Source organism: [Mycobacterium] fortunisiensis, from assembly GCF_019050325.1.
Lineage (GTDB): Bacteria > Actinomycetota > Actinomycetes > Mycobacteriales > Mycobacteriaceae > Mycobacterium > Mycobacterium fortunisiensis.
Genome location: NZ_VOMB01000003.1, coordinates 1 through 47,352, shown reverse-complemented (window position 1 = coordinate 47,352; position 47,352 = coordinate 1). Strand labels below are relative to the sequence as shown.

The window sequence follows — 47,352 nt, the reverse complement described above, 5'->3', positions numbered from 1 at the left end:
CCTTCTCGGCGGAGCCACACGGATGGGGAATTTCGATGAGCGTCAGTGGGGAATTTCAGTGAGCGCGGTCACCCATACTGATGTGCATTTGGAAGTGCGTCCCTTCCTAGGGGTTCTGGACGGGGTTATTTGAACAGAATGTCGCGTTAACGCCTGTCAGTTGGACCGCTCAGTGGGAGGAGATGATTCACGACCGACATGCCGTAGTAGACCGGTCGCATGGGTGTCCCGGATTCAGCAGCCAAGCCACGGGTGCGACCCGGAGGGCGGAGCGAGCGCGTCCGGGAATCGGTGATGCGCGCGTGCCTGGAGCTGTTGACCGAAGGCAAAGTCGAACTCCCGATCGCCGAGGTTGCGGACCGGTCCGGCGTCAACCGCGGCACCATCTATCGCTGGTGGCCGACCTCGACCGACCTGCTCAACGACGCCCTTGCGTTCCACGTCCGTCATCGCGCCGATGCTCCGGACACCGGAGCATGGGAGAGCGATGTCCGCTTCCTGATCACCGAACTCGCCTCGCTTGCAGCCGATCCCGTCGAGCGCGCGATCATCGCCACAATGATCTCGGATCGTTACCCGTCACTGAACCACGCGATGATGGGTTGGTACCGAAACGACCGCCCCCATTGGTTCGCGATGATCGAACGAGCCATCGGCCGTGGCGAGGCGAGCCCTGACGTGGATCCCGCCATCGTGCTTCAGATGATGCTGGCGCCTGCCGTGTCCGTCTCCGTATTCGAAGGCCGAGCGCTGACACACGAGGAGATCGACTCGCTGGTGGCATTGGTTTGCCGCGCAACGGCCCCTTTACATAACTGAGCAAAAGCCCGCTATCTACCCGGTGGCAACTCGGATTGATATCCCGATCAGCGGTCACCGCCAGGTTCGACGATTCGCAATGCCGCCAGACTCGAGCGAGCGAGACCGCTGAAAGCCCTTAGGAGACAATAATGCTGACCGACGATCGGCGAATGGAACTGTCCGACATCCTGCGGCCCGCGGCCCCTCCGCGCGAGCTCAGCGACGTCTACACCGAAGACCAGAAGCGCAGACTGCTCGACGTCGTGCACACCCAGGGCCCATGGAAGCTGATCATCGCCCAGCACTTCGCCTCGGCCGACGAGCTGATGGCCACCATGAGCGGCGCCTTCCCAGAGGGATTCACCCCGTCACTCGACCTGTTCCTCACCCCGACCTTCCGCGGCTATCTGGCCAACTACGGCACCGTCCTCTACCCCGAGTTGCACGATTGCTTCTACAACCAAGGTTTCATCGAGCAGGCCAAGAGCTACTGGAACGCCGAATACGCCAAGCCCGAGATGATGCTGTTCAACATCAACGGTCCGTGCGCCAACCGCGACCCCGGCCACCTGGACTCCCCCAGCTTCCGCGGCGTGCGCCACGAGAACGCCCCCACCTGGCTGTGCAGCGTGATGGGCAAGTCCGGCCTGTTCACCGACTACCTGATCAAGATGGCCCAGGTGATCACCTGGTTCTCCCTCGATGAGGGCTCCGGCTTCACCTACTGGCCCGACGGCCCGCTGAAGCCGCCCGCCCGGGTACTGCCGCCGATCAACAACCGCGGCGTGGTGGTGCAGAACGAGATGATGGTGCACCGCGGAGAGGCCAACGGCCCACTGGAGCAACAGGTTCCGGCCGGACTGGCGTTCGACACCGTGTTCACCGGAGACCCGGCGGACCGTGACCGGTGGCTGCTGAAGAACGGGCAGGACGTCATCGCCCGCCACCACACCGACGAGCTGCGCTTCCTCGTGCACTGGTCCGCCGAGGTGTTCTCCGACTACGACGAACTCAAGAAGAACATGGATGGATCCGACGACATCACGATCGAACGGGCCATCGGCATGATGGTCGACGATCTCAAGGGCAAGGGCATCAAGCTCGACGTGCCCGGCGAGCCGCTGCACGATCCGCAGTTCATCGGTGCGCTCAACGCCGCCTACGACCTCGGTGGCCCCAGCAGCTACCCGGACGAAGCCCCGCTGTCGGCTTTCCAGTTCGCCTGAGCCCGAGGAGAACCTGTGATGGATCGCTTCTCAGACCGCCGTGTCATCGTCACCGGCGCCGGGTCGGGTATCGGCGCGGCCACGGTGGCTCGCCTGCTCGATGAGGGTGCCACGGTGGTGGCCTACGACATCTCGGCTGACGGGTTGGCCGCGACTACCGCGGCCGCCGAAGCTGCCGGCACCGTCGAACGGCTCACCACGGCCCTCCTCGACATATCGCGAGAGGAGGACGTGGTCGCCGCGGTAGACGCGGCCGTAGCCGAGTTGGGCGGGCTTGAGGTTCTGGTCAATGTCGCTGCCATGCAGACGTGTTCGCACACGCACGAGACCAGCCTCGAAGACTGGAACCGCACTCTGGCCGTCAACCTCACCGGCACCTTTCTGATGACCCGCCAGGCGCTGCCGGCCCTGCTGGAATCACGGCGCGGTGTCGTGGTCAACTTCACCTCCACCGCTGCGACGTTCGCACACCCATATATGGCGGCCTATGCAGCCAGTAAGGGCGGCGTCCTTAGCTTCACCCATTCCCTGGCACTGGAGTACTCCAAGCAGGGCCTGCGCGCGGTCAACATCCAGCCCGGCGGGGTGTCAACGGCCCTGGCCAACAGCACTCTTGACAAGATGCCCGAGGGATACGACCTCGGCCTCTGGGCCAAGCAGACCCCGCTGCTGCACGGCACCGACAGTGAAATCCTCGGAGACCCCGGCGCTGTCGCATCGGTGATCGCCATGGTCGCCTCCGATGACGGGGCGTTCATCACCGGCACCGAGATCCGTGTCGACGGCGGCGCACACGCCTGATCGGTGGAACGGATGTCGGTATGCGGGTCCGCTGGAATTCTTTGGTAGCTGGTTGCCCGGTCAGCGAGAGCACCGGTGCTCAATCGTCTGAGCCGAACCTAGTGTGGTCACCGTGACGGCATCTGAGTTGAAAACGGCGAAGACTATTCGCCTGCTGACTCCCGAACGATGTTCAGGAACAACAGAACTCACGGCTGCCCGAATAGCTCGCCGTGAGCGGATCGTCAATGCCGCGACGTCACTGGCCTTCCAGGGCTACGACGCATGCCAGATCCGTGCAGTCGCCGCGACCGCAGGCATGTCGGCCAGCACTGTGTACCAGTATTTCCCATCAAAGGACGACCTGCTGCTCGCATGTTTCTACGAATGGCTGTGGGATTTCGAAACTGAGTATCGTTGCGCTACAAGCGGCACGGATCTGTTTCAGCGTCTGCGGCAGGTTGCCCTCGCCCTCACCGGCAGGCTCTGCTCCTCACCACACTTTGCCGAGGCCATGGTTCGTCCGTATCTGTACGCCGACGGCACCGCCGCGACCCAGGCCGACCGGGTTCGGCGGCAGATCGTTGGCATCTTCATCGGGTCAGTCGGGCAGGGTATTTCGGCATCAAACGGAACCGGCGCCGCCGAAATACTGTCAGACGTCTGGATGTCCAACGTCGCCGCATTCGCTCAGCAGCGCATCACCCTGGGGGAAGTATCAGAACGGCTCACCCGCACCGTCAGGCTTCTTGAGCGGTAGTCGTCTCGTCGACCACCTGCAGCGCTCCCGAACGCACCGCATCGGCGATGGACCCACTCAAGGCAGAGCACGCAAGGAAGAGTCCACACCCACCATTTCCGACCAATTGCGCAGCGGTGCGGCGCTCTTCACAGTGGGCCAGGGCTGCGCCGGTCCACTGAACGCTGGTCTGATTCCAGCTGCTCTTGCGCACCTCGACGCCGGCGCCGCACCGGGCGCACGTCACCGGCACCATCGGCGCGTCATCGAGGCGATTGTCCGAGCGGACGGCCATCGTCACCCCACGGGCCCGGATGTCGCGCTGCGGGCAGCCAGATTGGCCTCCACTTCCCGCATCCAGGCCTCGTACGGCCGGGTGGTGTCCAGCTCGAATTCGAAGCGGTCCACCATGTCCGGTGAGATCTCGGCCGCATCGACGTAGAACTGCTCATACCAGCGCCTCAGCTGGTACACCGGTCCGTCCTCTTCGACTAGTAGCGGATTGTCGATCCGGGTCTTGTTCCGCCAGATCTCGACGTCCTGCTCGAATCCCAACTTGACGAAATCCCCGAGCGCGATGGCCGTCTGCATCGCGAGGTCCTCCGGCATGGCCGCGTTCTTTTCCACCACGATGCCGTATTGCAGCACAAAGGAATCCGCGTCGATCGGGTAATGACAGTTGATCAAGACAGTGCGCTGATCGAACTCCTGATAGTGATAGGTGAGATCGTCGATCATGAACGACGGACCGTGATAGGAGGCCAGCGAGGTCGTGCCGAGCAGCTTGGACCCCTCGGGATCGCCGAGGTCGGGCCGGCCGGCACTCTTCATGTACTGGGTCGCGACGTGACCTTCGAAGATGTTCTTGAAGTGCGTCGGCAGCGAACCGTGGATGTAGAAGAAGTGTGCCATGTCGACAACGTTGTCGATGATCTCGCGGCAGTTGGTGTTGACCACCGTGGTGTACCAGTGCCAGTCGGTCCACCCGTCGCTGGTGGCTCCCTCGATGCGCGGAATCGTCACGTCGGCCGGCGGCGCCTTGCGTTCGGGGTCGTTCCAGACGAACAGCATGCCGTCCTGCTGCAGCGTGGGCCAGGCCGCGGTTCTCGCCAATCGTGGCGTGCGCTTGCTGTAGGGCACCATCTTGCAGCGGCCGTCGCCACCCCAGCGCCAATCGTGGAACAGGCAGGCGATCTCGTTGCCTTTCACTGTCCCCTGCGACAGATCGCCGCCCATGTGCCTGCAATATCCGTCGAGCACGTTGATGGCGCCGTCCTCACCACGGAACACCACCAGCTTCTGCCCGAAGGCGTTGATCTGGTGCGGTTGGCCGTCACCGAAATCGCGGACCAGTCCCAGGCAGTGCCAGCCGCGGGCGAACCTGGTAGGTACCGAACCGGCCTCGATCAACCGAATTTCGTCGGTATCTGAGTGCGTCGTCATGTTGCGGCCGTCCTTCGATCAATGGATTCCTTGGGCTGTTGGCGCCCATTGAACTGCGATTACAGGCGGGCCGGAAGGTCAGTGTTCCGCTCAACAGGAGACCAGAATCAACGTTGCCGGTTCGCGCCATATCGTCTTCGGTCGTGACCGCCACCAGCCACAAGACCATTCCCGCCGGACTGACCGTTGCCGCCACCGACGTCGACCTTCTCGTCGTCGGATCCGGCACCGGACTGGCCGCCGCCCTCGCAGCCCACGAGCAGGGGTTGTCCGTCCTCGTCGTCGAGAAGTCGTCCTACGTCGGCGGTTCCACCGCCCGATCCGGCGGCGCCCTGTGGCTGCCCGCCAGCCCGGTGATCTCCGACTGCGGCGGCAATGACCCGGTGGCTCGGGCGCACACCTACCTGGAGTCGGTCGTCGGTGATTCCGCGCCGCGGGAGCGCTCCGCGGCATACCTGGACAACCTGCCGGCGATGGTCGACATGTTGCGCCGCACCACCCCGATGAAGTTGTTCTGGGCCAAGGAATACTCCGACTACCACCCCGAGGCGCCCGGCGGTTCGGCGGCCGGGCGCACCTGCGAATGCCGCCCGCTGGACACGTCGATCCTCGGCGAGTACCTGGCCGACCTGCGTCCCGGGGTCATGGAGGTCAGCATCCCGATGCCGACCACCGGTGCCGACTACCGCTGGCTCAACCTGATGAGCCGGGTGCCCCGCAAGGGACTGCCCACCGTGCTCAAGCGGCTCGCGCAAGGCATCGGCGGTCTGGCTCTCGGAAGGCGTTACGCCGCAGGCGGTCAGGCGCTGGCGGCCGGCTTGTTCGCCGGGGCGATCCGGGCCCGCATCCCGATCTGGCTCGACACCGCACTGACCGAACTGGTCACCGAGGGCGACCGGGTCACCGGCGCGGTCGTCGAGCACGCCGGACAGCGATTCGCCGTCACGGCCCGGCGCGGAGTCGTGCTCGCGGCCGGCGGTTTCGATCACGACATGGACATGCGCCGCAAGTTCCAATCCGAGTCTCTCGGAAGCAATCTCAGCCTCGGCGCGGAGTCCAACACCGGCGACGCCATCCGGCTTGGACAGGACGTCGGCGCCGATATCGCCTTGATGGATCAATCCTGGTGGTTCCCCGCCGTCGCCCCACTGCCGGGTGCGGCTCCGGCGGTGATGCTCGCCGAACGCTCACTTCCCGGGTCGTTCATCGTCGACCACAACGGTCACCGCTTCGCCAACGAGTCGGCCGATTACATGAGCTTCGGGCAGCGCGTTCTCCAGCTCGAGGCGTCAGGCACTCCGGTGGAGAGCATGTGGATCGTCTTCGATCAGCAGTACCGCAACAGCTATGTCTTCGCCGCCGAACTGTTTCCCCGGATGCCGATTCCGCAGACCTGGTATGACGCCGGAATCGCGGTCAAGGCAGACGATTTCACCGAGCTGGCCGCCAGGATGCAGGTTCCGGTCGGCGAGTTCTCGGCGACCGTGACGCGATTCAACGAAAATGCCCACGCCGGAGAGGACCCCGACTTCGAGCGGGGCCGCAGTGCCTACGACCGTTACTACGGCGACCCCACGATCACACCGAACCCGAACCTGCGCCCGTTGGTCAAAGGCCCGTTCTACGCGGTCAAGATGGTGCTCAGCGACCTCGGTACTTGCGGCGGCCTGCGAGCCGACGACCACGCTCGTGTCCTTCGCGAAGACGGCACCGTCATCGCGGGGTTGTACGCGATAGGCAACACCGCCGCCAACGCCTTCGGCCACACCTATCCCGGCGCTGGGGCGACCATCGCACAAGGGCTGGTCTACGGCTACATTGCCGCCTGCGACGCTGCCGGGAGTTAGGCGTCCTCGGCGTCGGCCTTCCGTTCGATTTCATACCAGTAGGAGGGATCGGGCCAAGGAATCTTGGCTCCTTCCCCGACTTTCGGAAAGTTGGCCTCGGCCTCGTCGAGATCCTTGATCAATTGCAGGGTGAGTTCCCGCTCGGACGCGTAGTAACGATCGGCCCAGTCCAAGGCGATCTTGGCGTAGGCCCACGCCGGATCGGCTCCGGACCAACGGGCTTCCTTCGCGGCGTCACGTTGCATCCCATCGACATAGGCCAGATGGTCCTGGAGCATCTGCTTCAGCGTGGCCGGGTCACTGAGGTGGCCCATCGTCACCCGCATGAGCACCGGATGCTTCAACGACGGCGGATCCGGCGGCGTCTCCCGCGCCCACCGCTTGACCGCATCCAAGCCCGCTTCGGTGATCTTGTAGAGGCGGCGGTTACGCGTGCCGGTCCCATCCACCCGCGACGTCAAGTAGCCCATCTTCTCCAGCTTCTTCAGATCGGAGTAGATCTGACTGAAGGCCGGGCTGCCGTAGTAGAACCGCATGCTCCAGCCGAGCCATTTGCGGATGTCGTAGCCGGACAGTTCCTGCTCGTAGGACAGCAAACCGAGCAGCGCCCAGCTGTTGGCGGCCAGCGCCGGCGTGGCTTTCTGCTCGGGGTCGTCCATGACCCAAGCGTAACAATCCAGGTCACAAGGCCGTTATCGATGAACCGCTGGCCGGGAACCTCCGTTGCCCCTCCCCACTCACCTGGACAAACCTGGCTCCAGACACGACAGCAGGGAGACGCAGCGATGGGCTCGGAGAACACCGCGACACTGGATACCCCACCCCGACGGCCAGGACCGCAGGACATGCGTTCGGTGCTCGGGCACTTCTGCACCGGCATCGGCGTCATCACCGGTCAGGACGGGCAGCGGCCGGTGGGCTTCACCTGCCAGTCGATCACCTCGGTATCGCTGGATCCGCCCTACGTGTCGTTCTGCCCGTCGCGGGGATCCTCAACGTGGCCGCTGATCCGCTCCAGTGGTCGAATGTGCATCAACATCCTGACCGACGACCAGCAGGCGGTGTGCGCCCAGTTCGCCCGGAGCAGCGACGACAAGTTCGCCGGCATCGAATGGAGCCCGGCGGCCAACGGAGCGCCGCGCCTGCACGACACGTTGGCCACCATCGAGGCCGACCTGGAGTACGAGCACGGCGCGGGTGACCACACCATCGTCGTCGTCCACGTCACCGCTCTGCGCGCCCACAGTGGTCGGCCATTGTTGTTCTATCGCGGCGACTACGGCGGGTTCGCGGACCGACCGACACCTCCGACACCGGAGTGACGAGGTGACCGCAGAAGGCAGAACAGAAGTTCCCGAAGTGCTTTACACCTCGCTCACCGCCGCTGTCCGTCGGCTCGTCGACGTGACCATCCGCAGTGAGGTCGACGGCGAGACCGTCGCCTCCGCGACGGCGAAGATCGATGCGGCTACTGAGGAACTCAGCCGTTCACTGATGCCCGGTTCGTTCGGTATCCCGCAGACACCCGACGGTCGGCTGCTCACGTGGGGGAATGCGGTCATCGGCTTGCGCAACGCCCTGGCTCCCCCGTTGGTGGTGCACCATGAACCGGATGGACGAGCCTGGGCCGATGTGACGCTCGGCGCGGCCTACGAAGGGCCCGAAGGCCACGTACACGGCGGAATCTGCGCTCTGCTGCTCGACCACGTTCTCGGTGCCACCGCACACAAACCTGGCCTGCCTGCCGTAACGGGGACACTGACACTTCGCTACGAAGCCGGCACCCGGCTCGGGCCCCTTCGCGTAGAGGCCCGGATCGACCGCGTCGAGGGAGTGAAGACCTTCGCTGTCGGGCACATTGCCACCCCCGACTGCATCAGCGTCCGCGCCGACGGGGTGTTCTTCCACCCGCGCGCAGCCGTGCTGTAGACGCAGCGATCGAGCGGTATCTGGGTACCGCCCTACGATCGCCGAGTGACCACCCCCGACGGGCTGCAACGCGGGCTCGGGACGGCTGACGCCGTCGTGATCGGCCTCGGATCCATGGTGGGCGCAGGCATTTTCGCCGCCCTCGCACCGGCCGCGGCCGCCGCCGGGAGCGGTCTGCTCATCGGCCTCGCGGTGGCCGCCGTCGTCGCCTACTGCAATGCGACGTCCTCGGCGCGGCTGGCCGCGTGCTACCCAGAGTCCGGCGGCACCTACATCTACGGGCGCGAACGCCTCGGCGAGTTCTGGGGTTACGCGGCGGGCTGGAGTTTCGTCGTCGGCAAGACCGCGTCGTGCGCGGCGATGGCGCTGACCGTGGGTCTCTATGTCTGGCCGCAGTGGGCACACGCCGTGGCGGTCGCCGCGGTGGTGGCGCTGACCGCAGTGAACTACGCCGGAATCCAGAAGTCGGCACTGCTCACCCGCATCATCGTCGCGTCCGTGCTGGCGGTCCTGGCCGCGGTAGTGGTGATCATCGCCGGTTCCGGTACTGCCGACGCGAGCCGACTGTCGCTCGGTGGTGACGTCAGCGCGGGTGGTGTGCTGCAGGCCGCCGGGTTGCTGTTCTTCGCGTTCGCCGGTTACGCCCGCATCGCCACGCTCGGCGAGGAGATCCGCGATCCGGTGCGCACCATTCCCAGGGCGATCCCGATCGCCCTGGGCATCGCTCTGGTGGTCTACGCAGTGGTGGCCGTCACCGTGCTCGCGGTGCTCGGCGGACCGGGCCTGGCCACCGCGCCGGCCCCGCTCGCCGATGCCGTCGCTGCCGCGGGGGCACCGCACTGGCAGCCGGTGGTACGGGCCGGAGCCGCGGTGGCGGCGCTGGGCTCGCTGCTGACGCTGATCCTCGGGGTGTCGCGGACCACGCTGGCCATGGCGCGCGACCACCACCTGCCGCACGGGCTGGCCGCGGTGCATCCCCGGTTCAACGTCCCGCATCGGGCCGAGGTAGTCGTGGGCATCGTGGTGGCCACGCTCGCCGCAGTCGTGGATCTGCGTGGGGCGATCGGGTTTTCGTCGTTCGCGGTGCTGCTGTACTACGCGATCGCCAATGCTGCCGCATGGACCCTCGGCCATCGTGTGATTCCGATGGCAGGCCTGACCGGCTGTGTCGTCCTGGCCTTCGCACTCCCGCCGGCTTCGGTGATCACGGGGCTCGCCGCGACAGCGGTGGGCGCGGCTATCTACGCGGCGAGGTCGAGAACATAACCTTTGCCCGCCTGGTGAGCGACAGTGCAGATCTCTTCGAAAACCGTTGCTGGACTGGGCAGTCACGAGTAACATCGAACATGTGTTCGAATTGCTTGATCGGCAGGTGCTCGGTGACCTCACCGACACCGCACTGATCGACGCCCTCGAACACCACACCCGCGCCGAAGCCAGCCAAGCCGCCGCCCGCCTGGCGGTGATCGCCGAGATCGTGGCCCGACACTGCGACGACGAAGACGAGGTGTCAGCGCACCGCGCGATCGACGGCTGGGAAACCGCCGCCGCCGCCATCAGCGCCGCCTGCAACCTGGGCCGCAAAGCCGCCTCCACCCAAATGCGCATCGCCCAGGCGTTGCACCAACACCTACCCAAAGTCGCCGCCGTGTTCGCCCGCGGCGACATCCCGGCAAAAGTCATCGCCACCATCACCTGGCGCACCCACAACATCACCGACCAGGACGCCTGGGCCCTGATCGACACCGCCCTGGCCGGCGCCGCCACCACCTACGGCGCCCTCTCACCCACCAAAACCGAACAGGCCATCGACGTCTGGATCGAAAAATTCGACCCCGCCGCCGTCCGCACAACCCGCAAAGCCGCCCGCGACCGCGACATCTGCTTCGGCGACCCCGACGACCCCCACGGCACCACCACCATCTGGGGACGCCTCCTGGCCACCGACGCCGCCCTGATCAAAAAACTGCTCACCACCATGGCCCACAGCGTCTGCGACAACGACCCACGCACCCTCGGACAACGCCGCGCCGACGCCCTCGGCGCCCTCGGCGCCGGCACCGACCACCTCACCTGCCACTGCGACAACCCCGACTGCCAAGCCACCGGCCCAGACCCACGCTCCCGCGCCGCAGTCATCCACCTACTCGCCCAAACCCTGCCCCAACCCGCCACCCACGGTCACGACGACACGGACGAACAAGACGCGGGTGAAGAAGCCACCACCCGGGTCGCCGCCCGCGACCAAGGCCCGCTCCGCACAGACACAGGCGATGCCGGTCAGGGCCACCCACCCGACAAGGAGCGCCCTCCTACGGCCCCCGACACGATTGAGACGCCCGCCGACACCACCACTGCAGGCCCCGCACACTCACCCCGCGACCCACACATCCACGGCGAGCCCCACGACTACACCGCCGACGGCACACCTTCGGTAACCGGGCCTCCCGCAATCATTCTCGGCGGCGGGATCGTGCCCGCACCCCTGCTCGCCGAACTGATCGCCACCGGCGCCACCATCACACACCTCACCCACCCCGAAGACCTCACCACCCAAACCCACTACCGGCCCTCAACCAAACTGGCCGCCTACGTCCGGACGCGGGACCTCACCTGCATGTTCCCCGGCTGCGCAGTCGCCGCCGACCACTGCGACCTCGACCACTGCACACCCTGGCCGGCCGGCGCCACCCACCCCGGCAACCTCGGACCAAAATGCCGAACCCACCACCTTTTGAAGACCTTCCCGGCCGGCGACGGTGGCTGGACCGATGTGCAACACCCCGACGGCAGCCACACCTGGACCGCCCCCACCGGCCACATCTACCACACCACCCCCTTCAGCCAGATCCTGTTCCCCGACCAGGCCACCCACACCTCCACCCCAGCCCCAACACCCGGCCCTAGCCCCACAGCCACCACCGACCGACACATCAAAATGCCGCTGCGCCAACGCACCCGCCAACAAACCCGCACCCAACGCATCAACACCGAACGCCGACTCAACACCGAACAAGACAAACCACCGCCGTTCTAGGCGGAACGATTTCGGAACGCCTCCACCGCGATCGGCATGGTGGGGAAGATCCGGTCGGCACCGACCCGATCGATGAAGCCCGCCGCAGCTGCTCCAGCGCGTCGACGGCGGTCAGTTCGGGATCCACCTGCGCTTCGGCGTTCAGCACGAACCATTCGACCGGGCCCGGTGCCTCCTCGAACGCGGCCATCGGAATGTGGTCCAGCAGGCCGCATCCGGCGCTACTCGCCCAGCGCGTTGACCACCCGGGTGAACAAGGCCGGCAAAGCCGCCGACACCGGGGTGATACCGGCCCGCACGGGACCGAAGCCGCTGCCGTGCAGCAGCGCTGCGGTCAGCAGGCGGTAGCGACGGGTCAGCGCGCGCCATTGCCGGTCGTAATCACCGGGCGCGTCGGCCCGCACGCAGCCCACCAGCAGTTCGGCCGCACCGAAGGCCAGCCCCATCCCCTCTCCGGTCAGCGCGTCGACGTAGCCGGCCGCATCGCCGACCAGCAGCACCCGGCCGGCGCTGCGGCTGCGCACCTTCTGCCGCAGCGGCCCGGCCGCCCGATCCTGACCGTGCGTCAACCCGTGAATCCGCTCGGCCAGCATCGGAAACGCAGACAGATGCTCGTCGAAGCCCCCGCGCGTCGACGTCAGGATCGCCACCCCCACGCAACTGTCACTCACCGGCGTCACGTACGCCTCGGCATCAGGGCCCCAGTACACCTCGACGCAGTCCGACCAGGGCGCGATCTCGATGTGGCGCCGGATGCCCCAGCGTCGTCGCCGGCCTTCCCCGGCGCTGAGCCCGCTCGCGCGGCGGATCGGTGAATGCAATCCGTCGGCGGCCGCAAGATATCGGGCCCGAAAACCGGCCGCGCTCACCGAGGTCGAGTCCTGGGTCACCGGGCCCACCTCGCCGTGCACCACCGTGACCCCGGCCCCCGCCGCGGCCTCCGCCAGCGCGGCGTGCAGCACCGTGCGACGCACTCCGCGGCCTGGCCCGTCGCGGAAGCGGGCCTCGGCGGTGCGCCGGCCGTCCAGGTAGCGAATACCGTAGAACTCCCGGCAGTTTCGTCCGTCCGGCTCCACGCCGAGCCGCTGCAGCTGTCGTACCGAGTGCGGCATCAGGCCCTCGCCGCAGGCCTTGTCGATCGGCCCGCGGCGACGTTCCACCACCACGACCTCCAACCCGGCCCGCGCCGCGTGGACCGCGGTGGCCAGCCCGGCCGGCCCGCCACCCGCGACGAGCAGATCGATCACGTCAAGCCTTGCAGCGCTTCGTTTTCCACCCGGATCCGGGTGCGCAACAATGCGGCGTTGGCGAGCGTGAACACCACAGCGGTGATCCACGCGCCCCCGACCAGTGGCAGGGCCGCCCCTTCGGCGACCACGGCCACGTAGTTCGGGTGCGGCAGCCGCCGGTACGGACCATCGACGACGCGCGCCGCGCCGGGCACCACCACCACCCGGGTGTTCCACTGGCGGCCCAATGTCCTGATGCACCACCAGCGCAGCCCTTGGGCGGCGAGCACCACCGCGGCCATCGCCCAGCCGAACACCGGCCGGGGGCGGCGCCGTCGCGCTTCGAGCAACGAACCCGCCAGCAGCGCACTGTGCAGCGCCACCATCACCGGATAGTGCCCGGCGCCGAATTCCTTGCCGCCGTGGGCTTCACTCCAGCGCAGGTTGCGGTTGGACACCATCAGCTCGAGCACCCGCTCGGCGGCGACGACGGCGATCAGGGCGGTGAACCTTCTGGTGTTCATCAGCGCCAGCGCAGCAGGACGAGCTCCGAGCAGAAGCCCGGACCCATGGCCATCAGCACCCCGGGAGCACCCGGTTCGGGCCGCTTGCGAATGGTGTCGCGCAGCACGTGCAGCACCGACGAGGACGACAGGTTGCCGACGTCGGCAAGGGACTGCCAGGTGAGATCCAGTGCGTCCGCGGGTAATCCGAGGGTGTCGATGATCGCCTCGATCACCTTCGGGCCACCGGGATGGCTGACCCAGGCGGCCACGTCCTCGACGGACAGGCCGTGGGCGCCGAGGAATCCGGTGACGTCGTCACCCAGGTAGCGGCCCACGAAGCCGGGCACCTCGGCACTCAGCACGATCTCGAAGCCGTCGCGCCCGATCTCCCAGCCCATGGCCTGCAACGAATCCGGGTAGAGATGGCTGACCGAATCGAGCACGTCGGGTCCACTCGGCGCCACCTGCCTGGCCCGCTCCTGGCCGACCGATACCACGGCGGCGGCCCCATCCCCGAACAGCGCCCCGGCCACCAGGGTCGGCATGGCCGGATGGTGTTTGCGGGTCAGCGAACACAACTCGACCGACACCAGTACCGCCACCTTGTCGGGCGCTCCGCGCAGATAGTCGTTGAGCCGGGCGATGCCGGCGGCGCCGGCCACACAGCCCAGCCCGAAGATCGGAATGCGCCGCACGTCCGGCCGCAGACCGAGCCGGCCGGCGATGCGGGCGTCCAACGACGGCACCGCCGCCCCGGTCACCGTGGTGGTGACGATCAGGTCGACGTCCTGCGGCCGCAGACCGGCCTCGTCCAGCGCCCCGGACAGCGCCGCACACCCCAGTTCGGTGGCGTGTTCGATGAAAAGACTGTTGGATTCCCCGAAATCGTCGAGTTCGGCGTACTGCTCCAGGGGCAGCACCAGATACCGGCTGTTCACTTTCGCGCTCTTGTGCAGCGCCCGCACCATGTCCTCGAAGTCGGCGTAGCCGGGCAGGTCCAGCAGCGCGCGGGTGACCTCGTCCTGGGTGTACCGATGCGGCGGCAGTACGGCGTGGACGCCGGCAATCGTGCTGTGGCTGGGCATTCTGGCGACGTTAATTCCCATACCCGTACTACGGGGGGCTACCTCCGGCGGTTCACCGCTGCCCGAAAATGCCTGCCGAAAATCCGGCGTCGGTGAAATCAGCCGCGGTGTCGCTTGCTGCGCGCCGGCACCCCGTTGGGGCCCTCGATCGACCGGGCGTAGGTGCCGACGGCGAACGCGATCGCCGGGCCCATGATCCCGAGGGCGCGGGCGTCGACGTTGTCGATCGTGTCGCGCGCGGTGTGGTTGTTCGGATCGAACGCCACCCCGGGACGTCCGCCCCACAGCCGGGCCTGTACCTCGGTCTTGCGCTGCGACGAGCCCGTGGTGGCCCCGCCGACCGGCACCCCGGCCTGCAGGAACGGGTGGTAATCGGTGGTGGCGCCGATCGGCATGTCCGCGGGCCGCGCCCCAGCCAGGTTGAGGTAGCCGGCCAGGGTCCGTTCGATACCGGCCGAGCCCTCCGGCATCGCCTTGGGGTGGGTGGCCTGGCCGGACTGATCGCCGTCGTAGGTGAAGAACCCGGTGTTGGGCGAGCCGACCATGTCGAAGTTCAGGTACAACGCCAGATCGTCGAGTTCGTCCATCGCCAGATCGCGCACATACTGCGTGGACCCGTCCAGACCCATCTCCTCGGCGCCCCAGAACGCGAACCGCACCCCGTTGGCGACCCGCGGCGAGCTGCCGAGTTGCAGCGCGGTTTCCAGGACGGCAGCCACCCCGGAACCGTCGTCGTTGATCCCCGGCCCGCCCCCGACGCTGTCCAGATGAGCGCCGACGAGCACCACATCGGCGGCCGAGCCGGTCTTGGTCTGCGCGGTCACACTGCGCGACTTCATCATTTCGGCTTTGCCGTCGAGGGTCAGCCGCACCGGGGCGCTGGTTCGGCGCAGCGCCGCATCGGCTTCTCCGTCGATGATGCCGACCGGGACGGTGAGTTGCCGGTAGTAGCCGGTGGTGAACAAACCGCCGGGCGCCGGGCGACCGGTGTCGACCACCAGCAGCCCTACCGCACCCTTGGCCAGGGCGGTGTTCTGTTTCTGCACAACCGAACACCCGGTTTCGTCGACCACGGCAATGGCACCGGACACGTCGACCGACCCGTAGTCGGTGACCGCGCAGCCGGACGGTTTGCCCGGCCGCAGGGTGGGTGCGTTGAGCCCGCCCGGCGCCGTCGTCACCAGCATCGAGGCCTGGTCCGCCCGGAAGTCGCGGCCGGACACCCGCAATGCCGGGTGCCCGCCGCGCATCGCCCCCATCCGCTCGAACTCCGGTGTCGACACGTCGAAGCCCTTGTCACGCAACAGCTGTGCCACATAGTCCACGCTGGCGTCGTAACCGGTGCTGCCGACGGCCCGGTTGCCGTCGTGCTGATCGGCGATCTCCTGCAGCTTGCGCAGATGGGTGAATATCGCGTCGACGGTGACCCGGCCCGCCAGGTCGTCCGGATCGAGCGCGGTCTGCGCGGCCTGGGCCGAGCATCCCGCCAGGGCGGTAACGAGCAGTACGGCAGCGAGTCGACGCCCTGTCACTGGGCGGTGATCTGGTGACGCGTGCGGTCGGAGCGGACCGGTAAACCATTGCGGCCCCGCCGATCTTGGGCGTAGAGCCCGACAGCGTACGCCACCCCCTCGCCATGAATCTGCAGTGCATCCCGGTTCACGTGCTCAAGGGTATCGGTGTTCTTGTGGTAGTTGGGGTCGAATGGCTGGTCCACCTGCCCGCCCCACAACTTGGCTTCCTCGGCGTTCATCTTGTCCTCGGCGCCGGAGAACAATCCGCCGGCGGGGATTCCGGCCAGGGTGAACCCGTCGTAGTCGGAGCGGCCGTCAAAGCTGGTGTCGCGCGGGGTTTTACCGGCGTCCTCCAGATAGGTCGCCAGCGTGCGCTCGATACCGGCCGAGCCTTCCGGAACGCGCGGGCGGCCGCGCTCGTCCGGCGGCACGGACTGGTCGCCGTCGTAGGTGAAGTACCCGGGGTTCGGCGAGCCGAGCATGTCGAAGTTCAGGTACATGGCGATGTCCTTGAGCTCCTCCACGTCGAGGGATTCGACGTAGTTGGTCGAGCCCAGCAGCCCTTCTTCCTCAGCCCCCCAGAACCCGAACCGCACCGCGTTGGTCACCTGCGGTGAATCACCCAGCTGCAACGCCGTTTCCAGCACAGCGGCCACCCCGGAGCCGTTGTCGTTGATGCCGGGCCCCTCCGGAACGCTGTCCAGGTGCGCACCGACCATCACCACGTCCGAGGTGGAGCCGGTCTTCGTCTGCGCGATGATGTTGCGGGTGCGTTCGATGCGGGCGCCCGCGGTCAGCATGATCGTGGCGGGCCCGGGCGCGTTGCGCAGCCGGGTGCCCTCGTCCTTGGTCACGCTCACCACCGGGATCTTGACGTCGGTGTCACGGCCCAGCGTGCCGCCCATCTTCTCGTCGTTGTTCGTGTTGACGACGATCATCGCGACCGCGCCACGCTCGGCGGCCACCTTCTGTTTGTCGGCAAAGGCGCAGGCACCCCGGTCGACCAGCACCACCGCACCGGCGACCGGCAGCCCGTCGTAATCGGCAGGCTCGCATCCGGGGGTGTCCTCCACCTTCGCCGCGACCAGCGGCCCGGACACCCCGGCCTGGTCGGTACCGATGGTGAACTCCAGCGGCTTGGCGGTGACGGGCTGGCCACCCACCGTCACCTGGGGGTCCTGGGCGAAGGGTATCCGCACCTCGAACTCCGGAGTCTCCACGTCAAAGCCCTTGTCCCGCAGCGCGTTGACCACGTAGTCCACGCTCGCGTCGTACCCCGAGGTGCCCAGTGCCCGGTTGCCGTCGTGCGCGTTGGCGATCTCCTGCAGCTTGTCCAGGTGCGCCATCATCGCGTCGGCGGACACCCGCTCGCGCAACTGATCGGCGAACTGCATCGCCGCCGATGACAGCTCTCGGGTCTGTTCCCCGTCGGTCTGCAGTTCGGTCTTTGCATCACAGCCGGCCAGTGCCACGGTCAGCGCCAGCGCGCCGAGGACCGCCCCCGTCGAAGTACGTCGCATTGCACCCACGGTAGCCGGTACACACGACCAACCTGCGAATAAATCGGTTGCCTGGTGGTTTGCTGTGATGGCAGGGTGTTTCCCGGCGCCGACAGGGAGGCAGGCCGAGCGGGGTACCGCAACGTTTCTGTGTGTTGCCGGCGGCGCCATGGCACAGGTAAAAGGGCCTGAGGTTCGAATCCTCTCCTACACCCCGATACCGTCGCCGGAATCGCGCAGTCGACGGCCTTGTGGCCCGCATCCGCCGGTACGGGGATGTGACGCCCCGCTGCCGATTGCGCCCGGCGACGGTATCTCCTTGCCGCACACACACATCCACCGGAAGGAGGACACGACATGGGTATCTTCACGTTCAACCGGATCACGGTTTCCGCAGGCCAGTGCGCACTGGAATACGTCGACGGCACGCTGCGTCGGGTCCTTCCCCCGGGCCGGCACCGCATTGATGTGGCGGCCTCGGTGATGCGTGTCGAGATGCGTGAGCAGATGCTTACGCTGGCCCCGCAGGAGGTGCTGACCTCCGACGCGGTGACGCTGCGGATCACGGTGGCGCTGCAGTTCAAGGTCACCGACGCCGTGGTCCACACCGAGGCCGCGGCCGACCCGATGGCCGCGGTGTACCTGGCCGCCCAGATCGCGCTGCGCGACATTGTCGCCGGCGCGACCGCCGACGAGGTGATGCAGCGTGGCAACCGCATCGACGCCGAGGCGATCGCAGCTGCGGCACAGGCGGCCGGCGCCCGCGCCGGCGTCGAGGTGGTCGCGGCCTACGTCAAGGACGTCATTGTGCCGGCCGAGATTCGTGCCGCGGCAATGCAACTGGTAACAGCCAAGGCCGTCGGTGCGGCGAAGCTGGAGACGGCTCGCGCCGAGACCGCTGCGCTGCGTGCACTGGCCAACGCCGGCAAGCTGCTGGACGCCCACCCGGCGCTGGCTCAGCTGCAGCTGGTCCAGCGCATGCCGTACGGGTCAAAGGTGGTGCTGGCCCTCGGCGGGGACGCGGGGGCCACCGACGTGGCGTCTGACCCGGACTGAGTCCGGGTCAGGCGTCCCGCCTGGTCAGCAGGACCGCCGCGGCGACGAACGCCACCACCACCCAGGCCAGGAAGTACAACAGCGAGGTCACCTCGCTCCACGGCATGTCGTAGTTCAGGAACAGCCAGTCCACCTGCAGGAACCGGAACATGTTGGCGAACGGCAGCCACGGGCCGAGCTGGGCTCCGGTGCCGGGCAGGTTGCCCAGCAGAGGCTCGGCCACCAGCGGCCACAGCAGCAGGACCGCCACGGCCCCGGCGGCAAACCGCAGCAGCCCGCCGACCGCCACCCCGAGCACTGCGGCCAGCGCGGCGTACAACGCGAACCCGCCGGCCACCCGCCAGGTCACCGAGTTGGCCATCGACAACTGGGTGCCGACCACCGGGTCGGCGACCATGCGGGCCACCAGCACCGAGGCCAACACCATCAGTACCGCGCACACCGAGGAGAACGCCGCACACACCACGGCCTTGGCGGTCAGCACCTGGATGCGGTTCGGTGTGGCCAACAGGGTGGTGCGGATCAGCCCGCTGCGGTACTCGCCGGTCATGGTCATCGAGGACAGCACCATCAGCACCGGCACCCCGAAGATCGCCACGCCCAGCGCGGCCTTGCCCGGAGGCAGGCCGGCGTAATGGTGGGCGCCCGTGCCCTGCATGGCGGCCACGCCGAGGCTGAGCACCGCCACCCCGACCACCGACCACAGCGGTGAACGGGTGGTGGACAGTTTGATGCGCTCGGCGTCGAGCGCGGCCAGCGCACTCATTTCTGCACCGCCGCCCGGTAGTCGACGGCGTCGTCGGTGAGCTTCAGATACGCCTCCTCCAGCGTGCCCTGCCGCTGACTCAACTCGTGCAGCGCGATGGCATTGCGGGCGGCCAGGTCTCCGATCACCTCGATGGCCACCCCGCGCACCGCCAGCGCATCGCCGTCGGTCGCGGCATCCACGTCGAAGCCGGCGTCGGTGAGCACCTCGCGCAGCGTCTCCAATTGCGGGCTGCGCACCCGCACGGTGCCGGTCGAGGTGCCGTTGACGAACTCGCTCACCGTGGTCGAGGTGATCAGCCTGCCCTGCCCGATCACCACCAACTGGTCGGCGGTGTTGGACATCTCGGCCAGCAGGTGGCTGGACACGAACACGGTGCGGCCTTCGGCGGCCAGCGAACGCATCAGGGTGCGCACCCAGTGAATGCCCTCGGGGTCCAGACCGTTGACCGGCTCGTCGAACAACAGCACCGGCGGGTCACCCAGCAGCGCGCCGGCGATCCCGAGCCGCTGGCTCATCCCCAGCGACAGCGTTCCGGCGTTGCGTTCTGCCACCGCCGTCAACCCGACCATCTCGAGCACCTCGTCCACCCGTGACGACGGAATCCGGTTGGCCGCCGCGATCCAGCGCAGGTGGTTGCGGGCGGTGCGGCTGGGATGGGCCTGACGCGCGTCGAGCAGGGCGCCCACGGTGCGCAGTGAATCGCGCAGGTCCCGGTAGCGTTTGCCGCCGATAGTCGCGGTGCCGGCAGTGGGGTGGTCCAACCCGAGGATCAACCGCATGGTGGTGGTCTTGCCCGCGCCGTTGGGCCCGAGGAATCCGGTGACCAGGCCTGGCTCGACGGTGAAGGTCAGATCGTCGACGGCGCGGTGGGTGCCGTAGAGCTTTGTCAGCCCGGCCAGTTCGATCACGGCTCCCACGCCACCACCATATCGGCGACCGCCCGCATGCCGGCAGCGTTCGGGTGCAGCGGCGTGGCCCGGCCCGGCCAGGGCAAACCGGGCCGGGTGGTCCAGGGTTCGGCCGACCAGGCGTGGTGTCCGGCGCTGTTTTGCGCCGCGCGAACCCAGCCGCACTGCGTGTGGGCCGCGGCTTCGCCGGTGAGTCGCTCCAGGGTGGCCGCGACGTGCCGCCCCAGGGTGGCGTCTTCTTCCGACAGCGGCCGGGCCGGGTGGTCTTCAGGCGGCAGCAGGGTCAGATAGTCGACGAACAGCACCCGGGCCCGCGGTGCGCGCCGCCGAATCTCCTGTCCCACCGCCACCAGCGCCTCGGCCACCTGGGCCAGCGCGGCCTCCCGCGCATCGGCATCGAGCAGGTCACGCAGTCGCGGCCCCAACAGTGGCAGCGAGCGGGTGAACCGGGGCAGGGCGGCGGCCATCAGCAACGGCACATAACCGACGTCGTTGCCGCCGATAGTGACGGTGACGAGGGCTTCCGACCCGTCGAGCGCGTCGATCTGGGGCGGCGCGCCGTTCTGCCGTTCGCGCAGCACATGCGCGGTGGTGGCACCGGAATAGGTGACGTCGGTCAGGTCCAGTCCGAGCGCGGCCGCCACCAGGTGCGGGTAGTTGCGCGCCGAGCGGCCGGCGGCAAACGGCGCTCCGGGCGCCCGGGGACCGATGCCCGGCCCGGCGGCCATCGAACTGCCCAGGGCCACATAGCGCGTCACAGCGCCGGGCTCGACGCCTGCGCCCAGAATCGCTTCGGAATCCGCCCGGCCTGCCGGGCCAGGTACCCGGCGGTGACCGCGGCAGACATCGCGGCGGCCATGGTGGGCGGGTCCGACGCCCGGGTGACGGCGGTGGCCAACAGCACCGCGTCGCAACCCAATTCCATTGCCAGCGCGGCATCGGAGGCCGTGCCGATACCGGCGTCGAGCACCACCGGCACGCCGGCCTGCTCGACGATCATCTCGATGTTGTGCGGGTTGGAGATACCCAGCCCGGTGCCGATCGGCGAGCCCAGCGGCATCACCGCCGCGCAACCGGTGTCCTCCAGCCGGCGGGCCAGCACCGGGTCGTCGTTGGTGTAGGGCAGCACGATGAAGCCATCATCGACCAATTGCTCTGCGGCCTTGACCAATTCGATGGCGTCGGGCAACAGGGTGCGCTCGTCGGCGATGACTTCGAGTTTGACCAGGTCGGTGCCCAGCGCCTCGCGGGCCAGTTGCGCGGTGAGCACGGCCTCGGCCGCGCCGCGGCAACCCGCGGTGTTGGGCAACGCCGCGATGCCGAGCCGGTTGAGCAGATCCAGCACCCCGGTTCCGCCCGACGCGTCCACCCGTCGCATCGCCACGGTGGTCAGCTCGGTTCCCGAGGCCACCAGGGCCTCTTCCAGCACAGCCAGATTCGGCGCCCCGCCGGTGCCCATGATGAGCCGCGAGCCGAACTCGCGGCCGCCGATCTTGAGTGCCGAGTCAGCCACCCTGCACCGCCGTCACAACCTCCACCCGGGAGCCGTCGGACAGCGTGCGGTGCCACTCCGAGCGGGGCAGCACCATCCAGTCCAGTGCGACGGCGATGCCCTTGTCCGGGAATCCCCGGTTCTCCAGCAGCCTCTCGATCGTGGTCTGTTCCTCCACCTCGAGGGTCTCGTTGTTGACCGTGATGGTGATCATTTCGCTCCCACGCTCATCGCGAGCTCAGCCGCGACCCGCTCAGCGGTCCACGGCGCCAACAGAAATCCGTTGCGGCCATGCCCGGCCGCCACCAGCGTGCGTTCGTCGACCCGTTCGACGATCGGCAACCCGTCCGGCGTCATCGGCCGCAACCCGGCCGCCGTCTCGGCCAACTCGTACTCGCCGAGGGCCGGTACCACCGCGCAGGCGTCCTCGAGCAGATCGCGCACGCCGTGCACCACCGGCGCGGTGTCGCGGCCGTGCTCGTACTGGGTGGCGCCGACGACGACGCCGTCGGCCCTCGGCACCAGGTACGCCGGCCGGCCGTGCACCCGGGCCCGGATCACCCGCTGCGGCACCGGCATACAGCCCTTGCGCCAGCGCAGCCGCAGCACCTCGCCCTTGACCGGCCGTACCGGCAGGCCGGGCAGCAGCGTCGGGGCGTCGATCCCGTTGGCGACGACAACCGCGTCAACCCCTCGAACCTCGTCCAGGTCGGTGACCGGCCCGGCCCACTGCACGCCGAGGCGCTCGCAGTGCGCGGCCAGGCCGTCGACCACGGCGCGGTTGTCCACGGCCAGTTCAGTGGTGGCCCGGAAGCCGTGCCGAATACCTTGGGCCAGCAGCGGTTCCACGTCGCGGGCGGCGGTGGTCAGCTCGACCGGCTGGCCCTGGGCCGACAACCATTCGGCGACGGTGCGCAGATCGGCCACGTCGGCCCGGTCCACGGCGACCACCAGAGACTCGTGTGCGGTCACGACCTCCGGCGCCAGCCCGTCGAGGAATCCCGAGTGCCACAGCTTCAGCGATTCCAGGCCGATCTGCAGCATCTGCTCTTCGCCCGGCCAGCCTTCGCTGTGCGGCGCCAGCATGCCGCCGGCCACCCAGGAGGCGCCGTGTTCGCCGGTGTGGTGCACCCGCACGGTCCAGCCGTCCAGCGCCGCCCGGCGCGCCACCGACAGCCCGATCACCCCGCCGCCGATCACGGCCAGTGTTGCGGCTCCTCCTGTTGCCATACTCCGCTCCCTACGCCGGCATGACCCGGATCAGGTGTGACGGTCAGGGCCGGTCCGTATGCCCACTCTCAGCCCCGCGACCCCGGGGCACCCGTATTGCCAGTCCAGGCTACTCGGGCGGCACCGGCTACCGTCGCGGTGTGGAATCTCCCGCCGACCGTTTGCAGCGCGCCAACCTCTACCTGTGCACCGACGCCCGCCGAGAACGTGGTGATCTGGCCGAATTCGCCGACGCGGCGCTGGCCGGCGGGGTCGATCTGATCCAGCTGCGGGACAAGGGCTCGCCCGGGGAGAAGCAGTTCGGCCCGTTGGAGGCCCGTCAGGAGCTGCAGGCCCTGGAAATCCTGGCCGGCGCGGCCCGTCGCCACGGGGCGTTGCTGGCGGTCAACGACCGTGCCGACATCGCGCGGGCGGCCGGGGCCGATGTGCTGCACCTGGGCCAGGACGATCTGCCGCTGGACGTGGCCCGCGGCATCATCGGCACCCGTCCGGTGATCGGGCGGTCCACCCACGACTCCGAACAGATGGCCGCCGCCGTGGCCGAGCCCGTCGACTACTTCTGCGTCGGACCGTGCTGGCCCACCCCGACCAAGCCGGGCCGCACCGCGCCGGGCCTGGATCTGGTGCGCTCGACGGCGGCACTGAACCCGGCCAAACCGTGGTTCGCGATCGGCGGGATCGATCAGCAGCGGCTGCCCGAGGTGCTGGCCGCCGGGGCGCGGCGCATCGTGGTGGTCCGGGCCATCACCGCCGCCGACGATCCGCGGGCGGCGGCCGCGGAATTGAAGGATGCGCTCAGCGCGGCCGGTTGAGTTCCAGCGGCAGCGCGGCCGTCACCGTCCGCAGGTGCTGCCAGCTGGCCGCGAACCCGGGATGCAACGGCAGATCGGCGACCTCGTCCTCGGCCACCCAGCGCAGCTCCGAGCTCTCCCGGTTGGGGACGGTCTCCAGCGGCTCGGCCACGTCGGCGATCACGGTGGTGTAGGACCAGTGTGTGCCGCCGATCCCGGCCACCTCCGCGGTCACCACGGTGGTCCGCACGGTGAGCTGCTCGGCCGTCACCCCGGCTTCCTCGTGGGCTTCCCGCACCGCGGCCTGCTCGGCGGTCTCGTGACTGTCGCGGGCGCCGCCGGGCAGCGCCCAGGTGCCGCCCTGATGGCTCCACGGAGCCCGGTGCTGCAGCAGCACCGCGGCCGATCCGCCCGGCCACGGGGCGCGCAGCAACAGGCCCGCCGCACCGTGGCGCCCCCAGTAGCGGGCGCCGTTGTCGGAGAACACCCAGCCGTCACCGTCGCCGCGCACCCGTACAGGATAAGGAACACCGCCACATTCGGTGGTCCCCACTTTCTCCGCGAGCCTAAGCGGGGGCTCTTAGAATTTTTTTATAGTGTGGGGGCAGCCGTAAGCACCGAAATAAATGAGGTCCGTGCGCAGGTGACTGTGGAGTTGGCACATCCCTCGACCGAACCGCTCGCGTCCCGGTCGCCGACTACTCCTGCCCATCCGCGGTGGTGGTTTCTGTGGACCACGCCCGGGCGGATTCTCACCATCGGGGTGGTCCTCGCCGGGTTGGTCATCGCCAGTGCGTTCGCGACGTCCACCACGATCAACGACCGCCAGCAGGCGTTGACCACGGTCCTCGACCACACCGAGCCGCTGGCCTTCGCGGCCGGCCAGCTCTACACCACGCTGTCGGTGGCCGACGCCGCCGCGGCCACGGCGTTCATCGCCGGCGCCGAACCGCGCGATGTGCGGCAGCGGTACGAGCAGGCCATCACCGACGCCTCGGTGGCGGTGACGCGGGCCTCCAGCGGGCTGACCGACGAGGCCCTGGTGCAGGTGCTCGGCCGGATCAATGCTCGGCTGGCGGTCTACACGGGTCTGGTGGAGACGGCCCGCACCAACAACCGGGCCGGCAACCCGGTGGGTTCGTCGTACCTGTCGGAAGCCTCCGCGATGATGCAGGCGCAGATCCTGCCCGACGCCCAGCGGCTGTACGAGGAGACCTCGGCGCGGGTGGACGCCGAGACGACGGCCTCCACCCGGATCCCGGCCCCGGTGATGCTGGTGGTGCTGGCCACCTTGATGTTCGGGGCGTTCGCCAACCGCTGGCTGGCGCGGCGTACCCGGCGCCGGGTGAACATCGGGTTCGTCGCCGGCGGGCTGGCCGTGCTGATCATGCTGATCTGGGTGACCACGGCGTTGGTGATCTCGACGTCGGACAGCCGCAGCGCCAAGGACACCGCCGCCGAGTCCCTCAAGACGGTGACCAACCTGGCCATCACGGCACAGCAGGCCCGCGCCGACGAGACGCTGGCCCTGATCCGCCGCGGCGACGAGAACCTGCGCAAGCAGTCCTACTACCAGCGCATCGAGGCCATGCAGCAGCAGCTCGCGCAGTACCTGGCCCGCGACACCGGCATCGACAAGAGCGATCTGTCGGGCGCCGAGGAACTGCTCACCAAGTGGCGCGCGGCCGATGACCGGATCAACGCCTACATCGCGGTGGGCAACTATCAGGCTGCCACCCGGGTGGCGCTGGGCACCGGCGAGGACGATTCCACGCCGGCATTCGACAAGCTCGACGCCGCGTTGGCCAAGGGCATCGAACATTGCCGCAGCGAGTTGCGCAACGACATCGCCAACGCCCGCCGGGTGTTGTCCGGCGCCACGGTGGGCGCCGCGCTGCTCAGTGTGGCCGCGGCGCTGGCAGTGGCGCTCGGGCTGTGGCCCCGACTCAGTGAGTACAGATGATGGGTACCCGAAAGATGTTGGCCGTGCTCGCGGCAACCCTGGTGCTGGCCGGTTGCAGTCAGAGTGCACCGCCGTTGACGCTGCCGACGATGACGCTGGCGCCGCCCAGCCCGGCCGGCATGCAGGAGCTGGCACCCCAGCCGGTGCGGGTGCCGACGCCGGAGACCGACGAGTGCAACCGCACCGCGAGCCTGCGGCCGTTCAGCAACAAGGCCGATGCCGAGGCGGCGGTGGCCAAGATCCGTGACCGTGGGCGCCTGGTGGTCGGACTGGACATCGGCAGCAACCTGTTCTCGTTCCGGGATCCAATCACCGGGCAGATCAACGGGTTTGACGTCGACATCGCCGGGGAGGTGGCCCGCGACATCTTCGGCACCCCGTCGCAGGTCGAGTACCGCATCCTGTCCTCGGCCGACCGCATCGCCGCGCTGCAGAACAATCAGGTCGACATCGTGGTCAAGACCATGACGATCACCTGTGAGCGTCGCAAGCAGGTGAACTTCTCCACGGTGTATCTGATGGCCCACCAACGGATCCTGGCCGCGCGGGATTCCAACATCAGCCAGGCCTCCGACCTGTCCGGCAAGCGGGTGTGTGTGGTGGACGGCACGACCTCGCTCAAGCGCATTCAGCAGATCAGCCCGGCCCCGATCATCGTGTCGGTGGTGACCTGGGCCGACTGCCTGGTGGCGCTGCAGCAGCGGCAGGCCGACGCGGTCAGCACCGACGATTCGATCCTGGCCGGGCTGGTGGCCCAGGACCCGTATCTGCACATCGTCGGGCCCAGCCTCAACGAGGAGCCCTACGGCATCGGGCTGAACCTGGACAACACCGGGCTGGTCCGGGTGGTCAACGCGACGCTGGAGCGGATCCGTCGAGACGGCACCTGGAACACGTTGTACCGCAAGTGGTTGACGGTCCTCGGCCCGGCGCCGTCGCCCCCGGTTGCGAGGTATGTCGACTGATGAAACGACCCGACGACCCCAACGACGCCGACGCCGACGCCGATACGGACGCCGGACCGGGAACGCAGCCGGCGAGCCTGGAAGACCTAGACATGGACTCGCAGTCCACCATGCGGCCGATGGCGACGCAGGCGGTGTTCCGCCCGGAGTTCGACGATTCCGACGACGGCCCGTACGGCACCGACGACACCGAACCACACGGCGTCACGATCGCCACCCGCATGCTGTCACCGATCCGGCGCCTCGGCGGCGGGCTGGTCGAGATCCCGCGGGTGCCCGAGCGGGATCCGTTGACGGCGTTGATGACCAACCCCGTGGTGGCCGAGCAGAAGCGGTTCTGCTGGAACTGCGGCAAGCCGGTCGGCCGGTCGTCGTCGGACGGGCACGCCCTGTCGGAGGGCTGGTGCCCGCACTGCGGCAGCGCGTATTCGTTTCTGCCGCAGCTGTCCCCCGGTGAGATCGTCGCCGACCAGTACGAGATCAAGGGCTGCATCGCTCACGGTGGCCTGGGCTGGGTGTACCTCGCCTTCGACCACAACGTGAACGAACGCCCGGTGGTGCTCAAAGGCCTGGTGCATTCCGGGGACGCCGAGGCCCAGGCGATCGCCATGGCCGAACGTCAGTTCCTCGCCGAGGTGACGCACCCGGGGATCGTCAAGATCTACAACTTCGTCGAACACGATGACAAGCACGGCAATCCGGTCGGCTACATCGTGATGGAGTACGTCGGCGGCACTTCGCTCAAACAGGCCAGGGGCACCAGGCTGCCGGTGGCCGAGGCCATCGGGTACATGCTGGAGATCCTGCCCGCGCTGGGTTACCTGCATTCCATCGGGCTGGCCTACAACGACCTCAAACCCGAGAACATCATGATCACCGAGGAGCAGCTCAAGCTGATCGACCTCGGTGCGGTCTCGCGGATCAACTCCTACGGATACCTGTACGGCACACCGGGCTTCCAGGCGCCGGAGATCGTCAGGACCGGTCCGACGGTGGCCACCGACATCTACTCGGTGGGCCGTACCCTGGCCGCGCTGACGCTGAATCTGCGGACCCGCCGCGGCCGCTACGTGGACGGGCTGCCCTCGGAGGACCCGGTACTCGACACCTACGACTCGTTCGGGCGGCTGCTGCGCCGGGCCATCGATCCCGATCCGCGCCGCCGTTTCGGCAGCGCCGAGGAGATGTCTTCGCAGCTGCTCGGGGTGCTGCGCGAGGTGGTGGCCGCCGACAGCGGCATCCCCCGGCCCGGTCTGTCGACGGTGTTCAGCCCGTCCCGGTCGACTTTCGGGGTCGATCTGCTGGTCGCCCACACCGACGTTTACGTTGACGGACAGGTGCATTCGGAGAAGCTGACGGCTCAGGAGATCGTGCGGGCGCTGCCGGTGCCGCTGGTGGACCGCACCGATGTCGGCGCCCCGATGCTGGTGGCCAGTGTGCTCAGCCAGCCGGTGCACACCCTGGACCAGTTGCGGGCGGCGCGGCACGGCGCGATCGACGCCGAGGGGGTGGACCTGTCGGAGTCGGTGGAGCTGCCGTTGATGGAGGCTCGCGCCCTGCTGGATCTCGGCGACGTCGCCAAGGCCACCCGCAAACTCGACGACCTGGCCATCCGGGTCGGCTGGCGTTGGCAGCTGGTCTGGTTCCGCGCGGTGGCCGAGATGCTGTCTGCTGACTATGACTCGGCCACAAAGCATTTCACCGAGGTGCTGGACACCCTGCCCGGCGAGCTGGCGCCCAAACTGGCCCTGGCCGCCACCGCCGAGCTGGCCGGCACCGCCGACGAGCTGAAGTTCTACAACACCGTGTGGAGCACCGACAACGGCGTGATCTCGGCTGGTTTCGGGCTGGCCCGCGCTCAGTCCGTCGCCGGTCAGCGGGATCAGGCGGTGCAAACCCTCGACCAGGTTCCGGCCACCTCACGCCATTTCACCACGGCCCGGCTGACCAGCGCGGTCACCTTGCTGTCGGGCCGGTCCACCGGGGAGATCACCGAGCAGAACATCCGCGATGCGGCCCGGCGGGTGGAAGCGCTGCCCGATTCCGAGCCGCGGGTGCTGCAGATCCGGGCACTGGTACTGGGTACCGCGATGGACTGGCTGGCCGACAACTCGGCCAGCAGCAACCACATTCTCGGGTTCCCGTTCACCGAGCACGGTCTCAAGCTCGGCGTCGAGGCGTCACTGCGGGCGCTGGCCCGCGTCGCCCCGACCCAGTCACACCGTTACGCCCTGATCGACCTGGCCAACAGCGTGCGGCCGATGAGCACGTTCTGATTCCCGGTAAGGATCAAACCATCTCGGCGCAGGCCTGGGCGATCGCCAACTCCTCGTTGGTGGGCACCACCAGGACCGTGATCGGCGACTCGGGCGTGGAGATGCACCGGACCTCACGCGACGGGCCGGCGTTGCGGGCTTCGTCGATCTCGATGCCCAGCGGCGCCAGGCCGGCCAGGGCATCGCGGCGTACCCCGATGTCGTTCTCCCCGACGCCGGCGGTGAAGCTGATGACGTCGGTGCGGCCGAGAACCGCCATATAGGCGCCGACGTACTTGCGCAGCCGGTGCACATACACGTCGTAGGCCAATTGTGCTGCGCTGTCCCCGGATTCGATGAGCCGGCGCAGGTCCCGGAAGTCGTTGGCGCCGCCGAGACCCAGCACACCGGAGTTGCGGTTGAGCATGGTCTCGATGTCCTCGACGCTCATGCCGGCGGTGCGCCACAGGTACATGATGATGCCCGGATCGATGTCACCGCTGCGGGTGCCCATCACCAGGCCTTCCATCGGGGTCAGCCCCATCGAGGTGTCGACCGGACTGCCGTTGGCGATCGCCGACGCCGAGGCCCCGTTGCCCAGGTGCAGCACGATCTGGTTCAGCGACCCGTAGCGACGCCCCAGGAACTCGGCGGCCTGCCGGCTGACGTACTCGTGTGAGGTGCCGTGGAAGCCGTAGCGGCGAATCCGCCACCGGTCGGCCAGTTTCCGGTCGATCGCGTACATCTCGGCGGCCAACGGCAGATTGTGGAAGAACGCGGTGTCGAACACCGCGATGTGTGGTAGATCCGGCAGCATCCGCCGGGCCACCTCGATACCCAGCACGGCCGGCGGATTGTGCAGCGGCGCCAGCGGAGACAGCTCTTCGATCTCTTCCACCAGGGCGTCATCGATGAGGGTGGGGCGGTAGAACTTCTTGCCCCCGTGCACCACCCGGTGCCCGACGGCGACCAGGCCGAGGTCGTCGAGGTGCAACCCCTCGGCGGCGAGCTTGTCGAAGGTGGCGGTCAGGGCGGCGTCGTGGTCGGCGATCGGGCCCTCACCGACCTGCTCGATGATCCCGTCGGCCAGGAATTCTCCGGTGGCCGGCTTCACCACCGCGTACTTCAAAGACGATGAGCCCGAGTTGATCACCAGTACGGTCATGTTATCCCTGTGCCTGAATCGCCGTGATCGCCACGGTGTTGACGATGTCCTCCACCAACGCGCCCCGGGACAGGTCGTTGACCGGTTTCTTCAGCCCCTGCAGCACCGGGCCGATCGCGATGGCGCCGGCGCTGCGCTGCACGGCCTTGTAGGTGTTGTTGCCGGTGTTGAGGTCAGGGAAGATCAGCACGGTGGCCCGCCCGGCCACCGGCGAATCCGGCATCTTGGTCTTCGCCACCGACGGTTCCACCGCGGCGTCGTACTGGATGGGACCTTCCACCAGCAGCGACGGTTCCCGTTCACGGACCAGTTCGGTTGCCGCCCTGACCTTGTCGACATCGGCCCCGGTGCCCGAGGTTCCGGTCGAGTACGACAGCATCGCCACCCGCGGATCGATACCGAACTGGGCCGCGGTGCGTGCCGAGGAGACCGCGATGTCGGCCAACTGCTCGGACGTCGGGTCGGGAACGATCGCGCAGTCGCCGTACGCCAGCACCTTGTCGGCGAGGCACATCAAAAAGATGCTCGACACCGTGGACACCCCGGAGGCCGTCCTGATGATCTCGAAAGCCGGCCTGATCGTATGCGCCGTGGTGTGTGCGGCACCCGACACCATGCCGTCCACCATCTCGTTGTACACCAGCATGGTGCCGAAATACGAGACGTCGTGGATGATCTCGCGGGCCTGCTCGACCGTGACGCCCTTCTTGCGGCGCAACTCGGCGTACTGCTCGGCGAACTGGTCACACAGCTCGCTGGTACGCGGATCGAGTACCACGGCGGCCTCGATGTCCACCCCGAGTTCGGCTGCCCGGGAACGGATCTGGCTTTCCTCACCGAGGATCGTCAGCTCGGCCACCTCATGCTGCAGCAGCCGACCGGCGGCCCGCAGAATGCGGTCGTCGGTGCCTTCGGGCAGCACGATGCGCTTGCGGTCGGAGCGGGCCCGGTCCAGCAGCTGGTAGGTGAACATCTGCGGGGTGGTGACCGCGGGGATCGGAATGCTCAACTGCGCCAGCAGATCGTTGACGTCGACGTGCTTGTCCATCAGCGCCAGCGCCGTGTCGATCTTGCGTTGCGATGTCGCAGTGACCCGGCCCCGGGTGCCGGCCACCCGGCTCGCGGTCTCGAAGGTGCCGTATCCGGTGGCCACGATCGGCAGCCGCTGCCCCAGCCCCTCGACCAGGGCCGCGATCGCCGGGTGCAGCTCGAGCCCACCGTTGAGGATGATGCACGACAATGACGGAAAGCCTTCCGCGGCATGGGCACTGACGAGGGCCAGAACCACGTCAGAGCGGTCGCCCGGGGTGATCACCGCGATGCCCTCGGTCAGCCGCTCCAGGCAGTGCTCGGCCGTCATACCGGCCACCATCACGCCCATCGCCTCCCTGGAGAGCAACTCCGGGTCGCCGGCGATCACGGTGCCGTCGACCGCCACCTGCAGCTCGGCCACCGACGGTGCCACCAGCACCGGCTCCTCGGGCAACACGTAGGCGGGCGGGCCGAGCGGGGTGAGGGCCTCGGCCACCGCCGTCAGCTGTGCGGGGTCACACCGGTTGGCCACCACCGCCGCGGCGTGGGCGTGCTGGTGCCCCAGCTCGGCCAGGCAGACCTCGACCACGTGCGCGACATCGGCGGGTGTCCGGTCGGCAGCCTTGACCGCGAGCACCACCGGCGCCCCGAGGTTGACCGCGATGCGCGCATTCATGCTCAGTTCGCTGGGCGTGGCGATATCGGTGTAATCGCTGCCGACGATCACCACCGCATCACACTGCTCGGCCACCTGGTGGTAGCGGTCCACGATCTCGGCGATCGCGACGTCCGGGTCCTCGTGCACCTGCTGGTAGCTGACTCCCACGCAGTCGTCGTAACTCAGCTCGGCCGTGGCCCCGGCCAGCAACAGGTCCAGGATGTAGTCGCGGTCCTCGCCCAGCCGGGTGATGGGACGGAACACCCCGACCCTCGGGACGGTCGCGGCAAGCCGCTGCAAAATGCCCAGCGCAATGGTCGATTTGCCGGTGTCGCCCTCAGGGGACGCTATGTAGATCGCGGTCGCTTTGGCTCCCTCCGGCACCGCTACAGCATAAATCAGCCCAGTTTGCGCAGCCGCGGCTCCAGGTCCTTCTTGAACAGATCGAGGAAGCGGCGCTGATCATGCCCCGGCGCGTGGAACACCAAATGGTTGAGGCCCCAGTCGACATAATCCTTGACCTTGGCCACCGCCTCGTCGGGATCGGACGCGACGATCCAGCGCTTGGCGACCTGCTCGATGGGCAGGGCATCGGCGGCCTTCTCCATCTCGATCGGATCGTCGATCGAGTGCTTCTGCTCAGGCGTCAGCGACAGTGGCGCCCAGAACCGGGTGTTCTCCAACGCCAGCTCGGGGTCCGGATCGTAGGAGATCTTGATCTCGATCATCCGGTCGATGTCCTCGGCGTCGCGCCCGGCGGCCTCGGCGCCGGCCTTCACGGCGGGGATGAGCTTGTCCTTGTACAGCTCCGCACCCTTACCGGAGGTGCAGATGAACCCGTCACCGGCGCGGCCGGCGTATTTGGCCACCACCGGCCCGCCCGCGGCGATGTAGACCGGCACGCCGCCCTCGGGCACGTCGTAGATCGAGGCGCCCTTGAGCCGGTAGTACTCGCCGTCGAAGTCGACGCGGTCGCCCAGCCACAGCTCACGCATGAGCTTGACCGATTCCCGCAGCCGAGCGAAGCGCTCCTTGAACTCGGGCCACTCGCCGGCGTAGCCGGTGGCGATCTCGTTGAGCGCCTCGCCCGTGCCCACGCCGAGGAAGATGCGGTCCGGGTACAGGCACGCCATCGTCGCGAAGGCCTGCGCGATCACCGCCGGGTTGTACCGGAACGTCGGCGTCAGCACCGAGGTGCCCAGCACCAGCCGCTCGGTGCGCTCCCCCACCGCGGTCATCCAGGCCAGCGAGAACGGCGCATGCCCACCCTCGTGACGCCAGGGCTGGAAATGGTCGCTCACCGTCGCGCTGTCCATGCCCGCCGATTCGGCCAGCACGGCCAACTCGACCAATTCACGCGGGGCAAACTGCTCCGCCGATGCCTTATAACCAAGTTTGAGTTCAGCCACGGTTCTGTTCTACTCCAGTCCCTACACTCGCGATATGGCAGCAGCCCTGAGCGCGATCACCGAACATGTGCACTTCGCGCAAACCGACTTGGTCAACTGGACGCTGGTGACCGACGGGGAGCGGGTGCTGCTGATCGACGCCGGCTTCCCCGGACAACGCGACGACGTCATCGGGTCGGTGCGTGCGCTCGGATTCGGCATCGCCGACATCGCCGCGGTGCTGCTGACCCACGCCCACATCGACCACTTCGGCACCGCCATCTGGCTGGCGAAAACCCATGGCACACCGGTGTTTTGCCACACCGGTGAACTCGGGCACACCAAGCGCGAATACCTCGAGCAGGCGGCCCCGGCCGACGTGGTGCGCAACATCTGGCAGCCCCGCTGGCTCAAGTGGGCCGCCACCATCACCGCCAAGGGCGGTCTGAACCACGCCGGCATCCCGACCGCGCAGGCGCTCACCCCGGACGTCGCCGCCGGGCTGCCGGGATCTCCGGTGCCCGTGCCCACGCCCGGGCACACCGGCGGGCACTGCTCGTACCTCGTCGGCGGGGTGCTGGTCAGCGGTGACGCCCTGGTGACCGGACATCCGCTGCTGCGGCACACCGGCCCGACGCTGCTGCCGGCGTTGTTCAACCACGACGAGGACCGCTGCCTGGCCAGTTTGACGACGCTGGGCGCGCTGGGCACCGACGTGATGCTGCCCGGGCACGGGCCCGTCTGGCGCGGCGCGATCGCCGACGCGGCCGCGGCGGCCGCGGCCCGGCACGTCTAGTTCTGCAGGATGCGGTAACCGAGCAGGAAGAACCCGGTCAGGCAGAGTCCGCAGGCCAGCACGATCGTCGGCATCAGCACCATCTGGTCGAGTTCATCGGGGTCGAACACCTCGTCGTCGCCGATCGCGCCGAACAGCACCCGGGCGAATCTGGTGCGGCGGAAGGCATGCATGCGCCGCCGGGTCTGCGCCGAGTCCGCCCGGCGGCCGATGAACATGCGCAGCGCCACGCCGAGCCCGAACACCACCGCGGCCGCTGCCAAGAGCAGCGATCCCACGATTACCTGTGGACTCGGCAAACACACCCCCAAGGTGACGACAGCTTCGGGGCAAGCCTAACCGCTACTGATGCCACCTTTCGGCCAGCAGCCGGTGGGAGCGCAACCGGTCGGAATGCCGGTGTGTCACCGAGGTGACGACGAGTTCGTCGGCCCCGCTGACGCGCTGCAACGCTGCCAGCCGGCCCGCCACCTGGTCGGCATCTCCGACGAATTGTGTTGCCGTGCGGTCGCGCACCACGTCGAGCTGCTCGGCGGTCAACGGTGCGCAGTCGTCGGGATCCGGATACGGCGCGGCGCCGCCGCCGGCCCGGATCGAATACACCCAGTGGCCGTAGCTGGACGCCAGGTGCCGTGCCGTGCCTTCGTCGTCGGCCACCACCACGTCGGCCGACACCGCCACGTACGGCTGCGACAGGTGCTCCGAGGGCGTAAAGCCGTTGCGGTACACCTCAATTGCCTCCAGCGCGGTGGCCGGGGTGATGTGGTAGCTGGCCACGAACGGCAATCCGCGCGCGGCGGCGACCCGGGCACTCTGCCCCTTGCTGCTGCCGAACACCCACGGTGTCAGACACGCGCCCGCACCGGGAACCACCGTGCCGACCTCGTACCGGCCGGCCAGCATCGCCAGGATGTCATCGACCTGTTCGGCGAAATCCGGTGTGAGCGCTTCGGGTTGCTGCAACACCGCCATCCGGGACCGCAGCCGCGGATCACGCATCAGGGCGCTGACGTCATACGGCGCCGGGATGACCACCCCGTCGATCTCGTGCCACTCCCGGGGCGGCCTGGGCTCACGCGGTTTCGCCCGCACCGCCTCGGCGCGCTTCTGCCCCGAGCGGCCCACCCCGAGATCGATCCGGTCCGGATAAAACGCGGCCAGCGTGCCGAAACTCTCTGCCACGGCAATGGCAGTGGTGTGGCCCAGCTGTACCGCCGCGGTGCCCACCCTGATCCGCTGGGTAGCCGCGGCGAGCTGCCCCACCAGAACCGCGGGTGACGAGCTGGCCACCGCCACGAAGTGATGCTCGGCCACCCAAAACCGTTGGTAGCCCCACTGTTCGGCGTGCCGGGCCAGATCGACCGTGTTGCGCAACGCGGTCGTGACGTCGCTGCCGGCGCTGATCGGGGACAGGTCGAGGACCGACAGCGGAATGTTGCTGGTACTCATCCCAGGCCCTTCTCGAACGCGATCGGGAACACCGCGCCCTCCCCTTCGGCCGGCATCGGCGTAGGCAGCCGGGTATAGCCCGTCGACGCGTACAGCGCCTCGGCCTCGGGCTGCAGATGCCCCGTCATCAGGTAGACCCGCCGGTATCCCCGCACGCGGATCTCGCCTTCGAGATGGGTGAGCAACGCCGAGGCCAAGCCACGCTTCCGATGATTGCGGTCGGTCCAGATGCGCTTGAGTTCGGCGGTCTCGTCATCGAAGCGGGTGAAGGCCCCGCCGGTGACCGGGACCCCGTCCAGCAGCCCAATGTAGAGCCCGCCGCCGGGCGGGGCGAACTGTCCGGGATCGGTGACCAGCCAGGCCATGGTGCGCTCCGCCGTCCCGCCATAACGGCCCGAATACTCCACGGCCAACTCGGCCAGCAACGGGGCGGCCAGGGCATCATCCAGGCCGACCGCCACGAAGTTCAGACGATTCACGGAGGTGGACATCACCACCGTTTCTATACCCACGCCCGCCTCAACGCGCAGCGATGGGTGGTTCATGCCCTCCGGATCAGCGTGATTTGAACGCGATGTAGTAGTAGTTCGACGGGTCCGACTCGACCTCGGCGACCTCGACGTCGGTGAATCCGGCGTCGTTGAGCATCGAGACCGCCACCTGCCTGCCCCACATCGTGCCCAGCCCGGCGCCGTCGAGCGCCAGTGACACCGGCATGCAGTGGGTCAGCGACACCGTGTAGCGGTAGGTGGCCAGCGCCTCACCGATGTTGTCCTCGAGCCGGCTGGACGCCTTGATGTCGGCCATCAGCAGCGCCCCGCCGGGCCGCAGCGCACGATGGATGTTCTCCAGCACCCGCGCCGGTTGCGCCTGGTCATGGATGACATCGAAGGCCGTGATGAGGTCGTAGCTCGCGGGCTCGTCGAGGGTGGCCAAGTCGGCTTTCCGGAAGGTGACGTTGGTCAGGCCACGCTGCGCGGCCTGGTCCGCTGCCGTGGCGATCGCCTCGTCCGAGAAATCGATGCCGGTGAACCTGCCGGCCGGGTAGGCCTGGGCCATCAGGCCGATGGCGTACCCACTGCCGCAACCGAAATCGGCGACGTCCGCTCCGGCCGCCAAACGCTGCGGCAGGCCCGCGACCAGAGGCAGCACCGAGTCGATCAGCCCGGCGTCGAACACCTCGCGGCTACGTTCGGCCATGACGGTGTGAAAGCGCGGATAGTTGCCGTAATCCAGTCCGCCGCCGTCCCGGAAGCAGCCGACGATCTTCTGTTCGACTTCCGACATCAGCGGAAGGTACTGGGCCAGGCGGGCCAGGTTGTTGAGACCAGCCGATCGGGTCAGCGCCGCGGCACGGTGGTCGGGCAGCCGGTATGTCGCGGCGTCCGGCTCGTAGTCGACGACGCGCGCGGCCGTCATGCCGGCCAGCCACTCCCGCACATAGCGCTCGGTGAGGCCGGCCGCCGCGGCGATCTCCGCGCTGGTTGCCCCCGGCAGCTTCGCCATGGTGTCGAACAGCCCGGTCTGGTGGCCGATGCTCAGCAGCAGAACCAGGCTCGCGTCGTCGATCGCGGAGTTGACCCGCTCGCAGAACTGGTCGACGGTCTCGCTGGTCTGCTGCTCACTGCCATTCGCCATCACGCCCGCCGAGGCTACCCCGAGGTCCGCCACCCCCTTCCGCACCAAACTTGACACGTGTAAAGTTCGCCGCCATGGACAACATCAGGGGCAAGACCATCGCGATCACCGGCGCTGCTCGCGGTATCGGCTATGCCACCGCGAAGGCCCTGCTGGCCCACGGCGCCCGCGTCGTCATCGGTGACCGTGACGTCGCCCTCCAGGACTCGGCCGTCGTCGAGCTGAGCAAGCTCGGCCAGGTATCGGGTTATCCGCTCGACGTCACCGACCGCGAATCGTTCGCGACGTTCCTCGACAAGGCCCGCACCGACGGTGGCGGGCACATCGACGTCCTGATCAACAACGCCGGCGTGATGCCGGTGGGCCCGTTCCTCGACGAGACCGAGCAGTCGATCCGGTCCTCGCTTGAGGTCAACGTCTACGGCGTGCTCACCGGCTGCCAGCTGGCCCTGCCGGAGATGGTCAAGCGGCGCAGCGGCCACGTCATCAACATCGCCTCGCTGTCGGGGCTGATTCCGCTGCCCGGCCAGGTCGTCTACGTCGGCGCCAAGTACGCCGTGGTGGGCCTGACGACCGCGCTGGCCGACGAGATGGCCCCGCACGGGGTCAACGTCTCGGTGATCATGCCGCCGTTCACCAACACCGACCTGATCGCGGGCACCAAGGCCACCGGCGCGATGAAGCCGGTCGAGCCCGAAGACATCGCCGCCGCAATCATCAAGACGCTCAACAAGCCCAAGACCCACGTATCCGTCCCGCCGCCGCTGCGGTTCACCGCGCAGGCCGCGCAGATGCTGCCACCCAAGGGCCGCCGCAGGTTGAACAAGCTGCTCGGCCTGGACCGGGTGTTTTTGGAGTTCGACGCCGCCAAGCGCAAGAGCTACGAAGACCGGGCCCGGTCCGCCCAGGGCGTCATCGAGAGCTAGAACCGGGGCAGCGGTTGGCCGACGCGGTAGCCCTCGATCACGTCGAGGGCGCCGTCGTCGGCCAATTCCTCATGGGTGAACTCGTAGCGCTCGACGCTGCCGACGAACACCACCCGTACGATCGCGCCGTCCTCGGCCGCATCCAGCCACAGCGAGGTCACCGGCAGGCCGTCCTCGACCTCGGCGCCGGAGGGCTCGTAGAACCACACCGCGTAATCGTCGTTGGACTCTTCCTCGTCAAAAGTCCAGCCGCGCGCGGTGATTCGCTGATCGAACTCGGCCAGGTCGGCCACGACGGCGTCGGGGATATCGGCCAGCCCATCCACCATCTCCTGGGGCACCAACCGCGTCTGACGAGCGGCCCGCCGTTTGCGCCGGCGGGCTTTCTTCGCGTCGGAACCCTTGGACACGCCAATCCGCCTAACTCAGCGCCTGATCCAGATCGGCGATCAGATCCTCGGTGCCTTCCAGCCCGATCGAGATGCGCACCACGCCGTCGCCCAGCCCGATCGCGGCGCGCCCCTCCGGCCCCATGGCCCGGTGGGTGGTGGTGGCCGGATGGGTGATCAGCGTCTTGGCATCACCCAGGTTGTTGGAGATGTCGATGACGCGCAGCTTGTCGAGCACCTCGAAGGCACGCGCCTTGCCGGCGCTGCCGTTCAGCTCGAAGGTGATGACGGTGCCGCCGCCCCGCATCTGCTTCTGCGCCAGGTCGTACTGCGGATGCGATTTGAGGAACGGGTATTTCACCCAGCTCACCGCCGAGTGCCCTTCCAGGAACTCGGCGATCCGCTGCGCCGAGCGGTTGGCATAGTCAACCCGGACATGAAGCGTCTCAAGGCCTTTCAGCAAGGTCCAGGCGTTGAAGGCGCTGATCGCCGGGCCGGTGTGGCGCATCAGCTTCTGCACCGGGCCGTCGATGTATTCCTTGTCGCCCAGGATCGCGCCGCCGAGCACCCGGCCCTGACCGTCGATGTGCTTGGTGCCCGAATACACCACCACGTCGGCGCCCAGCGGCATGCCCTGTTGCAGCAGCGGAGTGGCGAAGACGTTGTCCAACACCACCTTTGCCCCGGCGGCGTGGGCCAGCTCGGACACCGCGGCGATGTCGACCAGGGACTGCATCGGGTTGGACGGCGTCTCGAAGAACACTGCCGTCGTCGGCACCGAGAGCGCCTCTTCCCACTGGGACAGGTCGTCGCCGTCGACGAACACCGTCTCCACGCCCCAGCGCGGCAGGATCTCGCTGCACACCACGAAACACGACCCGAACAGGCTGCGGGCGGCCACCAGTCGGTCACCGGCGCCCAGCAGCGCGCCCAGCGCGGTGAACACCGCCGCCATGCCGCTGGCGGTGGCGAAGCACGCGGGTGCGTCCTCGATCAGCCGCAACCGCTCCTCGAACATCGAGATGGTCGGGTTGCCGTAGCGGGAGTAGACGAAGCGGTCGATCTCCCCGGTGAACGACTTCTCCGCGGCAGCCGCCGACTCGTAGACATAGCCCGAGGTCAGATACATGGCCTCGGAGGTCTCTTCGAACTCCGAGCGCAACAGGCCGCCGCGCACCCCGATGGTGGCCTGGCTGACGCCCTCGGGCAGCGCCGCCGGGATCCGGACAGATGGGATGTCAGTCATGTTGTTTTCGACTCTGCTACTCAACTTTGTGTCCAAGGCAGCCCGACGGCCTTCCAGCCGGTTCCGCCACGGTGACGGTTCTCGTCGAGGTTGCCCTCGAAGCCGTCGAGGATGTTGTATGACGGCCCGATGCCGACTGCGGTGGCGGCCTCGGCGGCACCGATCGAACGGTTGCCGGAGCGACACAGGAACACCACCGGCCGCTCGCCCGGCGTCACGCCCGACGCCTGCAGATCATCGACGAAGGCGTCGTTGTGACTGCCGTCGGTCCGGTTCCATTCGACGTAGACCACGTCACGCTCAAGGGTGGACAGATCCGGCACCCCGACGAACCGCCATTCGGCGTCGGTGCGACAGTCCACCAGCACGGCCTCGGAGTTCTCACTCAGAAGTTTCCAGGCCTCCTCAGGCGTGATGTCTCCTGCATAGCTCACGGGCGTGAGTCTCCCATACTCGAACAGACGCGCCATTCGCCGTCCTCGCGCACGAAGGCCGTCTCGGTGTTCACCTTGGCATCGGGGGCGTGCTCGAAGTGGTAGACCACCGTCGCGGTGGCCCGGTCGCCCTCGATGTGCACCGCGGTCACGTCGTCGACATACCGGGCCCCCTGCTTTGCCACCGAATCGCGCTGGCGGGCAAGGAAATCTGCCTCAGTCCCGCGCTGGGCGGTGCAGGTGTAGTCGGCGTACTCACCGAAGTTCTCCCGCTGCAGCGCATCGTTCTGACCCACCGCCGCCCGGCCCACCCGCTGGTCTTCGCTGAGCCCGTCGCCGCCGAACGAGTTGAGCAGCACCACAACGATCACCGCGAGCACAATGACGGCCAGAGCGCCGAGGAACGGCGCCATCGTGGGGCGATCTGCGGCTTCGCCCGGTTCCTCAGCCACCCCGGCCTACCACAGCTTGCGCAGTGCGCTGCCGACCCGGCGGGCGCGGTCACGGGCGATGATCACGTCGGGAGCGGTGGCCAGCGCCACACCGAGCCGCCGCGGCGCCTCGGATTCACCGGGGTGACCGAACAGCCGCACGTCGCTCTCAGACGTGGCGAGCGCCTCGGCCAGCACCGCGCTGACGTCCCCGGACGGCTCGTGGACCTCGGCACCGCCGTAGGCCACCTCGGCGGCGGCCGGCGAAATCATGATGGTGTCCACCGGCAGACCCAGGATCGCCCTGGCATGTAGCTCGAACTCGGACAACCGCTGCGAGCGCAATGTCACGAGCCCACTGTCGTGCGGCCGGATCCGCACATCGGAGAAGTACACGTCGTCGCCCTGGACCAGCAGTTCGACGCCGAACACCCCACGCCCGCCCAGCGCGTTGACGATCCGCGCCGCGATGGACTTCGCGGCATCCAGCGCGGCCGGCGGCAAGACCTGCGGCTGCCAGGATTCCAGCACGTCAGTGCCGACGTGACGGTGCCCGATCGGCTCACAGAACTGCACCCCGGCACCCGAGGGCCCCGCGGTCCGCACCGTCAGCATGGTGACCTCGTACTCGACCTCGACCACCGACTCGGCCAGCACCCGGCTGTGCACGATCTGCCCGGCCGTGGTCGCCCGCTGCCAGGCCGGACCCACGTCGTCGGGACGCAGCAGCACCGACTCGCCGTCGCGCGTCGCCCCCACCACCGGCTTGACCACCAACGGGTAGCCGGCGTGCTCGGCCACCGCGGTCAGCTCCTCGACCGACCCGGCGAACCAGAACGGCACCGTGGGCAGGCCGAGCTCATCGGAGGCCAGCCGGCGCAAACCCTCACGGTCCTGCGACAGTCGAATGCTGCGCGGGCTCGGCAACACCTCGATGTCGCCGCGCTCGGCCACCGCGATCAACGCGTCGGCGGCGATGACGCCGGACTCGGCCACCACATACCGCGGCTTCTCCCGCTCGATCAGCGCGGTGAGCTCCTCGGCGTCGTTCATCTTGATCACCGCCGAGCGGTCCGCGACACCGTGCGCCGGCGCGTAATACCGATCCGCGGCCACCACCACACCGCCCAGCCGCTGGAAGGCCAGCGCGAGTTCACGGCTCAGTTCACCGGAACCCAACAGCAGCACCGTCGCCGCCGGTTCTTTGGTCTCGGCCAGGTCATCGGTCTGCGCGTCCTCAATCGATTCACTCATCGCACGCTCCACCCTGCCAGATCACCCAACCCGATGGTCGAGATAGCACCAACGCCAGTTCTCGCCGGGTTCCGCCGAGCGCATCACCGGATGACCGCTGTCGTGAAAATGCTTGGTGGCATGCTGATGCGGGCTGGAATCACAGCAACCGACGTGACCACACGCCATGCACATCCGCAGATGCGCCCAGTTGTTCTCGCCGAGCTCCGCGCACTCCTGGCACCGGCCAGGTGTCACGGGCTGCGGCTCGGCGACCTCGGCGTCCAGATGTTCACACGTGCGAGGCGCCGGATTGTGCTCCCGCCGACGTGATCTCCTCAACATGTTGACCAAGGATAAGCAAGCACAGCAAGGAGGGCTGACGACGTGGGTGCCTCGCTCCTGGCGGCACTGGTGGCCGCAATCCTGCTGGCCGCCGTGGCCCGCCGCTTCGACGTCTCGGCGCCCCTGGCGCTGGTGGTGGCCGGGCTGGCCGGCAGCGCCCTGCCGGGGTTCCACGACGTCCAGCTCAATCCCGATCTGGTGCTGTTCGTGATCCTGCCTCCGCTGCTGTGGTCGGCGGGCTTGGAGAGCAGCTACGTGGCGCTGCGCCGCAACATCCGGCCCATCGGTTTCCTGGCCATCGGCCTGCCCCTGGCCACCACGTTCGTCGTCGGCATCGTCGCGTTCCACACCGTGCCCGAACTCACCATCGCCGCGGCACTGACGCTGGGTGCCATCGTCGCCCCGCCCGACGCGGTGTCGGCCACCGCCGTCGGCCGCCGCCTCGGCCTGCCCCGGCGCACCATGACCCTGCTGGGCGGGGAAAGCCTGCTCAACGACGCCACCGCGCTGACCGCCTACAAGGTCGCCCTCGGCGCAGCTATCGGCACCGCAGCCACCTGGCGCAGCGGTATGGGCACCTTCGCGCTGGCCGCCGTCGGTGGCGTGGTGGTCGGCTGGGTCCTGGGCATGGTGGTGCACTACATCCGCACTCGGCTGGACGATCCGCTGGTCGAAAGCGCAATCGGGCTGCTGGCACCGTTCTTCATCTATCTGGTGGCCGAGGAGATCCACGGCTCCGGGGTGCTCGCCGTGGTGGTGGCGGCGCTGCTGCTGGGCCAGCGCGAAACCCAGGCCGGCTATGCCACGCGTTTGCAGGACAAGGCGGTGTGGAAGGCCCTGCAACTGATCCTGGAATCGTTCGCCTTCCTGTTGATCGGGCTGCAGCTGCCCAAGGTGATCAACGAGCTGGCCGGTGTCTCGGCCGCCACGCTGGCGATCTCCTCGGCGGCGGTGCTCACCACCGTCATCGCCGTGCGGATGGTGTGGGTGTACGTCTCGGCCTACCTGCCGCGGCTGCTGTCCAAGAAGCTGCGCAGCCACGAAACGGCGCCGGTGCGCGGTCAGGTGTTCGTGGTGGCCTGGGCGGGTATGCGTGGCGTCGTGTCGTTGGCCGCCGCGTTCGCCGTCCCGGCCACCACCCTGGCCGGAGACCCGTTCCCCGGGCGGCCGCAGTTGGTGTTCCTGACGTTCGTGGTCGTCGTCGGGACCCTGCTGCTGCACGGCCTGACGCTGCCGTGGTTCATCCGCAAGCTCGGGGCGCAGAGCGACGAAGCCCAGAGCGACGCGATCGCCACCGCCGCGGCACAGGACAAGGCGGCCCGGGCCGCGGCCGACCGGCTCGACACCCTGCTGGCCGAAGAGTCGGCCGGCACGGACGTACCCGAACGCGCCGCCGACGTGTTGCGGGCATGGAACACCCGGCGCCGCAACGCTGCCTGGGAACGGTTGGGCCGCGACGACGCCGACATCGGCGAGAGCCCGACCTCGGCCTTCCGCCGGTTGCGGCTGGAAATGCTTGCCGCCGAACGGGATGCGTTCGTGGCCGAACGCGACGCCGGTCACATCGACGACGAGATCCTGCGTACTGTGCTGCATGGGCTCGATTTGGAAGAGGCGACGCTGAACCGTGATTAGGCGCTTGACGTGGCTGGCTCTGTTGGTCGTGGTGGTCTCCGGCGGGCTACTCGGCCTGCTCAGCGGCGGTGACGCCGCCTCGCAGTCACCGGTCGCGGTCCCGGCCGACGCCGAATCCGCTCGGGCCGACGCTTTGCGCGCCGATTTCCCCGGCGGAAATCAGGTTCCGGCAATCCTGGTGGTGACCCGCACCGACGGCGGTGAGCTCACCATGGCCGACATCGATGCGGCCGCCGCGGCCCGCGGTCGGATGACCGATGTGCCTGAGGTGGGCGGCCCGCCGCTGGCGGTCTCGGATGACCGCAAGGCGGCGGTGGTCACCGTGCCGCTGAGCGCCGATCTTTCCGGCTTCGGTCTCAACGACGCCGTGAAGCATCTGCGTGCCACCGCCGGCGACGGGTTGCCCGCCGAGCTGAAGGCCCAGATCACCGGCGGGCCGGCGTTCGGCGCCGACATCGCGAATTCGTTTGCCGGAGCGAACATCACGCTGCTCGCGGTGACCGCCGCGGTGGTGGCCGTGCTGCTCATCATCACCTACCGCTCCCCGGTGCTGTGGCTGGTCCCACTGCTGGTGATCGCCTTCGCCGACCGGGTGGGCGCCGTCGTCGGCACCTCGGTGGCCTCGGCGTTCGGGCTGGCACCCGACGGCTCCACCTCCGGCATCACCAGCGTGCTGGTCTTCGGTGCCGGCACCAACTATGCGCTGCTGTTGATTTCGCGCTACCGGGAAGAACTCGGCCGGCGTGAGCAGCACCGCGAGGCGCTGGTGGTTGCGGTGCGGGCCGCCGCCCCGGCCATCGTGGCCAGCAACGCCACCGTGGTGCTGGCGCTGTTGACGTTGCTGTTCGCCTCGGCGCCCAGCAATCGCAGCCTGGGCCTGCAGGCGGCGTCGGGTCTGGTGGTCGCCGCGATCTTCGTCCTGGTGGTGCTCCCGCCGCTGCTGGCGCTGTGCGGCAAGCGGCTGTTCTGGCCATTCATTCCCCAGGTCGGTGCCCAGCCGCTCACCGAAAGCGGTGTCTGGCACCGGATCGCAGACTCGGTGGCCCGCAGGCCGGCTCGCGTCGTCGTCACCTCGCTGGCCGGGTTGGCCCTGCTCGGCACCGCCGTGCTGACAACACCGATCGGGCTGACGCAGACTCAGCAGTTCCGGGTGCAGGCCGAATCCGTGACCGGCTACCAGACCCTGGCCGCACATTTCCCGAGCGGCCTGACCGATCCGACCCGAGTCATCGCCTCCACCGCCAAGCTCGGCGCGGTGCAGCGGGCGATCACCGACACCCCGGGCATCGTCTCGGCCGCCCCCTCCGGTCAATCCTCGACCGGGCTCAGCCAGTGGTCGGTGATCCTCAAGGCTGAGCCCGCATCCGACGAGGCCTTCACAACCATTGACGCGCTGCGTGATTCAGTCCATTCGGCCGACCCCTCGGCACTGGTCGGCGGGTCCGACGCCCAGGCCCGGGATACCGCCGCGGCGGCCCAGCGGGACCGTGTGGTCGTCATCCCGGCAATCCTGGCCGTGGTACTGGCCGTGCTCTACCTGTTGCTGCGCTCAGTTTTCGCCCCGCTGCTCCTGGTCGGGGTCACCGTGCTCAGTGCACTGGCCGCGCTCGGCTTGGGCGGCTGGGCCAGCGTGCACGTCTTCGGCTTTCCGGCCCTGGACAACAGCACCCCGCTGTTCGCATTCTTGTTCCTGGTGGCGCTCGGCGTGGACTACACGATCTTCCTGGTGACCCGGGCCCGCGAAGAGACACCCGAGCACGGCACGCGTCAGGGCATCGTGCGGGCAGTGTCGGCCACCGGCGCGGTGATCACCAGCGCCGGTGTGGTGTTGGCGGCGGTGTTCTGCGTGCTTGGCGTGCTGCCACTGATCGTCCTGACACAACTGGGCATCATCGTGGGGCTCGGCATCCTGCTGGACACCTTTGTGGTGCGTACCGTCATCATCCCCGCCCTGTTCACGTTGGTCGGGCCCCGGATCTGGTGGCCGGGGTTGCGCGCTGAGCAGTAACGTCGTGGCATGACAGGGGCCCTCAGCCACCCGACCACACCGCAACCGCCGTTGCACATGCGGCGCAATGGCTTCGACCCCACACCGGACCTGCGTGAAATCCGGGAGACCGACGGGGTCCGCACGGTCGTGAGCGCACTGGGCAACGAGGTGTACCTGGTGACTCGCCACGACGACGTCAAGGCCATGCTGTCCGACCACGAACGGTTCTCCAACAGCAGGCCGCCGGGCTTCGCCCTCCCGGGCTCCCCGGAGATGTCCGAGGAGGAGATCGCCCGCACCCGGGCCGGCAATCTGCTGGGCCTCGACCCGCCCGAACACCAGCGGCTGCGCCGCATGCTCACCGCGGAGTTCACCATCCGCCGGATGAAACGTCTGGAACCTCGCATCGTCGAGATCGTCGACAACCGGTTGGACGCGATGGCCGCGGCCGGCCCACCGTCGGATCTGGTGGCCGACTTTGCGCTGCCCATCCCCTCGCTGGTGATCTGCGAGTTGCTCGGGGTGCCCTACGAGGACCGTGACGATTTTCAGCACCGCTCTACACTCCAGCTCGACCTGTCCTTGCCCATCGCCGAACGTCTTGCGCTGCAACGGCAGAGCCGTGATTACATGCGCGGCCTGGTCGAGCGGGCCCGCCAGGATCCGGGCGAGGACATCCTGGGCATGCTGGTGCGTGACCACGGCGCCGAGCTGTCCGACGACGAGCTCATCGGGATCGCCGGGCTGCTGCTGCTCGCCGGACACGAGACGACGTCGAACATGTTGGGCCTCGGGGTCCTGGCACTGCTGCGCCACCCGGAGCAGCTCGCCGCGGTGCGTGACGTGCCGGACGCCGTCGGCCCAGCCGTGGAGGAGCTGTTGCGCTGGCTGTCCATCGTCCAGAACGCCATCCCCCGCTTCACCACCACCGACGTCGAGATCGCCGGAGTCCGGATTCCGGCCGGCCAGCTGGTCTTCGCCTCACTGCCCGCGGGCAATCGCGATCCCGACTTCATCGGCTCACCCGACCTCCTCGACATCCGTCGTGGCGCGCCCGGACACCTGGCCTTCGGCCACGGCGTGCACCACTGTCTCGGGGCTCCGCTGGCCCGGATGGAGATGCGGATCGCCTTCCCGGCCCTGCTACGCCGGTTCGGCAACCTGGCGTTGGCCGAACCGTTCGAAGACGTCGAGTACCGGTCTTTTCACTTCATCTACGGGCTGAAATCATTGGCGGTAACGTGGTGAATGCCATGAAAGTAGAAGCAGATCAGGACGCCTGCATCGCCTCGGGCAACTGTATGATGGTGTCTGACGTGATCTTCGATCAGGACGACGACGGCATTGTCGAGGTGCTCGTGGACGAGGTTCCCGACGATGAGATCGCACATGCCCGCGAGGCCGTCAAGCTATGCCCGGCATCCGCATTGAAGCTGACCGGGGAGTGAACACCGTTTAGAACGGTGGGGGTGGTGCGTAGTGTTCGGCGATCCAGGCTTGGTAGTCGTGTTCGACTTCGAGGGCGGTGTTGAG

The 47,352-nt window shown here is 68.1% G+C and carries 48 protein-coding genes and 1 riboswitch; of the genes, 20 read left to right on the top strand and 28 right to left on the bottom strand.

The window, feature by feature from the left end:
- Nucleotides 1–219 precede the first annotated feature (219 nt).
- From FR943_RS02960 to FR943_RS02945, 4 genes are all read left to right on the top strand, one after another.
- Entirely contained in the window at nucleotides 220–819 is a 600-nt protein-coding gene (locus tag FR943_RS02960; RefSeq protein WP_217154821.1) for a TetR-like C-terminal domain-containing protein, read from the top strand.
- Between the two features lie 131 nt (nucleotides 820–950).
- Nucleotides 951–2,027, top strand: coding sequence for a hypothetical protein (locus tag FR943_RS02955; RefSeq protein ID WP_217154820.1), 1,077 nt, complete (start codon nucleotides 951–953; stop codon nucleotides 2,025–2,027).
- A gap of 18 nt (nucleotides 2,028–2,045) precedes the next feature.
- Nucleotides 2,046–2,828: an SDR family NAD(P)-dependent oxidoreductase gene (locus tag FR943_RS02950; protein ID WP_217154819.1), complete on the top strand. Its 783-nt coding sequence runs from the start codon at nucleotides 2,046–2,048 to the stop codon at nucleotides 2,826–2,828.
- A 112-nt stretch (nucleotides 2,829–2,940) separates the two neighbouring features.
- Nucleotides 2,941–3,567: a TetR/AcrR family transcriptional regulator gene (locus FR943_RS02945; protein ID WP_217154818.1), complete on the top strand. Its 627-nt coding sequence runs from the start codon at nucleotides 2,941–2,943 to the stop codon at nucleotides 3,565–3,567.
- Here the strand turns inward: FR943_RS02945 and FR943_RS02940 are convergent.
- Entirely contained in the window at nucleotides 3,548–3,841 is a 294-nt protein-coding gene (locus FR943_RS02940; RefSeq protein WP_217154817.1) for a ferredoxin, read from the bottom strand. The two genes, FR943_RS02945 and FR943_RS02940, sit on opposite strands and share 20 nt — an antisense overlap.
- Nucleotides 3,842–3,843: 2 nt before the next feature.
- The gene (locus tag FR943_RS02935; protein WP_217154816.1) at nucleotides 3,844–4,989 is read right to left on the bottom strand and encodes a 3-ketosteroid-9-alpha-monooxygenase, oxygenase component; all 1,146 of its coding nucleotides are present in this window, start codon (nucleotides 4,987–4,989) and stop codon (nucleotides 3,844–3,846) included.
- 143 nt (nucleotides 4,990–5,132) lie between these two features.
- Here FR943_RS02935 and FR943_RS02930 point away from each other — a divergent pair, with 143 nt between their 5' ends.
- Nucleotides 5,133–6,836, top strand: a complete 1,704-nt coding sequence (locus FR943_RS02930) for a 3-ketosteroid-delta-1-dehydrogenase (protein ID WP_217154815.1) — start codon at nucleotides 5,133–5,135, stop codon at nucleotides 6,834–6,836.
- Here FR943_RS02930 and FR943_RS02925 read toward each other — a convergent pair.
- Nucleotides 6,833–7,495 (bottom strand): PadR family transcriptional regulator, encoded by a 663-nt coding sequence (locus FR943_RS02925; RefSeq protein ID WP_217154814.1) that lies wholly within the window; start codon nucleotides 7,493–7,495, stop codon nucleotides 6,833–6,835. The genes FR943_RS02930 and FR943_RS02925 overlap by 4 nt on opposite strands.
- Nucleotides 7,496–7,621: 126 nt before the next feature.
- Here FR943_RS02925 and FR943_RS02920 point away from each other — a divergent pair, with 126 nt between their 5' ends.
- From FR943_RS02920 to FR943_RS02905, 4 genes are all read left to right on the top strand, one after another.
- Nucleotides 7,622–8,158, top strand: a complete 537-nt coding sequence (locus tag FR943_RS02920) for a flavin reductase family protein (RefSeq protein WP_246584793.1) — start codon at nucleotides 7,622–7,624, stop codon at nucleotides 8,156–8,158.
- Between the two features lie 4 nt (nucleotides 8,159–8,162).
- Nucleotides 8,163–8,765, top strand: a complete 603-nt coding sequence (locus tag FR943_RS02915; protein WP_217154812.1) for a PaaI family thioesterase — start codon at nucleotides 8,163–8,165, stop codon at nucleotides 8,763–8,765.
- A gap of 45 nt (nucleotides 8,766–8,810) precedes the next feature.
- Nucleotides 8,811–10,031, top strand: a complete 1,221-nt coding sequence (locus tag FR943_RS02910) for an APC family permease (protein WP_217154811.1) — start codon at nucleotides 8,811–8,813, stop codon at nucleotides 10,029–10,031.
- Nucleotides 10,032–10,113: 82 nt separating this feature from the next.
- Nucleotides 10,114–11,802, top strand: a complete 1,689-nt coding sequence (locus tag FR943_RS02905) for an HNH endonuclease signature motif containing protein (RefSeq protein ID WP_308170437.1) — start codon at nucleotides 10,114–10,116, stop codon at nucleotides 11,800–11,802.
- A 221-nt stretch (nucleotides 11,803–12,023) separates the two neighbouring features.
- Here FR943_RS02905 and FR943_RS02900 read toward each other — a convergent pair whose 3' ends face one another.
- The 5 genes from FR943_RS02900 to FR943_RS02880 all read right to left on the bottom strand — a co-directional run bounded on the left by FR943_RS02900 (nucleotide 12,024) and on the right by FR943_RS02880 (nucleotide 17,656).
- Complete coding sequence (locus tag FR943_RS02900) at nucleotides 12,024–13,049, bottom strand: NAD(P)/FAD-dependent oxidoreductase (RefSeq protein ID WP_217154810.1); 1,026 nt, start codon at nucleotides 13,047–13,049, stop codon at nucleotides 12,024–12,026.
- A complete protein-coding gene (locus tag FR943_RS02895) occupies nucleotides 13,046–13,555 on the bottom strand; it encodes an isoprenylcysteine carboxyl methyltransferase family protein (protein WP_217154809.1) in 510 nt (169 codons plus the stop codon). The genes FR943_RS02900 and FR943_RS02895 overlap by 4 nt, the downstream gene beginning before the upstream one ends.
- The gene (locus tag FR943_RS02890; protein ID WP_246584792.1) at nucleotides 13,555–14,622 is read right to left on the bottom strand and encodes a type III polyketide synthase; all 1,068 of its coding nucleotides are present in this window, start codon (nucleotides 14,620–14,622) and stop codon (nucleotides 13,555–13,557) included. Before FR943_RS02890 ends, FR943_RS02895 begins: the two co-directional genes overlap by 1 nt.
- Nucleotides 14,623–14,720: 98 nt before the next feature.
- Nucleotides 14,721–16,154 carry a M28 family peptidase gene (locus FR943_RS02885; RefSeq protein WP_217154807.1) on the bottom strand — a complete coding sequence of 478 codons (1,434 nt, stop codon included), beginning with the start codon at nucleotides 16,152–16,154 and terminating at the stop codon, nucleotides 14,721–14,723.
- The gene (locus tag FR943_RS02880; RefSeq protein WP_217154806.1) at nucleotides 16,151–17,656 is read right to left on the bottom strand and encodes a M28 family metallopeptidase; all 1,506 of its coding nucleotides are present in this window, start codon (nucleotides 17,654–17,656) and stop codon (nucleotides 16,151–16,153) included. Before FR943_RS02880 ends, FR943_RS02885 begins: the two co-directional genes overlap by 4 nt.
- A 336-nt stretch (nucleotides 17,657–17,992) precedes the next feature.
- On the opposite strand from FR943_RS02880, the gene FR943_RS02875 reads away from it, so the two are divergent.
- Nucleotides 17,993–18,691, top strand: coding sequence for a slipin family protein (locus tag FR943_RS02875; RefSeq protein ID WP_217154805.1), 699 nt, complete (start codon nucleotides 17,993–17,995; stop codon nucleotides 18,689–18,691).
- A gap of 7 nt (nucleotides 18,692–18,698) precedes the next feature.
- On the opposite strand, the gene FR943_RS02870 is transcribed toward FR943_RS02875, so the two are convergent.
- The 6 genes from FR943_RS02870 to thiO form a co-directional block, all read right to left on the bottom strand.
- A complete protein-coding gene (locus FR943_RS02870; RefSeq protein WP_217154804.1) occupies nucleotides 18,699–19,457 on the bottom strand; it encodes an ABC transporter permease in 759 nt (252 codons plus the stop codon).
- A complete protein-coding gene (locus FR943_RS02865) occupies nucleotides 19,454–20,368 on the bottom strand; it encodes an ATP-binding cassette domain-containing protein (protein WP_217154825.1) in 915 nt (304 codons plus the stop codon). Before FR943_RS02865 ends, FR943_RS02870 begins: the two co-directional genes overlap by 4 nt.
- A complete protein-coding gene (locus FR943_RS02860; protein ID WP_308170436.1) occupies nucleotides 20,365–21,126 on the bottom strand; it encodes an SGNH/GDSL hydrolase family protein in 762 nt (253 codons plus the stop codon). Before FR943_RS02860 ends, FR943_RS02865 begins: the two co-directional genes overlap by 4 nt.
- Nucleotides 21,123–21,881 carry a thiazole synthase gene (locus tag FR943_RS02855; protein ID WP_217154803.1) on the bottom strand — a complete coding sequence of 253 codons (759 nt, stop codon included), beginning with the start codon at nucleotides 21,879–21,881 and terminating at the stop codon, nucleotides 21,123–21,125. Before FR943_RS02855 ends, FR943_RS02860 begins: the two co-directional genes overlap by 4 nt.
- Nucleotides 21,874–22,074 carry a sulfur carrier protein ThiS gene (gene thiS, locus FR943_RS02850; protein WP_217154802.1) on the bottom strand — a complete coding sequence of 67 codons (201 nt, stop codon included), beginning with the start codon at nucleotides 22,072–22,074 and terminating at the stop codon, nucleotides 21,874–21,876. Before thiS ends, FR943_RS02855 begins: the two co-directional genes overlap by 8 nt.
- A complete protein-coding gene (gene thiO, locus FR943_RS02845; protein ID WP_217154801.1) occupies nucleotides 22,071–23,090 on the bottom strand; it encodes a glycine oxidase ThiO in 1,020 nt (339 codons plus the stop codon). The genes thiS and thiO overlap by 4 nt, the downstream gene beginning before the upstream one ends.
- Nucleotides 23,081–23,195: riboswitch (TPP riboswitch) on the bottom strand. It overlaps the preceding gene by 10 nt.
- Nucleotides 23,196–23,230: 35 nt before the next feature.
- Between thiO and thiE the strand changes: the two genes are divergently transcribed.
- Nucleotides 23,231–23,902, top strand: coding sequence for a thiamine phosphate synthase (gene thiE / locus FR943_RS02840; RefSeq protein ID WP_217154800.1), 672 nt, complete (start codon nucleotides 23,231–23,233; stop codon nucleotides 23,900–23,902).
- Here thiE and FR943_RS02835 read toward each other — a convergent pair.
- Entirely contained in the window at nucleotides 23,886–24,392 is a 507-nt protein-coding gene (locus FR943_RS02835; protein WP_217154799.1) for an NUDIX hydrolase, read from the bottom strand. The two genes, thiE and FR943_RS02835, sit on opposite strands and share 17 nt — an antisense overlap.
- Before the next feature lie 132 nt (nucleotides 24,393–24,524).
- Here FR943_RS02835 and glnX point away from each other — a divergent pair, with 132 nt between their 5' ends.
- From glnX to FR943_RS02820, 3 genes are read left to right on the top strand one after another with little or no spacing between them, the layout of a single operon-like run.
- Nucleotides 24,525–25,844 carry a protein kinase G-activating protein GlnX gene (glnX, locus tag FR943_RS02830; protein WP_217154823.1) on the top strand — a complete coding sequence of 440 codons (1,320 nt, stop codon included), beginning with the start codon at nucleotides 24,525–24,527 and terminating at the stop codon, nucleotides 25,842–25,844.
- On the top strand, nucleotides 25,844–26,809 hold the full coding sequence (locus tag FR943_RS02825; RefSeq protein WP_372448067.1) for a transporter substrate-binding domain-containing protein: 966 nt from the start codon (nucleotides 25,844–25,846) through the stop codon (nucleotides 26,807–26,809). Before glnX ends, FR943_RS02825 begins: the two co-directional genes overlap by 1 nt.
- Nucleotides 26,809–29,085 carry a serine/threonine-protein kinase PknG gene (locus FR943_RS02820; RefSeq protein ID WP_217154797.1) on the top strand — a complete coding sequence of 759 codons (2,277 nt, stop codon included), beginning with the start codon at nucleotides 26,809–26,811 and terminating at the stop codon, nucleotides 29,083–29,085. Before FR943_RS02825 ends, FR943_RS02820 begins: the two co-directional genes overlap by 1 nt.
- Before the next feature lie 13 nt (nucleotides 29,086–29,098).
- Here FR943_RS02820 and FR943_RS02815 read toward each other — a convergent pair whose 3' ends face one another.
- Genes FR943_RS02815 through fgd form a run of 3 tightly spaced genes read right to left on the bottom strand, consistent with a single transcriptional unit; the run spans nucleotide 29,099 to nucleotide 33,328 of the window.
- Nucleotides 29,099–30,229, bottom strand: coding sequence for an acetate kinase (locus FR943_RS02815; RefSeq protein ID WP_217154796.1), 1,131 nt, complete (start codon nucleotides 30,227–30,229; stop codon nucleotides 29,099–29,101).
- A gap of 1 nt (nucleotide 30,230) precedes the next feature.
- The gene (pta, locus tag FR943_RS02810) at nucleotides 30,231–32,303 is read right to left on the bottom strand and encodes a phosphate acetyltransferase (RefSeq protein WP_217154795.1); all 2,073 of its coding nucleotides are present in this window, start codon (nucleotides 32,301–32,303) and stop codon (nucleotides 30,231–30,233) included.
- Nucleotides 32,304–32,317: 14 nt separating this feature from the next.
- Nucleotides 32,318–33,328 carry a glucose-6-phosphate dehydrogenase (coenzyme-F420) gene (gene fgd / locus FR943_RS02805; RefSeq protein WP_217154794.1) on the bottom strand — a complete coding sequence of 337 codons (1,011 nt, stop codon included), beginning with the start codon at nucleotides 33,326–33,328 and terminating at the stop codon, nucleotides 32,318–32,320.
- A 34-nt stretch (nucleotides 33,329–33,362) separates the two neighbouring features.
- On the opposite strand from fgd, the gene FR943_RS02800 reads away from it, so the two are divergent.
- Nucleotides 33,363–34,103: an MBL fold metallo-hydrolase gene (locus FR943_RS02800; protein WP_217154793.1), complete on the top strand. Its 741-nt coding sequence runs from the start codon at nucleotides 33,363–33,365 to the stop codon at nucleotides 34,101–34,103.
- On the opposite strand, the gene FR943_RS02795 is transcribed toward FR943_RS02800, so the two are convergent.
- The 4 genes from FR943_RS02795 to FR943_RS02780 all read right to left on the bottom strand — a co-directional run bounded on the left by FR943_RS02795 (nucleotide 34,100) and on the right by FR943_RS02780 (nucleotide 37,190).
- Nucleotides 34,100–34,414: a hypothetical protein gene (locus FR943_RS02795; RefSeq protein WP_217154792.1), complete on the bottom strand. Its 315-nt coding sequence runs from the start codon at nucleotides 34,412–34,414 to the stop codon at nucleotides 34,100–34,102. The two genes, FR943_RS02800 and FR943_RS02795, sit on opposite strands and share 4 nt — an antisense overlap.
- 31 nt (nucleotides 34,415–34,445) lie before the next feature.
- On the bottom strand, nucleotides 34,446–35,552 hold the full coding sequence (locus FR943_RS02790) for an LLM class flavin-dependent oxidoreductase (protein ID WP_217154791.1): 1,107 nt from the start codon (nucleotides 35,550–35,552) through the stop codon (nucleotides 34,446–34,448).
- Entirely contained in the window at nucleotides 35,549–36,043 is a 495-nt protein-coding gene (locus tag FR943_RS02785; protein ID WP_246584791.1) for a GNAT family N-acetyltransferase, read from the bottom strand. The genes FR943_RS02790 and FR943_RS02785 overlap by 4 nt, the downstream gene beginning before the upstream one ends.
- 64 nt (nucleotides 36,044–36,107) lie before the next feature.
- Nucleotides 36,108–37,190, bottom strand: a complete 1,083-nt coding sequence (locus FR943_RS02780; protein ID WP_217154789.1) for a class I SAM-dependent methyltransferase — start codon at nucleotides 37,188–37,190, stop codon at nucleotides 36,108–36,110.
- A gap of 74 nt (nucleotides 37,191–37,264) precedes the next feature.
- Here FR943_RS02780 and FR943_RS02775 point away from each other — a divergent pair, with 74 nt between their 5' ends.
- A complete protein-coding gene (locus FR943_RS02775) occupies nucleotides 37,265–38,116 on the top strand; it encodes an SDR family oxidoreductase (protein ID WP_217154788.1) in 852 nt (283 codons plus the stop codon).
- Here the strand turns inward: FR943_RS02775 and FR943_RS02770 are convergent.
- Genes FR943_RS02770 through FR943_RS02745 form a run of 6 tightly spaced genes read right to left on the bottom strand, consistent with a single transcriptional unit; the run spans nucleotide 38,113 to nucleotide 42,194 of the window.
- Complete coding sequence (locus tag FR943_RS02770) at nucleotides 38,113–38,526, bottom strand: hypothetical protein (protein WP_217154787.1); 414 nt, start codon at nucleotides 38,524–38,526, stop codon at nucleotides 38,113–38,115. The genes FR943_RS02775 and FR943_RS02770 overlap by 4 nt on opposite strands.
- Before the next feature lie 10 nt (nucleotides 38,527–38,536).
- Nucleotides 38,537–39,751, bottom strand: coding sequence for an O-succinylhomoserine sulfhydrylase (locus tag FR943_RS02765; protein WP_217154786.1), 1,215 nt, complete (start codon nucleotides 39,749–39,751; stop codon nucleotides 38,537–38,539).
- A 20-nt stretch (nucleotides 39,752–39,771) separates the two neighbouring features.
- Entirely contained in the window at nucleotides 39,772–40,185 is a 414-nt protein-coding gene (locus tag FR943_RS02760) for a rhodanese-like domain-containing protein (protein WP_217154785.1), read from the bottom strand.
- Nucleotides 40,182–40,598 carry an Rv0361 family membrane protein gene (locus FR943_RS02755; RefSeq protein WP_217154822.1) on the bottom strand — a complete coding sequence of 139 codons (417 nt, stop codon included), beginning with the start codon at nucleotides 40,596–40,598 and terminating at the stop codon, nucleotides 40,182–40,184. The genes FR943_RS02760 and FR943_RS02755 overlap by 4 nt, the downstream gene beginning before the upstream one ends.
- A gap of 45 nt (nucleotides 40,599–40,643) precedes the next feature.
- Nucleotides 40,644–41,870, bottom strand: a complete 1,227-nt coding sequence (gene purT, locus FR943_RS02750) for a formate-dependent phosphoribosylglycinamide formyltransferase (protein ID WP_217154784.1) — start codon at nucleotides 41,868–41,870, stop codon at nucleotides 40,644–40,646.
- A 21-nt stretch (nucleotides 41,871–41,891) separates the two neighbouring features.
- Nucleotides 41,892–42,194 (bottom strand): UBP-type zinc finger domain-containing protein, encoded by a 303-nt coding sequence (locus FR943_RS02745; RefSeq protein WP_217154783.1) that lies wholly within the window; start codon nucleotides 42,192–42,194, stop codon nucleotides 41,892–41,894.
- 42 nt (nucleotides 42,195–42,236) lie between these two features.
- On the opposite strand from FR943_RS02745, the gene FR943_RS02740 reads away from it, so the two are divergent.
- From FR943_RS02740 to FR943_RS02725, 4 genes are read left to right on the top strand one after another with little or no spacing between them, the layout of a single operon-like run.
- Nucleotides 42,237–43,829, top strand: coding sequence for a Na+/H+ antiporter (locus FR943_RS02740; RefSeq protein WP_217154782.1), 1,593 nt, complete (start codon nucleotides 42,237–42,239; stop codon nucleotides 43,827–43,829).
- Nucleotides 43,822–45,837: an MMPL family transporter gene (locus FR943_RS02735; protein WP_217154781.1), complete on the top strand. Its 2,016-nt coding sequence runs from the start codon at nucleotides 43,822–43,824 to the stop codon at nucleotides 45,835–45,837. Before FR943_RS02740 ends, FR943_RS02735 begins: the two co-directional genes overlap by 8 nt.
- A 9-nt stretch (nucleotides 45,838–45,846) precedes the next feature.
- Complete coding sequence (locus FR943_RS02730) at nucleotides 45,847–47,067, top strand: cytochrome P450 (protein WP_217154780.1); 1,221 nt, start codon at nucleotides 45,847–45,849, stop codon at nucleotides 47,065–47,067.
- Nucleotides 47,068–47,072: 5 nt separating this feature from the next.
- Entirely contained in the window at nucleotides 47,073–47,267 is a 195-nt protein-coding gene (locus tag FR943_RS02725; protein ID WP_217154779.1) for a ferredoxin, read from the top strand.
- Nucleotides 47,268–47,352 lie beyond the last annotated feature (85 nt).

Bases quoted from the DNA above. Each gene is read 5' to 3' on its own strand.
- FR943_RS02960 (WP_217154821.1), top strand. From the start codon at position 220: ATGGGTGTCCCGGATTCAGCAGCCAAGCCACGGGTGCGACCCGGAGGG.
- FR943_RS02955 (WP_217154820.1), top strand. From the start codon at position 951: ATGCTGACCGACGATCGGCGAATGGAACTGTCCGACATCCTGCGGCCC.
- FR943_RS02950 (WP_217154819.1), top strand. From the start codon at position 2,046: ATGGATCGCTTCTCAGACCGCCGTGTCATCGTCACCGGCGCCGGGTCG.
- FR943_RS02940 (WP_217154817.1), bottom strand. From the start codon at position 3,841: ATGGCCGTCCGCTCGGACAATCGCCTCGATGACGCGCCGATGGTGCCG.
- FR943_RS02935 (WP_217154816.1), bottom strand. From the start codon at position 4,989: ATGACGACGCACTCAGATACCGACGAAATTCGGTTGATCGAGGCCGGT.
- FR943_RS02925 (WP_217154814.1), bottom strand. From the start codon at position 7,495: ATGGACGACCCCGAGCAGAAAGCCACGCCGGCGCTGGCCGCCAACAGC.
- FR943_RS02920 (WP_246584793.1), top strand. From the start codon at position 7,622: ATGGGCTCGGAGAACACCGCGACACTGGATACCCCACCCCGACGGCCA.
- FR943_RS02895 (WP_217154809.1), bottom strand. From the start codon at position 13,555: ATGAACACCAGAAGGTTCACCGCCCTGATCGCCGTCGTCGCCGCCGAG.
- FR943_RS02890 (WP_246584792.1), bottom strand. From the start codon at position 14,622: ATGCCCAGCCACAGCACGATTGCCGGCGTCCACGCCGTACTGCCGCCG.
- FR943_RS02880 (WP_217154806.1), bottom strand. From the start codon at position 17,656: ATGCGACGTACTTCGACGGGGGCGGTCCTCGGCGCGCTGGCGCTGACC.
- FR943_RS02875 (WP_217154805.1), top strand. From the start codon at position 17,993: ATGGGTATCTTCACGTTCAACCGGATCACGGTTTCCGCAGGCCAGTGC.
- FR943_RS02870 (WP_217154804.1), bottom strand. From the start codon at position 19,457: ATGAGTGCGCTGGCCGCGCTCGACGCCGAGCGCATCAAACTGTCCACC.
- thiS (WP_217154802.1), bottom strand. From the start codon at position 22,074: ATGATCACCATCACGGTCAACAACGAGACCCTCGAGGTGGAGGAACAG.
- thiO (WP_217154801.1), bottom strand. From the start codon at position 23,090: ATGGCAACAGGAGGAGCCGCAACACTGGCCGTGATCGGCGGCGGGGTG.
- FR943_RS02825 (WP_372448067.1), top strand. From the start codon at position 25,844: ATGGGTACCCGAAAGATGTTGGCCGTGCTCGCGGCAACCCTGGTGCTG.
- FR943_RS02820 (WP_217154797.1), top strand. From the start codon at position 26,809: ATGAAACGACCCGACGACCCCAACGACGCCGACGCCGACGCCGATACG.
- FR943_RS02815 (WP_217154796.1), bottom strand. From the start codon at position 30,229: ATGACCGTACTGGTGATCAACTCGGGCTCATCGTCTTTGAAGTACGCG.
- FR943_RS02800 (WP_217154793.1), top strand. From the start codon at position 33,363: ATGGCAGCAGCCCTGAGCGCGATCACCGAACATGTGCACTTCGCGCAA.
- FR943_RS02790 (WP_217154791.1), bottom strand. From the start codon at position 35,552: ATGAGTACCAGCAACATTCCGCTGTCGGTCCTCGACCTGTCCCCGATC.
- FR943_RS02785 (WP_246584791.1), bottom strand. From the start codon at position 36,043: ATGTCCACCTCCGTGAATCGTCTGAACTTCGTGGCGGTCGGCCTGGAT.
- FR943_RS02780 (WP_217154789.1), bottom strand. From the start codon at position 37,190: ATGGCGAATGGCAGTGAGCAGCAGACCAGCGAGACCGTCGACCAGTTC.
- FR943_RS02775 (WP_217154788.1), top strand. From the start codon at position 37,265: ATGGACAACATCAGGGGCAAGACCATCGCGATCACCGGCGCTGCTCGC.
- FR943_RS02765 (WP_217154786.1), bottom strand. From the start codon at position 39,751: ATGACTGACATCCCATCTGTCCGGATCCCGGCGGCGCTGCCCGAGGGC.
- FR943_RS02755 (WP_217154822.1), bottom strand. From the start codon at position 40,598: ATGGCGCCGTTCCTCGGCGCTCTGGCCGTCATTGTGCTCGCGGTGATC.
- purT (WP_217154784.1), bottom strand. From the start codon at position 41,870: ATGAGTGAATCGATTGAGGACGCGCAGACCGATGACCTGGCCGAGACC.
- FR943_RS02745 (WP_217154783.1), bottom strand. From the start codon at position 42,194: ATGTTGAGGAGATCACGTCGGCGGGAGCACAATCCGGCGCCTCGCACG.
- FR943_RS02730 (WP_217154780.1), top strand. From the start codon at position 45,847: ATGACAGGGGCCCTCAGCCACCCGACCACACCGCAACCGCCGTTGCAC.
- FR943_RS02725 (WP_217154779.1), top strand. From the start codon at position 47,073: ATGAAAGTAGAAGCAGATCAGGACGCCTGCATCGCCTCGGGCAACTGT.